Here is a 57,671-nt window from a genome sequence, read left to right as displayed (position 1 = left end):
GCAAGTTGAAGAAATCGCTGAAAAAGTTGGCTTAAGCGTATCAGAGGTTTTGGTAAAGCTCACCGAGTACGAACTTTCTGGAAAAATCGTGAAAACCTTTGATGGACGTTATTATAAAAGTTAAGGAGGGAAAGAGTGTGAAAATACTGGTCCTCAACTGCGGAAGCTCATCGGTGAAGTATCAATTCATCGAAATGGATGGAGAAAAGGTCCTGTGCAAAGGTATAGCGGAAAGGATCGGAATTGATGGAAGTCGCCTGGTTCATCGGATTGGTGAGGACAAACATGTGATAGAAAGGCCTCTTAAAAACCATGAAGAAGCCATCAAACTCATTTTGGACGTTCTTTTGGATCCAGAGATAGGCGTGATAAAAGATCTTTCAGAGATTGCAGCAGTTGGTCATAGGGTTGTACACGGTGCAGAAGCTTTTGCAAGCTCTGTTTTGATTGACGATGATGTCATGAAAGCTTTAGAAGAAAACGCATACCTTGCTCCACTTCACAATCCGCCGAACATACTCGGTATTAAAGCGATTCAAAAACTGCTTCCAAACGTACCAAGTGTTGCCGTTTTTGACACTGCTTTCCACCAATCTATGCCGAAAAAAGCCTTTTTATACGCCATTCCATATGAGTTCTATGAAAAATACAAGATAAGAAGATATGGTTTCCATGGAACCAGCCACAGGTATGTTTCAAGAAGGGCTGCAGAGATCCTCGGAAGAGATTATTACGATTTCAAAGTTATAACCTGTCATCTTGGAAACGGTGCTTCGATCGCTGCAATTAGGCATGGCAAGTCAATAGATACATCCATGGGATTTACTCCTTTGGAAGGGCTTGTCATGGGAACCAGGTGTGGAGATATAGACCCTGCAATAGTTGTATACTTGCAACAGAATCTTGGTTTGTCGGTTGACCAAGTTTATGACATTTTGAACAAGAAGAGTGGAGTTTTGGGTTTAACGAAGAATTTCAGTTCGGATATGAGAGATATCGAAGATGCCGCTTTGCACGGCAATGAATTGGCTCAGCTTGCTTTGGATATTTACATATACAGGATAGCAAAGTACATTGGTGCTTATACCGCAGCCATGAATGGTGTCGATGCAATTGTTTTTACAGCAGGTGTTGGCGAAAATTCTCCGTACATTAGAGAAAAGGTTTGTGAATATCTTGGATTTTTGGGAGTTAAGATCGACAAGAACTTGAACAACGTCAAAGGCGTTGAGAGAATCATTTCCACGCCTGATTCAAAAGTTGCCGTTTTGGTAATCCCAACCAACGAGGAATTGGTGATTGCACGCGATACAAAATACATTGTCGAAAATAAAGTTAAGGAATTGAAAATAGTCTAAGATTTTTTCAAGATCAGCGGGGGCTCTATCTTCAAACCGATGCCCCCATTTTTCACACCTTTTAAAACCACCAAGACGGCGGATCTAGTTTTTTCTCCGTAAACTGGGATCAAAGTTTTTGGTTGAAGCTTCCTTTCTAAGAACCTTTCAAGCCAAAAAGTCAGATGGTTTGGAGAAAGTACGTAGACGAAATATCCTCGATTTCGAAGCAAATAAAAGGTTGCATCGACAAACTCCTCCACCGTTGATAAATCAGCAGTTCTAGTTTTTCTGCGAATTTCATCAGGACTAGGAACATGCGAAAGATTATGTGGAGGATTTGCAACGACCATGTCAAAGCTTTCACATGGTAGATACTTTTTCACATCACAACAAGAAATGTTGTAAATTTTGACCTTATCAGACAAGTTGTTTCTTTTAACTGTTTCTTGTGCAAGTTCTGCCAAATATTTTTCCTTTTCCACTCCAACGACTTGTACGTTGAAATTTTTTGCAAGATAAGCAGCCACAGCACCTGTGGCACAACCAAGTTCAACGATTTTTCCCACCTTTTTGTTTGGAGTAGAACTCCAAGCCAAAACAACTGTAGCGTGGGTTACGTTGTAAGATTTTCCGGCATCTGCTATGAAAAGACCTTCAAAGAGATTTTCGTTGAATGGTTTCATGCAACTTCTTCACCCTCTAGGGTTTTAGAATTTCAGACCTTCCCAAACTCACCGTTTTTCCGTTGATCTCAGATTGGACTAATCTTGCTCTAGAATCCCTCAAAGTTATCGCGGTCGCCGATGTTACACTGATTGCAAAGCCATCGAAGATGGAGAAACCAGAAACAAAGATGGCGTTATCGCCGTTGAATTGAGTGCTTCTAGCTCTGAAAACCGAAAAGTCTTGAACAAGTACGCATCTTTTTGCCGATACCCAACAGTCTATCATTTCAATGCGGGAAAAATTGGACACAAAAATCGGTAGATCGTTGGAGTAAAATTTGCTGTTGTAAATTCTACCATTTGAAAAATCTTCAATTTGAATTCTTTCGGATATTGTACTATCCACCATAAGAAAGTAAGAAATGTTTGACAAAGAAAGATTTTGAATTGATACCGAGTTAAACCACAATCGGCGTACGTTTGAAGCGAAAAGTTCTTTCAAACTGACGTTTTGAAAAGCTAAAAGCAGTGATCTTGAAACACTTATTCTTGAATTTATCTTACTGTTAGCGATCCAAACCATGTTTGACCCGTTGATTAAAACATCTGCTTCTACTTTGGCACCGTTTAGGATAACCTTTGCATCGTCTCCTATGATAAGTTGCCCTTGACCGTATATTCTTGAACCTGGTTCTGCTATGAAGGATCCTCTTACAATTATGCTAGAACCTGGTGCAATTCTCAACGACGCACCAGATTTTAGAACAACCGTGTCTCTATTGGCTATCATAACCCTTCCAAGAACTGTGTAATCTTTGTCTTTAAGTTCGCCACTTGTCAGCGAAATTAGGCTGGCATTTTCCAAAACCTGAAGATTTGGATACGAGTAAAACAAAACGGGCGCGCTCTCGTTGCCAGCGCCATCGACATCTGTTATAAAGCAAATGCTTTCTTTCAAATCGATTTCTCCACTAACTTCCTTGTTTATTATTTCTCCACCTTGGATAGTGTAAATTCTGTGAAGTCTGCTTGAAAGAATTTTTCCATCTTTCACCAAAGGTGGTGATGGTAAATGCGGTACAACCGTAAACCTATAAGTTTGATCGGTTACCTTTCCTGAACTGTCCTTAAGAACAATCCTAAGCCTTCTTTCACCAGAGCGAAGAAAAAACGTGTCAAGCTCAATGTACCCTTCGCGAAAAATATCCACAGGATTTCCGTCTATGAAAGCTCGTTTGGTGATCTTCTCGGGTGTATCCCAATCGTCGTAAATGAGGTATTCCACCTGTATTTTCCCAGCTGGTAGATAACTTGGTATCCTGGTTCTGAAAACCGGTGGATTGTCCTTTGATGCGTTGATTTTCAAAAAAATCGGCTGCAATTTATCGTTATTTCGGATGGGAATTAGTTTTATCTCGGCATTCTTACCTTTTTCCCAAGGTATACGAAGAGAGTTTCCTGGTAAGTTCAAAGTGGAGCCATCGATGTGTAGTTCGACTTGATCATAACTTTCTAGCCCCGTTATGATCAAATATGAACTTTCAAAGCGGTATTCAACCGTTGCGAATACAGTAAAAGCTATGAAGATTATCGCAAGTGCAAAATATCTCACTTTCTCAATTCTCCTTCTATGAGTTGTTTTTTGAACATTTTGTAGTACAAACCTTCCTGTTGCATCAATTTTTCGTGATTTCCCATCTCCACGATCTTTCCATCATCTAGGACGATTATCAAGTCAGCGTCCTTTAAAACCTTAAGCCTGTGTGTTATGATTATCATCGTTTTATCTCGATATTTCTCCCTCAACGTGGAAATAATTCTCTCTTCCGTTTCAGGATCGACTGCGGAAAGACAATCGTCAAAGATCAAAACGTCCTTTTCCCTGTACAAGGCACGTGCTATCGTAACACGCTGTTTTTGACCACCAGAGAGTGTCACACCTCTTTCTCCAACGATCGTTTTGTAACCCTGTGGGAATTTCTCGATATCTTCATGGACAGCAGCAAGTTTTGCGTAATTTACCACCTTCTCAAAATCGATCGTATCCTGTGCGAAAGCAATGTTTTTCTGGATCTCATCGGAGAAAAGAAAAGCTTCTGAAGGAACGAAGGCAATCAAGTTTCGGATATTCTGCGAAGAAATGTCGTTGATATCAACATCGTTTATGAAAATTTTTCCTCTTTCAACTGGATAAAGCTTTGCTAGAAGTTTCACTATGGTTGATTTTCCACTCCCAACTGTTCCAACTATCCCAACCATGTTCCCCTTGGTGAAGGAAAAACTAACGTTTTTTAAAACATCCCTTGTAGAACCTGGATATCTGTAAGTTAAGTTGCGAAACTCTACCTTCTCAATACTTTCGATTTTTATAGGATTATCAGGTTCAACAACATGTGGCTTTTCTTTCATTATTTCCATGATTCGTTTGTAAGATGCCCTTCCACGTTGAATCACGTTCAAAACAAATCCAAAAGCCATCATGGGCCAGGTTAGCATTCCAAGGTAGGAATTGAAAGCCACGAATTCTCCGAGCGAAACTTGCTCGCGAATAACCATTGCCCCTCCAAACCGCAACGCTAACACATATGATAGTGACGCAAAGAAGGTCATCAGTGGAAAGAAAAGCGAGGAAACTTTTGCAAGAGACATGTTGGTTTTGTAATTTCTCATGGATCTTTCGTTGAATAACCGGTGCATTAAATCGTTTGCCGCAAAACTTTTGATGATTCGAACACCGGAAACAGTTTCTTCGGTGATTTCGCTGAGCGCTGAGTATTCTTGCTGTGCCTTCATGAACTTTTTGTGGATCAATCGACCAAATAAGAGCGCCACAAGCGCAACTCCTGGCATGGGTGCTATGGCAATCCATGTCAAGCGCCAGTTTACAAAGCTTCCCATGAAAATAACCGTCATTATCGCCATGAATGTTGCGTCGACCGAAAGAACCACACCCTGTGCCAGAGCCATTCTAACTGCTTGCAAATCGTTTGTGAATTTTGCCATCAGATCACCGCTTCTGTTGACATCGAAGTAGCTCATGGAGAGTGAAAGGAGTTTGTCAAAAAGTATGTTGCGCGCAAGATATTCAAATTTTCTAGAAGCCCCAATTATGAAATAACGCCAGAAGAATCTAACTATTGCCATTCCAAAAGCTATGCCTATGACTGACCAAATGATTATTGAAACGTAATTTAAATCGGGCTTTTCATATCGAAGATGATCAACAACCTTGCTAACGTACCTTGGCACGTAAAGTTGAAGAAGATCAACAACCACCAAACAGGTGATTCCAAGGACATATTTGTACCAATGTTTTTTCAAAAACTCTTTAATCACTTATCGCTTCACCTCTTTGCAATGAATTCGGCTATTCTTTTTATTCCCTCTTTCAAAACTTCTTCGCTTGTGGCAAAGGACAACCTTACAAATCCAGGTGCGTTGAAGGCGCTTCCTGGAACAAGTGCAACGTGTTTTTCGTTCAGCAAGTCTTTGCAGAATTTCACATCGTCTTGTTCGTACTTGCTGATATCAAGAAGAAAGTAAAATGCACCTTTTGGTTTGACATATGGGATCTTTGCTTCGTCGAGAAGTTTACAAACCAAGTCTCTTCTTTCTTTAAACTTTGCCTTCATGTAAGATGTATCAACTTCAAAGGTTTTCAAAGCTGCGTATTGCGTAGGTGTGTTGATATTGGATGTCAAGTGCGATTGGACTTTTGCAGCAGCTTTTGCTATTTCAAGAGGAGCGACAAGATAACCGACTCTCCAACCTGTCATTGAATGAGACTTGGAAAAGGCATCCACCAAAGCTGTTCTATCTCCATTGGATATCGAGAACAACGAAATGTGATCTTGATCGTAAACCAAGCAGCTGTAAACTTCATCGCTGATGATCAGCAGATCATACTTAACGGCTAATTCGTAGATTCCCTTCAACGTTTCAAAATCGTACACCGCACCGGATGGATTGTTTGGACTGTTCACAATGATTGCTTTGGTGTTTGGAGAAATTTTCTTTTCTATCTCGGCAACTTTTGGTACAAAACCGTCGGCAAATTTCGTTTCTACGTGAACAGCTTTACCGCCAAGTAAGGTGACCATTGGTTCGTAACTAACCCAACAAGGATCGATGATTATAACCTCGTCGCCTTCATCAACCACGGCAGCCAAGGCATTGAATATAGCTTGTTTTCCACCGTTGGAAACTATCACCTGCTCTGGTTGGCACTTTACACCGAATTTCTCCGTAACATACTTGGCTATTCTTTCGCGAAGTTGAGGTATACCAGAAGAATCTGTGTATTTTGTAAAACCTTTTTTCATCGCATCAATTGCGGCTTCAACAACAGGTTCTGGAGTGGGAAAATCCGGTTCTCCAGCGGTTAAGTTAACCACATCAATCCCTTTTGCCCTCAAAACTTGAGCCAAAGCATTTACTTCAAGTGTTTTTGAAGCAGGTACCATCTGCACTCGTTTTGAAGGCTTCATCGATGAAATTCCTCCTTTTGTTTTTTTTTGAAGATCCAAAAATATTATAATTCAAAATAATTCAAATATTATAATATGGACCTGTCAACTTAAGAAGGAAAACTGCACTAATAGAAGAAATGGAAATAGCCACTTCACTATGTCCTCATCCCTCTTCTTGTACCATAACCTGCTTATGTTAAAACGCCTCAGCCTGTACTTTGTTATCCCTATCACACTCTCAACAAGACTTCTTTCCCCAAACCTCTCATGCTCGTGTTCCCAATATCCCATATTCTTTTGGGAGTTCGGATAATTTTGTGTCTGGTGGTAAGATTATTGTACAATAAGGAGGTGTCGGGCATGTCGAACAAATTTCTGGAAGACAGGGAATACTTTGAACAAGTCAAGAAAAGGTCTTTAGAGATGTTGCTTAAGGAATATGCGGATGATTCTGATCAAAAGCAAAGGGAAACACTTGCAGATTTGTTTGAAAGGCTTTTGAACACGATAATGCTTTCAGAGAGAAAGATATATCTTGAGACTGAGGAAGGGGACAAAGGGAACGGGAAGTATGAAAGGGATCTTTACAGCACGTATGGAATTTTGGAACTTGAAGTACCGAGGACGAGGAAAGGCGGTTTTAGGCCACATTTATTGAAGGAAAAGTACAAGAGGCTGGACGAATCGTATGTTAAGTTATTGGAATCGATGATAGCGAGTGGGTTTTCGGAGTCTGAGATAATGAGTGTTTTGAAGAGGTTAGGGTTACCATACTCGGAGAAGGAGCTTGAGAGGATAAAGGAAGGGTTGAAGGAAGAATTGAGATGGTTCAAGGAGAGGGAGCTACCGAGTGAGGCATTTGCGCTAATAATAGATGGTTACCACAGTGAGATAAGGGAAGAAGGGAAAGTAAGGTATGGGGTATGTTACATAGTATTGGGGATAGACATGGAGGGGAAGAAGGACATATACGGTTTGTACACGTATTTGGGTAAGGAGAGCAGGGTGGAATGGGGGAAGGTATTTGAGGATTTGGTGAGACGTGGCTTGAAGAGGGTGATGGTAGTAGTAAGCGACGATTTAAGTGGCTTAGGGGAGATAATAAGGATGGTATATCCATTAGCGGATCACCAGCTTTGTGTGAAGCATTTGAAGAGGAATGCGGATAGGCAAATGAAGCGAGAGGATGCGAAGGGGTTCAAGGAAGGGTTGGACGAATTGAAGAAACTCAGCTATGAAGAGGCATTAGGGAAGATGGGGAAGCTGCTTGAGAAGTACAAAGAGGAGTATCCGAGTTTTGTGAGATATTTGGAGGGTAAGAAAGAGAAATACGTGGCATATACGAAATATCCTGAGGAATTGAGGGGATACATATACACGACGAATGCGGTGGAGAGCATAAACAGCAAGATAGAGCGAGTAAGGATAAAAAGTGGGGGATATTTTGGGAGTGTTGAGCTATTGGAGTTAAGCGTATATTTGCACAGGAAGAACCTGAGGGAGACAAAATGGAGGAACGGGATAATGAGGGTAAAGGGATGTATGTATGAGCTGAACCAGATGTTTCAACTGAGGTATTTTGTCCAGACACAAAATTCACCCTAAGTCTCTGCTTTGCCTTTCTCTCGTGTCTTACTGACCAACGCATAGATCACTTTCTTCCTCTTAACCTCATTTATGTTCACCTTCATCTCGTCTATAGCTACTACTGCATTGCCTTCTATCTTCTCAGCAAATATCTCTTCTTTCATTCTTGCCCACCATTTCCTCAAGGCTTCATGACTGACTCCAATTATGGCTGCTGCCTTCCTTAATGCAAGTTCATACTTTCGCCTCATGTGGAACTCTTTGTCTTTGAAAAAGGTTTGGTATAATTTGGTATAGGTACTCGGTGATATTTGTTGTTGTAACTTTCATATTCACGGGAACCTCCTTTCGGTGAGAAGAGTTGGTTCCCGTTTATTTTATCTTATTCCCCGGCTTAAGTTGACACCTCCAAGATGGATATGAAAACGGCTAAAACACTTGCAGGAGTTGGACTTATATTAACTTTGCTTGGATCCATTCCAGCAGCTGGCTGGCTTTTGGGTTTGATTGGGTTAATACTCTTTCTTGTGGCGGTTAACAACATTGCGAAAATAGTCGAAGATCAAAATGTTTTCACGTACTTTTTGATCCCGACGATTCTTTGGTTTGTCGCGCTGGTAGTCATCTCCGTCACATTGATGAGTAGTTTTGGCTTGATAATGATGGGAAGGTTCTTCAGCGCAGGTGCTTCAACAATAGGAGGCTTCATAGCTGTTGTGGTTTTGGGTATAATATCTCTTGTCTACCGGGTGAAGGCTTATAGACTGTTGGCAGAGAGGTTGAACGTTCCTATTTTCAACACTGCTGCCAGTCTTTACAAATGGGGCGCGATATTGTTGATCATTCTTGTAGGAATGATTTTGATGTTAGTTGGAGATATACTTGCAATCGTCGGCTTTTTCACCGCACCAGATCAACCGAAAAAAAGTGAAAACGTTGGTTAGGGTATTGATTTTTGGAAAGATTATAGTAAAATAATGACTGGTAATCAAGCGAGCGGGTGTAGCTCAACGGTAGAGCATCGGCCTTCCAAGCCGAGGGTTGCGGGTTCGAATCCCGTCGCCCGCTCCAGCGCCCGTAGCTCAACAGGATAGAGCATCGGACTTCTAATCCGAGGGTTGTGGGTTCGACTCCCGCCGGGCGCACCAGCTGTGGTGACCATAGCTCAGCTGGCAGAGCGCCTGACTGTGGATCAGGTGGTCGCGGGTTCAAATCCCGCTGGTCACCCCAAAGGGCGCGCCTGTAGCTCAATTGGATAGAGCGTCGGACTTCGGATCCGATGGTTGCGGGTTCAAGTCCTGCCAGGCGCGCCAAATGGTTAGTAATAAACTATGCTGCAAACTTTGGTAAAACAATAGAACTACGAGGGAGGTAGAACGAATGGAAGTACTAAAGGTGGCTTCCAACTCCAATCCTAACAAGGTGGCTGGAGCTTTGGCTGGTATGATAAGAGAACATGGAAGGGCAGAACTTCAGGCAATCGGTGCAGGGGCAGTCAACCAAGCAGTCAAAGCAATAGCTATTGCAAGAGGATACCTTGCACCAAGTGGCATTGATCTAGTGAGCATCCCAGCATTCACCGATGTTCAAATTGACAACGAAACAAGAACCGCCATTAAGTTCATAGTTTTTCCAAGAAGTTAAGCAATTGGAACTTTGGAAGAAAACCCCGCCAATTAGGCGGGGTTTTAATTTTCTTATTTGAATCAATTTTTGAGTACAAGTTGGGGCACTTTTTTAAGAATGGTTTGCATCGAAAGCAAATGGTTAGTTTTTAAAGCCATCTCGAAGGTTTTTGTCATCGCTTTTAGCTCATCAAAGAATGGGAAAAGGTTTGTTATGGCATTTATGAGCGGTGTAAAATCTGGCATTAATCCAAAGGATTCCTCAATTGCAAGAGAATTGTTCTGCAGAATCTGTACCAACGATAGAACAAGCATCAGCATCTCGTTAAAGGTTGATAGTGTCGATGCCCAATCGTCGATGACAGGTTGCTCTTTCGGGTTTTCATAAGCGCTGTAGAAAAGATTGTTCATGTAGTCCTGTCGAAAGTTCTCAAAGATCTGTTTTAGCTTTGTCGAAGAATCACTTAGATCAAGCCATTCAGTTGGTACTACGCTTAAGAAACTCGGTGCGCTGGCGATTAGTTTGTCAAGTGCTTCATCCATAAAACTGACAAAATTCGGTTGTACAACATTTGTGAGCACAAAACTTTCGATGCGATTCTTCAAGTCTTCAAAGTCTCTCCGAATGGCATGTCTTATGAACGTATCGAAATATCCCACCAAGATATCTGGTACGTCCAACACTTCGCGCAACTTGTCAATTAACGCATCTATTATCCTATCGGGAAGTTCCTTCTTTATGTAGTCAATCAATTTTTGGACCAATGCTTCGACCGTCAGATCCTTGGCGATACCTTCCCAATTCCCGGTGACGACATCGATTATGATGTTTACGGCTGACTCGAGTTTATCCTTGAATTTGCTAAGTCCTTCAGCAAGTTCCAAAGCCGTATCAAGCATGGCATTGACTTTATGTACTGTTTGAAGTATATCATCCATTAAGCGATCATTTTCAACAGTTGCATAGTGAGAACAGTTTACCAAAACAGCCAATGTGAAGATAGCTCTCTTGACCAAATCAAGTTCTTGAATACTTACAGTACCATCGTGAAGAATATCTTTTAAAAGATTTTCAATCTGATGTGCAAGCTGAATCGTTCTTGAAGTGGCAATTTTCATAACTTTGATTTCCTGCAGAAGCCCTTTCAAGCGATAGATTTCCATGTCCTTGTAGGCAGTTTGGACGGTTATTTCGAATATTGGTTCGAGTTCTTTTACAGATAGCCAGCCTCTCCAACACAAGCCGAACATGTAGTATCTGTAATCTGGTTTCGAACCGGTTTCCACGGTGCAGTAGTAATCTTCCAAAGGTATCAAATCAAGTTCCACTAAACCGTTTTCATCGCAGCCTTGGAAAATCTTCTTAAATCTGCCCAATTCGCCAATCACTTTGTAAAGGCTGACGTCAACGTTTCTTCTTCCCTGAAGAATTTGATCTGTTTCATCCCGAACAAGTAGTTTCACCGTGGTTTTTGGACAGGGTTCAAGGCTTGTTGAAGGACAAAAATCAAATTCCACTTGGTTTGATCCATCAACGGTTGCTATGGATATCTTGACTTTGGATATACTTCTTCGAACTTGGAAAGGAACATTTGCAAAATCGCTAACCCAGGCAAAATGGCCAAGAGAGCTTCTTTGTAAGGTCGTTGAGTTTGAGTAGAATATCGAAATTTGCTTCCCTGACCTTTGGGTTGACCATTTCAGAGAAATTCTCGCTAAGTTCTGTTTTCGCCATGTTTTCTTCATCTGGCTGACAGAAATACAGATGAATGTTCTTTTCTCTCATAGCCATGTCCACGGCATATGGCGAGCTTGAGCAACCGTGCGCGAAGTACCAGTTTGGACCATGAACAGAGTCTGTGAAAACGTCTGTGATTATAACTACTATCTTCCTTGCATCGTCTCTCCATGGTAGGTCGAGCGTCCAAAGAAATGCATCGTATCCCCACTGAAAGTTCCACCATTCGCCTCCTGTGGTGAGTTTTTCAATTTGGTATTCCAGCTCTTCCTTCATCATGGGTCCGTAGAAGAAATAGACACGCCTGCCATCTGGCCATCTTGGCATTTCGTCGGTTTCGTACACAGCGATCACCATTCGGAAGTTCGTATACTGTTCTGCTAATCTTTTGATGAAGATTCTTAGCTGCTTTTTGATGTTGTCAATATGTTCTTCCATGCTTCCTGTGCTATCGATGAGGAAGACGATGTCCAGTTTGTCCGAGTTGACAGATTCTTCCCAAAAACCGGGTCCGTCAAACTGGTAGGACGGATTGTCAAAGCTTGCATTGCATGTTATCAACACATTGCCTTCGTCGTCATAGGCAGATTCCGTAATCACAAAATCTTGCAATCTTAGATCGGTGACAAGATTAGAGGAATCACTCTTTACAGTTACAGCACAGTAGATCCTGTTCCAATAGTCGTGACGATCCCACACTTCATGATCTCTTAAAACAAGATTTGAGCCAAAAGCAAAAATTGTTGTAAGAACAACAGCCAAAACCAACTTGGCTCTCATAGATATCCCCCCTTGGATTGTCAAAGTCAGTTTTGAAAGGCAAATTTTTCAAGCGATGGTTTTTTCGCTAAGTCATTCAAGCATACACCTGGTGGTTAAACTTGTCAAATAAAATTAGAGTGAAAAAACAAAAAAAGCACCGCGCAAGGCGGTGCTCTTTGCAAATCAACGTTAAACTTTCAGCCAATTATCAAGTCTTTGAAGGATGTTCCACTCTTTAACTTTCTCACGCCGAATAAATCGGCTATGGTTTGACCAAAATCGGCGAAAGTTTCTCTGATACCAAGGTTAACATCTTGTTTGACTATCTTGCCACAGACTAAAATCGGCACACGTTCTCTTGAATGATCGGTCGAAGGTGTTGTGGGATCACATCCATGATCGGCCGTTATGAAAAGAAAATCATCGTCTTTCATGTTTGACCAAATTTCTGGTAGGTATTGATCAAACTGCTCTAAAGCTTTCGCATAACCGTATGGATCGTTTCTGTGACCGTACTTCATGTCGAAGTCAACTAGGTTTGTGAAAATCATACAAGTGTGGTTCTTTTCTTTGATGGCTTCTATAGTCTTTAAAATCCCGTCCAAGTTATCCTCAGTTTTTATATGCTGCGTTATGCCCCTTCCGGCGTAGAGATCGTAAATTTTGCCAATCCCATAGACCGGTATACCACTTTCAACGAGTATATCCAAAAGCGTTTCATCTTCAGGTTCAAGGGAATAGTCGTGTCTTCTAGGTGTTCTAACGTAGTTTGGATATTTGCCAGTGAAAGGCCTTGCTATTACACGACCTACCTTGTATCCCATTTCGTCCAAAAGCTTTCTAGCTATTTCACAGTATTTGTAAAGTTCTTCAACTGGAATTATCTCTTCCTTTGCGGCTATTTGAAAAACACTGTCTGCAGAAGTATAAACGATCAAAGCACCTGTTTTTTCATGTTCAGGCCCAAGTTCTTTTATTATCTCGGTCCCCGAGGCTGGTTTGTTTCCTATAACCTTTCTTCTTGTTCTTCTTTCAAATTCTTCGATCAATTCTTTTGGAAAACCGTTTGGAAAAATGTCAAATGGTTTCTTGAGTATTATTCCAGCTAGTTCCCAATGACCAGTCGTCGAATCTTTTCCAGGGCTTTTTTCGTGCATTATTCCATAGGCTCCAATTGCCTTCATCTTTGGAACACCCAGTATGTCGTCCAGATTTCCAAGACCCATTTTTGCCAAATTTGGCAGATTTAAACCTCCGACGGCTTTAGCGGTATTCACAAGAGTGTTGCTGCCTTGATCGCCGTAAAGGTGCGAATCTGGAAGCTCACCAATTCCAACACTGTCAAGAACGATGGCTATAACTCTCATCTTAAAAAGATCCTCCTCTCGCTTTTTACGTATTGCCGTCGTGGTAAAAGTAAGACGACTATTAATATACCCACGCAAAGCCAAATTATCACATCACCAATTCTGCAGTAAATTGTCACTGTATCGTTTGGAATCAACTCAAACTTTGCTGCCAATTCTTTGCGCAAAGGAACGATTTTAAGGATTCTTCCATATGGATCTATCATACCGGTTATACCTGCGTTGGAAACTTGAATAACTTGTCTTCGATTTTCAACGGCACGCATGACGGCTTTGGCGAAGTGTTGTTTTAAAGCTACGTTGTAAGCAAACCATCCATCGTTCGTGCACACCAACAAAACTTCAGCACCGTTTTTCACAAGTTCCCTGGACGGCTTGGAAAAGTAAGATTCAAAGCATATCTGAACCCCTAACGGTGGATAATCCGGTAAAACTAAAGGCTTAAAATCTTGCCCAGGCTTAAGGTATTCAAGTCCCCTTAAGAAGCCAAAAACTCTGAAAAATCTTGGATAAGGAAGCATTTCCACAAACGGGAAAAGAATGACTTTTGAGTATTGATCCACCACACCTGCACTGCTTAGAAGAACAGCGGAATTTTTGTAACCATCACCTTCAAAGGTTGGAAATCCAATGAGAAACTTAAGGTTGGTTTCTCTTGCTGTATCGACGAAAAGCCTTTCGACTGCACCACCTCTGATGTCGTTTGTGAAAGTCTCCTCAGGGAAAACGACGAGTAAATCTTGAAAACCCAAAACCAAATCAAGATAGCGTTGGGCAAGCGTGAAAGCGTCTGTGGAATATTTTTCGTCTTGTTTCACATTTGTTTGAACACTAACGATGGCTTTTTCGCTTGTAACCGGGAATGGTAGAAAAGCTGCTACAACGTGTGATATCGCGATCACAATAAGAACGTAAAAAATCAATTTTTCAAGTGGTTTTAGAGATCTTCTCCAGTTTATGTACAACCAACAGTTGAAAGCCACTATCAAAAAGGTTAGGCCATATGGTCCAATTATGGAAGCAAGCTGTAGTATCCCAACGTCTTTGTAAAGGGCATCGGACAGTGTACCACCGGTGAAACCCATTTGACCTATTCCGCGAAGATAGTCAAACAACGTGTACAAGCTTGCCGTGAAAAGTATTTCTTTGTAAGGATTGGTCTTTATGAATCTTTCCATGAAGCCATATATCAAACCAAATCCAGCGAATGGGAGAGCTTCTATGGCGCACATCAAAAGAAAGACGAAAAACCCCAACCAACTAGGAAATCTTCCGAAAACTTTGGGAAGATTTTCCGTTAAAACCGGAAGAACCCAAAACAAATTTATCACGCAGAAGATGTAATAAAACAAAAAACCATAAAGCGCCCCGAAAAATGGTCCTTTATTTTCGAGAGATTTGAACAGAAAAACCAGTGAGAACCAAACTAAGATTCCCAAAAGAAAGCCTGGCATGGAAAGCGCCGTCAAAACAGCTGAAACAACCAAAAAAATCACAAACCGTCACCTTCTTTTTATGAGTATTTCCTCAATAGCTTTCGCTACCCCGGAATCGTTGTTGGTTGATGTGATAAACTTAGCCACTTTTTTCACCTCGTCCGGGGCGTTTCCCATGGCAACCGGATATCCAACCTTTTTCATCACTTCAAGATCGTTGTAATTATCGCCTATGAACATGGTGTCTGATGGACTAGCATCGAACAAATTCAGCAAAAAGTCCAAGGCAATTTCTTTTCCCACGTCTTTACCGAATATTTCAAGGAAAACCGTATCATCAATCTGCCGGTTTTTAACGGGTGTGAACTGGCTTTCGTATTTTTTTGAAAGGTTTTCGACCACAGCTTGTACATTTTCAACATGTCCAACCAATGCTATTTCAACAATCTTTGGCGTTTTTTGCAAAAAGCCGATCAAATCGCTGATAAAATTCGTCCGACTTAAATTTTGTCTGAAGTACTCTTCAAAAGCCCCTTCGTAATCACTTTCTACGTACATGTCCTTTTCGGAAAAGAAAGATTCATATACAACCGGATAAACATCGAATTGTTTTGAAAGTTCAACGGCGCTGATTGCAATTTCACCGTCAAGCCAAACTTGTCTGAAAATTTTTTGTCTATCTGGTGTGCAGATCAAGGCTCCGTTTTGGAAAACCACAGGTATTTGAATGTCCAGCTGGTTAACATAAGCAAGGGCCGAATGGTAACTTCTTCCAGTGAATATCGTCACTTGAACACCTAGTTTTTGCAGTTCTTTTATCGCTTCACGATTTTTTGACGAGATTTCCTTCTTATCGTCGAGTAAAGTTCCATCGAGGTCTATGCACACCAGTTTGATCATCGTCATCACCGAATAAAAGTATAACAGAACTTTGTAGGCTTTCTTAACATACAGCGGATATATTACATTTAAAAATCTCAAAACAAAGGGTGATGAAGGGTGAAAATAACCACAATTGAAAAATCAGCAAGTGCTTTGCCTTTGACGGTTGTTTTCTCTGGTGTGGCAGTTTCACTCATATTTGGCCTTTCTTTTCTTTTTACAAAGAATGCCATTGAATACATCGACGTTTATACTTTTCTTTCCTATAGATTCGCCGTTGCGTTGTGCTTTGTACAAATAATATGGATGATAAAGTCAAAACAGCATAAGGTCAGTACGAAATATTACAAATTAATCCCCCTTGCCATTTTTCAACCAATACTCTACTTCACCTTCGAAATCAACGGTTTAAAGCTCACCAGTTCAGCAGAAGCAGGAATGTTGATAGCTTTGATACCGATCATGGTGAATTTGCTTGCATATCTTTTTCTCAAGGAACATGCCGATTGGTTGCATTATCTTCTTGTCTTGATTTCTTTTGTTGGGGCAGTTTTGATAATCGGCTTTGAAATCACAAGTCAAAACTTTCTCGGAAAAATTCTTTTGATGGGAGCAGTCCTTTCAGCGGGTTTTTACAACATACTCTCAAGGAAATTTTCGCGGGAATTTTCACCGCTTCAAATAACTCATTTTATGATGCTCGTCGGATTTGTTTATTTTACAACATTTAGCTTGATAATGGGAAGATTCAAAATAGTCTTTCATCCACAAGTTTTAATTTCAGCTTTGTACCTTGGGGCATTATCATCAACGGTGGCATTCTTTCTTGTAAATTACATGATAAGTAAAGCATCTCCAATTTTCACATCTTTGTTTTCAAACTTGACAACCGTTGTTTCGGTGATAGCAGGTGTAATCTTTAGGAACGAAAAGATCATGCCAACTCAAATCTTGGGAATGATTTTAATCTTAACTTCGCTAACTTTTGTGACGATAAAAGGCACGAAAAATCCAAAGATAAAGGAGGTGTGAAAGGATGATACTCATTTACTCCACATTTCCAAGCGAAGAAAAGGCTTTGGAAGTTTGCAAGAAACTTTTGGAAGAAAAACTCATCGCCTGTTACAACGCCTTTCCTATCAAATCTGGTTATTGGTGGAACGGTGAGATCACCTATGACGCAGAAACAGCGGTGATATTGAAAACCAGCAAGGTAAAGAAAGAATTAGTCTTCAAAAGGTTGAAGGAACTTCACCCTTACACGACACCAGCGATCTTTTCAATTGAAGTCGAAGAAGTTGATCAAAAGTACCTATCGTGGCTTGTACAAGTTACAGGATGAGGCTGAAACGCCTCATCCTGATATCGCCGCTTTGATCACGCTCAAAACTTCTTGAGGTTTTTCGACAACGGCTGCATGGCCGCAGTTTGGTATCATGATGTGTCTGGAATTTGGTATAGCGTTGGATATTTCTTGGGAAAAATAAGGTGGTTTCGTCCTGTCGAACTGCGCAGAAACAATTGTTGTAGGAGCTTTTATTCCATGCAATTTTGGCAACAGTGGTTCTTTTTGCATCTGCAAAAAGCTGTCCAAAAGCATAACAGCTCCATCGTAGTTAAAGTTTTTCATTCTTTCTGCAATGTTTTCCAAAAGATTTTCGTGGCTATCCAAAAAGAAATCACTGTACACATCGTCTATCCAACTGAGCACAAATTTGTGAGGATCTTTTGTCTTTGCACCTTCTTTCCACCTTATGGCGCGATATTTCAAAGCTTCGTTTATCCTTGCAGCAGCAGTTATAACGACGAGAGTTTTGACAAAAGCGGGGTATTTTATGGCAAAATGCATCGCAACTTCTCCGCCATATGAAGTTCCAACAAGGTGAGCATTATCTATACCAAGATATTTAAGCAATTCTTTCAGATCTTCAACATGCCTGTCGAAAGAACACGGCGCATTTTGTGAGGTCCATTGACATCGAAAGTTGTGCAAGACGATTTTGAAATCTCGTTTGAGATTTTCCACGGCGAACAACCAACTGTTGTAGTGCATGAATACACCGTTGAGAAATACGATTGCTTCAGGTGAATCACCTATGACTTGATAATCAATCAACACGCCATCGGAGGTTTTGAACAAAATTTCACCCCCTAAAAGCAACTGCAACCTGTTGAAATCCAACTCCCGATGTTAGAAAGATAATGACTTTTCCTTCCATATCCTTCAGTTTCCCCTGTTCGAAAGCATCATCGTAAGCCATGTAAACACAAGCTGATCCAGTGTAACCAAACTTGTCCATAACCATGTGTGCTTTTTCAACAGGAAGCTGTAGTTTTTCCATAACAGTAATTATGGTTTTCTTGCGAACTTGAGTGAAGAAAATCATACCAATTTCTTCCTTGGTGAAATTGCACTTTTCCATCAACTTGTTTATCAAAATAGGCCAACCTTCTTCGTTAACGGTAGCTGGATAAGCTGCGCGAAGATCGAGTTTGTGAAGACCTCTTTCAAAGCCATTCAAATTCATCGTTCCAGCACCCATGTAAATACCCCAGTTGTACCACCAACTTCCATCGCATCTTGAAACGCTTCCAAGATATCCAGGTTTATCGTCGGCTGTTAGGATCAAAGCACCCGCTCCATCGGAAAAGAGAGCTTCCCAGGAGTATTTCCAGCTGAGAAATTTCGTCATAGCATAAACACCTATTACAAGCACATTCCTGTAGTCTCCCAAGGCTATGTACCTTGAGGCTATATCCAAAAGAAGAGCTCCGTTGGCACACGATGCGTTCACATTGAACGCCAAAGGTTCAGCTTTACTTGCTCCTATAAGGTACTGAACTCTTGCAGCATCTGGTGGTGAAATAGCTTCAGGCGTATCAGTTCCAACGATTATCAAATCGATCTCCTCAGGTTTCATCGATATCCTTGCCAAAGCCTTCTTTGCCGCTTCGGCTGCCATATAGGTAGGCGTTTCAGTTTCATCGGAAATGTAGCGATGCGTGATACCTATTTGTTCGGAAAAGTAAGGATCGATTTGAAAGTGCGTCAATTCCTCAAATTCCTTGTTGGTCATTTTTCTTTTTGGCACGTAAATTCCCGAGGAAATTATCTTGGCGTACTTCACTTTATGCACCTCCCAGAAAATCTTCAATTATTTGCACGAACAAATCTGTTTTTTCCACAAAAGGAGTATGACCTACACCGTTTAAAACCGCAAGCTTTGCACCTAAAGTTTTGGCTGTCTTTTCCATCTGCGAGTAGGTTAGAAGTGGATCCATATCGCCAAAAACAATTATTGTGGGAACAAAATTGTTTTTTACAAGGTCAACGACGTTGAATTTACCAAGCTCTTCGACATGCGGATAAATACTGTCTGGGTTCATCTTCAAAGCGTCGTCGGCAAGTGCTTCCAAGAATTTTTTATCTTTCAGCGTGGGCAAAAGTCCTCTTATGGAACGTTTCAAAAGCGTTCTGCTGGTTTTGTACAACGCAAGGTACGGCAGGTTTTCTGTGGGAGTTGGTAAACCATCAACTGGGCATGGGGCTACAAGTATCAGTTTTTCAACCATTTCTGGGTATTTCAAGGCAAACAACATCGCAACGGCTCCACCTAGGGAATGTCCAATTACCACAACTTTTTTAAGATTCATCTGGTCCAAACATTGGGAGGTGTCAACTTAAGCCGGGAAATACGATAAAATAAACGGGAACCAACTCTTCTCACCGAAAGGAGGTTCCCGTAAAGATGAAAGTTACAACAACAAATATCACCCAGTACCTATACCAAATTATACCAAACCTTTTTCAAAGACAAAGAGTTCCACATGAGGCGAAAGTATGAACTTGCATTAAGGAAGGCAGCAGCCATAATTGGAGTCAGTCATGAAGCCTTGAGGAAATGGTGGGCAAGAATGAAAGAAGAGATATTTGCTGAGAAGATAGAAGGCAATGCAGTAGTAGCTATAGACGAGATGAAGGTGAACATAAATGAGGTTTGGGGAAAGAAGCCTTGTTGAGAGTGTGATAGGGATAACAAGGTACAGGCTGAGGCGTTTTAACATAAGCAGGTTATGGTACAAAAGGAGGGATGAGGACATAGTGAAGTGGCTATTTCCATTTCTTATTAGTGCAATTTTCCTTCTTAAGTTGACAGGTCCAACATTGCTTTACGGCCTCAGCGTAAAATTCAAGCGAAGATTTTGTCCTTGAAGAATCCCCAAAATTTGGCAGATCGACGGCTAAAAATCTGTATCTGTCTTTCAGTTCTTCCATCAACGGTTTGAACCATCGCCAAGATCCAAAATTACCGTGTATGCAAAGCAAAACTTTTTCACCTTGTCCTTCTTCAACACAGTGAAGTTTTCCAAAAGGAAGTTGAACGAAATATCCTTCCTTGCTCTTCTTTCTTCGCTTCAAAAATATCACGGGAAGTTCACCGTATTTGAGCCAAAAGTTTTGTGCATAATATGCAATTCCTCTGGGCATGAAAAGAACGGTTGCTATCAAAATGATTCCAAAGATTATCGAAAGCGATATACCGCTTCTGCTGAACAAAAATGGCAAAACAGTGTAAACCACCGATCCAAAAAACGGACCAACTGCTAAACCCATTCCACCTACAACGACTATTGCAAGTAGTTCCAAAGATTTACCAAGTCCAAAAACTGAAGGGGCAAGATATCCTATCTCGTGAGCGTACAAAGCACCGGCCAGACCTGCAAAAGCAGAACCAACGGTAAAAGCAAGCAACTTGTACTTGGTCAGATTTATTCCAAAAACTCTCGCAACCAACGGATTTTCCCTTATGGCTTTCAAGGCTCTACCGGTTTTGTGACTTGTAAGTTTTGTAAACGCATAAAAGCACAACACGACAACAGCGAGTATGACATAATAGTTGAACAATTCTGAACCAAGTTTTGGTACGCCTCTAAGACCAATGTGACCTTTGGTTAAATCTTTCCATGCTCCAAGTAGCTGTTCAACGGCAACTGCAAATCCCATCGTTGTTATGGCAAGGTAAAAACCTGTTAGTCTTAGAGATGGAAAGCCAAAGATAAAACCAAAGATTCCAGAGACTAAAACGGCAATTGGAATACTGAGTGCAAGTGGAATAGAAAGTTTCATCGCCAGCAAAGCCGAGGTATAAGCACCGATGCTCATAAATGCAGCATGTCCTATTGAAACTTGCCCGGTGTAACCCATTATCAAATTCAACCCCACAGCTGCTATGGCATGGATCATCGTCAAATTCAAGATTGTGAGGATAAATTTGCTGGTTCCAAATACAAATGGCAAAAGCACGAGCAGCAACAAAGTCAACAACTTCATCATGCTCTACACTCTCCTGATCTCGCGACTTCCAAAGAAACCTTCTGGACGTATTAGCAGAATGGCAATTATCAAGAGCAGAGAGAAAGAAGTTTTAAATTCGTTTCCTATGTATCCGCCAATCAGATTTTCAATGACACCGAGGGCAAGTCCTCCAACCACGGCTCCAAGGAAACTATCAAATCCCCCTAAGACTGCGGCTGTAAAACCTTGTATTTGATAAAACAACATCATTGTTGGCGAAACATAGGTTCTCGGAGCTGCTAGGATTGCGACCACTGTGCCAAGCATCGTACCGATCATCCAAGCCCAAGAAAAGGTTTTTCCGGGATTTATACCAACGATCTGAGCCGCCGTTTCGTTTTCCGAAACAGCCTTTATGGAAATTCCAAGTTTGGTGTGATTTAAAAGCAGATAGAAAATCAAACTTACCAAACCGAGAATTGAAAAGATCAGTATATCTTGTCTTCGAAAAACAACTATTCCAAAGACTCCCCTCAATATGATTGGTGTACCACTAACAAGTTCCGGAAAACCTTTGTATTGAGTCCCCCAAATTTGAGTTGAAAGCCCTTCAAGGATCATCAACAACCCAAGAGTAACTATAAGCATTGAAGCGTGAGAAAGATGTCTTATTGGTCTTAAGGTGAATCGCTCCACTGCATAGCCAAAAACAGCGGAAATCGGTAACACCAATAGCAAAGCGATTATTGGATTGATCCTAAGGCTAACGAAGGTATAGGCAACGTAGGTCATGAACATTGCCATGTTTCCAAAGGCAAAGTTCATCAAACCAGTTGTTTTATATATCGTGACTATACCCAGCGCAACTAGAGAGTAGACTGATCCAACCGATAAGCCCAAAATCAACCGATTCAAAAACATCAATTCAGCCTCCCAGGTATTTTTCAACTATTGTTTTGTCTTTCAAAAGATCTTTTGGATAACCTTCGAAAACTATTCGACCATTTTTCATGATGTACGCGTAATCCGCTATTTTAAGAGCACTGTAAGCATTTTGCTCAACCAAAAGAATTGTCTTCCCAGTTTCTTTTATTTTTTGTATGACCTTCATGATCTCCGCGACCAAGTTTGGAGCCAATCCCATAGATGGTTCGTCAAAAAGGATACACTTTGGTTTTGCCATTAACGATCGAGCTATCACAAGCATTTGCCTTTCTCCACCAGAAAGCGTTCCAGCCAATTGCTTTGCACGTTCTTTTAATCTTGGGAAGAGCTGGAAAACAAAATCGAGTTCCTCGGAAACATCGTCTTTCCTTGTGTATGCACCTACCTTCAAATTCTCCATGACGGTCATTTTGTGAAAAACAAGTTTGCTTTCTGGACAAAGCACCAAACCTCTTTTCACAATTTCGTAAGCGGGAAGCTTGTCTATTCTTTCACCGTCAAAAATTATCTGTCCTGAGGAAACTCTGTTTAAACCTGCTATGGCCATCAGCGTTGACGTTTTTCCGGCCCCGTTTGCACCCAAAAGAACAGTTATACTTGAAGGCCTTACCACCATTGAAACATCTTTAACGGCAACAACCGGACCATACTGAACCGTAATATTTCGCACTTCAAGCACTTTCCATCTCTCCCAAATAAGCCCTTATAACGGCAGGATCATTTTTCACTTCTTCTGGCTTTCCTTCGGCTATTTTTCTTCCAAAATCCATCACAGTGACAACGTCGGATATGTTCATAACAACTCTCATGTCGTGTTCTACAAGTAAAATTGTTATTCCAAGCTCATCTCTGATCGCTTTTATAAGTTGAATCATAATTTCTGTCTCAGTGTCTGTTAATCCTGCCGCTGGCTCGTCGAGAAGAAGAATTTTTGGATCGCTCATCAAAGCTCTTCCAATTTCAACCAGTTTTTGGTGGAAAAAAGGTATGGATCCCGCATAACTCAAAAGCCTACTTTTAAGCCCAAGAAGATCTGCTATTTTCAAGGCTTTGAAATACATCTCGCCGGTTTTCAAATGCATTCGCTTCGTCGAAAGCACCTCGTCTAGAATTCCGATATGTAATTTGGAATGATATCCTATGTAGAGATTTTCCAAGACCGACATGTACTTGAAAACCACAACGTTTTGAAAAGTTCTACTAACCTTATGCTCTACTATCTTGTGTGGACTTAACTTCGTCAGATCTTGTCCATCGAGCAAAATTTGTCCAGAAAACGGTTTGACAACACCTGTTATGGCGTTGAAAACAGTGGTCTTGCCGGCACCGTTTGGACCGATCAAAGAATGAATCGTACCTTTTTTAACTTCCATCGATAAGTTGTCAACAGCAGTTAAACCACCAAACTTTACTGTGAGGTTTTTTATCTCAAGCAAAGCCAACAACCCCCACAAAAGCCGGGGGCGTAGCCCCCAGCCTTATTATTCGAGTCCTATCAAATCCGTCTTTGCGACAAACATACCGTTTTCAATTCTCATGAAGTACATGGTTGTTTTTCCACGTCTTTGACCAGGTCCCCAGGTTATGTCTTTTGCCAAAATTCCATTCCAGTTTTTAAAGGTTTCCAAAGCTTCGACAAGTTTTTCTCTTGTAAGATCTGGACCTGCCCTGAGCAAACCTTCTACGAAAACCTCAGCTGCTATAAAGCCAGCCACAGCATAAGAAGACATCACTGCATCTGGGAAGGTCTCTTGGTATATAGCAACAGCTCTTTGGTAGTCTCTGAAGAATTCCGGACGATCTGGGGTTGCAAGTGGAACCCAACCTGTCAGATAAACGCCTTCAACGTATTTTCCACCAAGTGTGATGAAGCTAGGATCGGCGTTGGCATAGGTTGAGACTATATCGCTTTTCACGCCGTAGTCTCTAAGTGTTTTAATCCATCTGATTGTGTCGGTTATAAAGCCGTATATAACTATTGCATCTGGATTTGCGCCAAGAACTCTCACAGCCAAGGCACTGTAATCTGTCTCAGCAGGGTTATAACCTATCTCGAGAACGGGTTTCATATTGTACTTTTCAAGTCTGAGTTTTACAGCGGCTCTACCTTCCTCACCAACGTCGTTGGACATGTAAAGAATTGCTATTCTCTTTTTTCCAAGATTTTCAACCAAGAATTTTGCTATAAGTTGTCCTTCGAGTGTGTAATCTGGTTGAACGCCGAAGATGTACCTTTTCGGTGGGACGACCAAAAGACTGGTTCCAGCACCTTGGTAAACAAACGGTACTTTGTTTTGCTCCAGATAATCCATTACAGCCAGACAGCCATATGTTCCAAGTCCGCCAACTATTGCGAAAACCTTGTCGGATTCAACAAGTCTTTTGACCTCTACAACTGTTTTTGCGGGATTGAGTTGATCATCTGCAATTATGAGCTCAATTTTTCGACCATAAACACCGCCGTTTTTGTTTACCCAGTTGAAATAAGCCTGCATTCCCTTTGACATTTCTTGCCCTATTATTGCGTAAGGACCAGAAAGAGCCTGAAAGGTTCCAACAACTATTTTGTCTGGATAAACTCCAACTTCTGCAAACACCAAGGCAACAATGAGAGCAAGAGCCAACACAGCAAACCTCTTCATAAAAACACCTCCTTTAAAAGATTTTTGGTTATTCAACGTTATTCAACATTTCTTATTATCACCGCAGTACCCATACCACCGCCTATGCACAAGCTTGCCAAACCAAATTCAACTTGTCTTTTTTTCATTTCGTACAAAAGAGTGACTATTATTCTATTTCCACTTGCTCCTATCGGATGTCCTAAAGCGATCGCCCCACCATTCACATTCACTCGTTCCTCTATCCAATCGTCATCGATACCATGCTCCTTCTTCAACTCCTTCAAAACTGCTAAACTTTGCGCAGCAAAAGCTTCGTTCAGCTCAACTAATGCTATATCTTCTTTAAGATTCAATTTCGCCTTTTCCAAAGCTTTTCTTATAGCTCCAACAGGCCCTATACCCATTATCTTTGGATCTACTCCGTGTTGCGCAAAGGAAATCACTTCTGCAAGCGGTTTTAACCCATACTTTTTCACAGCATCCTCACTTGCCAAAACGGTCATCGAAGCACCGTCGTTTATCCCAGACGCGTTGCCAGCAGTTATTGTCCCATCTGGTTTAAAAACAGGTTTGAGCTTGGCTAAGGCTTCCAATGTTGTGTCAAACCTTGGATGTTCATCGGTATCGAAAACTTTGTCGCCTTTTTTGTCTTTTATCACCACTGCAACTATTTCGTCTTTGAACCTACCTGTTTCAATAGCCTTCTTGGCTTTCATTTGGCTTTTGTAAGCAAACAGATCTTGCTCCTCTCTGGTTATTTTGTACATTTCTGCAAGGTTTTCGGCTGTAATCCCCATGTGGTACATGTTGAAAGCATCTGTTAAGCCATCAAAAACCATGTGGTCGATGATCTCTCCATTTCCAAGCCTGTATCCAAACCTTGCTCTTGGCAGCAAATACGGGGCCATAGACATGTTTTCAATTCCACCTGCAAGTACGATTTCAGCTTCTCCAACCATGATATCTATGGCACCGATCATGAGCGCTTTCATGCCAGAGCCACAGAGCATGTTCACAGTGTAAGCTGGTTTTTCAACTGGTATGCCTGAGTAAATCGAAACTTGCCTTCCAGGTCCCATTCCTTGTCCAGCTGTAAGAATACAACCTACAATCGTTTCATCCACCATCTCAGGTTTTATACCAGCTTGTTCCATCGCCGCCTTGGCCGCCACCACACCAAGTTGAACAGCTGGTACGTCTTTCAAAGAACCACCAAAAGTGCCTATCGCTGTTCTTTTGGCACCAACTATGTAAACTTTTCTCATTTGCCTAACACCTCTTTCAAACAGCTATTTTTTAAATCACAAGTCCTCCGTCCACACCTATGACTTGACCAGTCACGTAAGATGATTCATCACTTGCCAAGAAAAGGTAAACGTAAGCAACTTCTTCCGGTGTACCCATCCTTGCAAGTGGTGTTCTAGCCAAAACGGCTTCGATGATTTTCTCTGGAACCTTTTCGGTCATTGGTGTTTTTATAAAACCAGGTGCAACTGCGTTAACCCTTATTTGCGCTCCTTTTCTTGCAAGTTCCTTCGCCCATGTTTTTGTCATTCCAATCACACCGGCTTTCGTGGCAGCATAATTTGTCTGTCCTATGTTGCCGTATATACCAACGACGGAAGATGTGTTTATTATTGAACCTTTGCCGGCTTTGATCATGTGGGGTGCGACTGCTTGTGTCATGTTGAAAACTCCTTTCAAATTGACGTTTATAACTGCATCCCACTCTTCTTCGGTCATTTTCAAAAGCAGAGCGTCCCTTGTTATACCAGCGTTGTTGACAAGAACGTCGATTTTTCCATACTTGTTGACTATTTCCTCAACGACTTTGGAAACTTGTTCGCGGTTTGTGACATCTAGAACGTATGGATCAACCTTTCCGGCAAGTCCACTTGCCTCTTGAACTAAATTTTCGAGTGCTTCTTTCGAAACATCGCAAGCACAGACCACCGCACCTTCTTTTGCAAACAAAAGTGACGCCGCCTTACCAATCCCACTTGCCGCTCCTGTGATGATACAAACTTTTCCTTCTAGCCTCATTTTGTTCACCCCTTTTCTGTACTTTTTAAATTTTTTCAATCACCCGTTCGACAAAAACTATCTTATCATCTTTGAATCGTGTCGTGCTTTTTGAGTTTATCTAATAAACTTATTTTTTAATCCATAAAAACAAAATTTGATAACACCAATCTTATTAAGCTTAAATAATTAATCCCAGCTTTCTGGCCTCCTCCATCAACCACGACCTAAAATCTGGATGCGCAATTGATATAAGCGCTTCGGCTCTTTCTCGCACAGTTTTTCCCCTAAGCCAAGCCACACCGTATTCGGTAACAACGTAGTCAATCTCCTGTCTTGGAACAGTTACCGGTGAACCAAGTGGAAGAAGTGGCACGATTGTCGAAACTGTTCCACCCTTTGCAGTTGATCTTAGTGCTATTATGCCTTTTCCACCCTTGCTTTTCACCGCCCCACGGTGAGTATCAAGTTGTCCACCTGTACCGCTGTAATGATTGGTTCCAAGAGCTTCCGAGCAGACGTTTCCAGTTAAATCGACCATCAAAGCGGTGTTTATACTCACCATCTTCTCATTTTGAGCTATAACGTAAGGATCGTTGACATACCTTCCTCTTAGGAAAAAAACAGCAGGATTATCATCTACAAAACTGTACATTCTCTTGGTTCCAAATGCGAAAGCACAGACAAACTTTCCAGGCCACAAAGACTTCTTTTTGTTCGTTATCACACCAGCTTCGAATAGATCTATCATCGATTCGGTGAACATCTCTGTGTGAATACCTATATCGTGTTTGTTCATCAAAAACTTTGCCACAGCGTTTGGTATTCCACCGATACCAAGCTGCAAAGTTGAACCATCTTCCACAAGTTCACTTATATGCTGAGCTATTTTTGCTTCAACCTCTGTAGGTTCAATCAATTCGACTTCTGGAAGATCGTAATCAACTTCTACTATGTAATCAACATCTTTTATGTGTATCTGAGTATCTCCATGAGTTCTCGGTGCCTTTGGGTTTACCTCAAGAACAATCTTTTTCGCTTTTTCGACAACGTCCTTCTCGTAAACAACAGATACTGATAACGTTAAAAAGCCATTTTTATCCATGGGTGAAGCAACTCCAACAAACAAATCAACCGAGCGGCTTTCGAGCAAATTCGTTCCAGCCTGGTGCAAATTGTTTGGAACATAGCTGACCGTTCCATAACCTGATTTGACTGCTTCTCTGTTGGAAGGGCCAAAATACCAAGAGGCATTTGTAAAAGCTTTTGAATATTTTTCGTCTAGATAGAATGGATAAGGCTCTGTGTTCAAACAGGTGAATACAGTAACGTTTTCAACTTGATCCGCTACCTTGTGAAGATTTCTAAGAAAAAGCTTAGGCTCACAAGGTGTCATACCTACCACAACGGTGCTGTTGGAATGTACCAACTTTAAAATCGAGTCAATATCGGTTAGTTTGGATTTATAAAGGTCCTTGTAATCCATCCCTCTAGACCTCCTTTACCAACAAGTTGGTTCAACGGCTTTTCCCCATCTTACAACGGCTGCATTCCACGTCCAGCCCACACCTGCTCCTACCAAAACTACAACAGATCCTTCCTTGATTTTTCCGCTTTTCAATCCCTCTTCTATTGAGAATATTTGGTCGTTTTGGCCCATGTGACCGTATTCTTCAAGATAAGTAGTCTTTGATTCATCCAACCCAAGTTCTTTGAGAACTTCGTAGTGTGCGGAACGCTTGAAGTGAAGTATTGCAAGATAATCGATATCTTTCCTGCTCAAATTGCTTTTTCTAAGGGCATCGTCAATCACAAAGTAGAAATTCTTTAAAGTGACACTGGAAAGTCTTTCTTTGAAACTTTCTGGATCCTTTATCTGGAAGAAATAATTTTCAAGATCTTCTGGAACCATCGGCCACTTTTTTGTCCCTCCGACTGGTATTATGCAATCTTCCGCAAAAGATCCATCCACTATATTCGAGATTCCCAAGATCACATTTTTGCCAAGGTTTTTTCTGATTATCGCCGCAGAGCCGCTTGTTCCTATGTCAAACATGAATGATGTGGCTTTATTCTTAGCGTTCACCAAATCCACGTTTCTATAACCACTGACAAGTATCACGGTGTTGATATCCTTTTCAGAAAGCATCAACGAACGCGCAACTTGAAGCCCGACAATCATTGAACCACACATGGCTTCCATGTCGAAAGTCCAGGCTTTTGTCGCACCAATTTCGTAAGCAACTTTTGTTGAAGCAAGCCAGCAAGGGTAATCTTTGTGTTGTGCACCATTCCATATAACAACATCGATTTCCTTTGGATCGATTTCTGCCCTTTTTATGGCTTCTCTTGCCGCCATTATACCCATGAAACTAGTTGTGTCATTTGGACCAGGGATATATTTTTTCTTGATCCCCATCTTCTCCACGATAACTTGCTCAGGAATGCCTGTTTGCTCAGCCAGTTCCTTTGCAGTTAGAAATCTCGAAGGAAGATAAGTACCTATTGATAATATCCCAACGTGATCCCTCATCAAGTCACCTCTTTTTAAATCTAAAATCTGATAGTTGATTCGCTTGAAAGCTTAACATTTTGGTCACGTTAAAATCAAGGATGATTTTTCGGCATTTTTGGCAAAAAATGGCATTTAAGAAAGATTTCTTTGGAAAAATGTGGGGAGATTCTTACTTTTACTTCTTCAAACTTGATGTTTCTTTTTCTTTCACCGCCAAACCTTTGTAAATATAAAGCGACAGCCTCAAGAGATGTTCTTTCACGTCGACATTGCTTGCGTAGTTTTTAACGACCAAATCCTCACCCATGAAGTGACCTATTCCCATAAAAATTAGAGCAAGCGTTTGAGGGGAAATTTTTCGAAACTGACCAGCTGAAATTGCCTTTTCCAAAGGTGGGAGGTAGCTTTCAAAAATTTTCCTGTAATAATTTCGGGAAATTTCAGGATTGAAAAATTCTGCTTGACGAACTATCAAATACATATTGCGGTGAAGGCTGAAAAACCTTAAAAAGGTGTAATAACCAGCTATTTCGGCATCGCGGCGATCTTCAAAACGTTTGATCGCAGTTGATAACGTTAAACGCAAGTTTCTGTTTGTACTCATCACAAGTTCTTCAAGAATTTGTTCTTTGCTTTGGAAATAAACGTAGACGGTACCACTGGCAACCCTAGCTGCTTTTGCTATATCGCTCACTTGAGTGTTTTTGTAACCTCGACTTCCGAAAAGTTTTTCGGCAGCTTGTAGAATTTTCATTCTTGTTGTGGCAGTTTCAAGTGCTATAGGTTTAACATCTATTTTGAAAACCTCATCCATCACTTCATGGTTGTCTGGATCTATTCCATTCAAAGTGAAATCGATAATTTCTTCGACAACTTTTTCATCAACTTTGTAGTTTGAATTCAGCGAGTTGTAAATGGCAATAAACCTTGTTGGACCTGTGATAAACCAACGTAAAACCATTTGATCTATGGGATCATCAATCTGACATATCTGATTTACCGTGGAATCAAGTATCTTCTGAATTTTTTCAAAAACTCTCTTTTTAAGGTACACAGCTTCGTGCAGGATTCTGTAATATTCGGGATTTTCGGCAAAAAACAAAAGGTAATTTTCAACAAATTTTCTGAGTCTATCTTCAAGCAATTTGCCTTCCACACGTTTCATGTTGTTTTCAAATAAAAAAATAGCTTTGGAAAGGAGCTTTTTGTAGATAGCGTCTTTATCCGTGAAGTACTGATAAAACGTGGCAGTTTTGACGTTGGCTTTTTTTGCTATCATCGGTGTTGATACACCGTGATAACCATAGAGTGCAAAAAGTTTCAACGCTGAATTCAAAAGATTTTGTAAAGTTCTTTTGCCATCAGACCGTGTTGGTTTTCTTCTCAAGTTCATCTCACCTGCTCAATTGCTTTTCCTTTTTACATTCAAGATTTTCATTTTATAATAAAGTGTTCTAACACTCAAACCAAGTATTTTTGCAGCCTCCTGTACGTTCCAATTACTTTCTTCAAGTGCTTTTGCTATTAACCCTTTTTCGTACTCACGAACCAATTGCCTTAAATCGCCTATTTTTGAAACCTCGGCTGTGGCAAAAGAGATTCTCAAAGGCGGAAGATGGTGAGCTCTTATGTATTTTTCATCAGGTTCCATGTTTATCATTGCCCTTCCAATGACGTTTTCAAGTTCTCGAACGTTTCCGGGCCAGTCGTAATTCAAAAGTTTGTGAAGTGCATCCGGTGAAATTCCTTCCACTGTTCTTCCGTACTCCTGGTTGAGTTTCCTTATTATCCTTTGAACCAGCAGCGGTATATCCTCCTTCCTTTCTCTGAGCGGTGGAAGAAAAATCGGAAAAACGTTCAATCTGAAATACAAATCCGGAAGGAAGGAACCATCCTGAACCATCTTTTCCAAATTCATGTTTGTCGAAGCTATTATCCTAACGTCCACCTTGATAGGTTTAGTATCACCAATTGGAACAATCTCCTTGCTTTCAATGAATCTTAACAATTTCGATTGAACCGAAAGAGGCATTTTTCCTATTTCGTCGAAAAAGATAGTTCCGTGGTTTGCCTCTTCAAGTAGACCTTTTTTCCCCTCGCGTCTAGCTCCCGTGAAAGCTCCTGCGGTGTATCCAAAAAGTTCGGATTCGAAAATCGATTCAGGTATGGCTGCGCAGTTGACGCTGATAAAAGGTTTATCTTTTCGGTCGCTAGCATTGTGTATAGCGTGTGCAAAAAGCTCTTTTCCTGTGCCACTTTCTCCTCTTAAAAGAACCGTCGCAGGTGTTGGAGCAACCTTCATGGCTTGCGTCAAAGCAACCTTCATCTTTTCGCTGACAGCCACGATGTCTTCAAAGGTGTATTTTGCACCCATTCTTCTTATCAAGCGTTTTACCTCTTCAAGTTCCCTGGTTAATCTCATTATTTCTGAAACATCGTGTATGACGGCAACACTTCCTTTGAACTGGCCTTTGACGAAAAGGGGTGTGACGTTTACAATCACTTCTTTCTTTGTTGGACCTACAAGAAGACGAGCTCCGTATATCGGTTGTTTTGTTTGTGCGACTTTTATGTGCATACTTTCTCCCTCAGCTATGTCAACGGTTGCTGGCTTTCCTATAACTTCTTGGGCTGTAAAACCGGTGATCTTTGTGTAAGCACTGTTTACAAGAACAATTCTACCCTCCGCATCGGCTACAGATATGGCATCGCTTGTGGATTCTATTATCGCTTTTAGCGTGGCCTCGATTTCTTTTAAGTTGGTAACTTCCTCAGCCATCTTTTGAACGCTGGTAACATCCCTGAAAATAGCTGCAGCAGCTATGACTTCACCGTTTTTGTCCCTTATGGGCACACGGCTTGTTATGATCTTTGTGGAGCCGATCTCTTGTAATCTATCGAACTCAGGAACCCCGGTTTGAACAACTATGTGAAGCCTGGTATTTGGTATCACATCGACAACGTAACGATTTAAAACTTGATTTTGATCAACTCCTAAAAGCAAGCAAGCTTGCTTGTTGATGTAAATCACCCTTGCTTGCTTGTCGACAATTATTACTCCCTCAATTATCGAATCAAGTACCATTTCCAAAAGATCCTGTCTCAACATTTAACCACTTCCCATAAAGGTAGATTAATTCTTCACTAGAAAGCTGCCTAACTCTTTTGTTCAAAAACTTTTCATCCAGATCAAAAATTTCCACGGAGTTTTTCAAAAGTTTGTTTGGGGTTGTGAACAACTGTCTTAAAAACCTTATATACCTTGGCAGATCCTGTATTTGTCTGATTTTCTCCATGATCAAAGCACTTGATGTTACCTTTGGAGGAGGAGAAAAAGCCCAACGAGGTATGTCAAAAACCACTTTCACCGCGTAAATGCTTTGAACGAGTGCGGATACAAAAGTGTATCTTCTGTCTCCAGGCAAAGCCATTAACTTTTGTGCAAATTCTTTCTGCACGATCAAGGCAGCTTTTTCAAATCCAAGAAGGCATATTTTCAAAACTATTTCAAGGGAATTTTGATATGGAATACTTCCAACGCAAAGGTTTATACCATTTATTTCCTCCTTTTCCACTCTCAAAAAGTCTTTAACTCTTACTTCTAACAATTCACTTTTCAAGCTTGATTGTAATTTTTCAGCCAACTCCTCATCTATTTCAAATGCCAAAACTCTGCACCCTTCTTCGATCAACAATTTGGTCAAAGCCCCAGTTCCAGGACCTATTTCCACAACGCTTTGACCTGGTTTTAGCTTTAAAAGCTCTATGAATTTTTTCCCAAGCTTCTCATCCTTCAAAAAATGCTGACCGTATTTTCTCATCTTCGGTGTTCCGAGTATAGTATAACCATTTCTAATTGTAATTATAGGTAAAAGACCAATTAATTTTGGTGGTGTAAAATGTTGCTGACATACAGAGAGGTGAGTGGATGAAAAAAAGAATTCAAAATCCAAGGATCGTATCGCAATACGAACTTTTGAAAATGGTCAAAAACGGTGATAAAGACGCCGAGGAAGAGATGAGAAGGAGGATGTCACTTCTTGATGATGGACTTAGCAGACCAAAATCAAATAACGGCAATACAGAATCTGGGAAAAATTGAATTTTTGAACTTTTCATTGTCTATCGATGGCATCCAAGTTTTAAGAGATATAGATCTTGTATTCAAAACAGGACAATTAACTATCATCTATGGTCAGCGCGGGGCAGGCAAATCAACTTTGCTTAGATCGATTTTAGCCTTGAACAGAGAAATATACCCAAACGTTTCTTGGACAGGAGATTTAAAGATTAACGGAAAATCTATAACAACCTACGACAGAAAAACGCTGAGAACCTTTATAACCTACATAGAACCCGGTTTTGTAGAAGCTCTCGACAAGCTTCGACTAGATGAGTTTATTGAAATAACCTTGCGTGAAAAGCCTGACTCGATAGACGAATTTGCAGCGGATTTAGACAGGTTAGGGCTGCTTCAATTTATGAAAAAAGATATAAAAACTCCTTTGAAAAACTTCTACACCATGGAAAAAATCCTGATATTACTTTTTGCCGCAATTGTTCGTAGATCTTTTGTAATTGTTCTTGATTGTATCCTTGATCACGTTGACGATGAAACTATTGAGCCCATCTTGAAGGAATTGCTTCGACTGAAAGAAGACAGAATCATCATTTTAAGTACGCGTCATAGAATGCGCTTTCTGCCTATTGCAGATTTGTATGTTTCGCTAAAAAATGGTACAATTGAATACAAGGGATCAACAAGGGATTTGGTCTTTAAGAGGTGAAAAAATTGAAAGTTGTTACTGTGACCTTGAACCCTGCTTTGGATAGGGAGTTTGTTGTTAAAAATTTTTGTGTTGGTTCTCTTCACAGAATTTCTTCGCATAATTTGGTCAGAATGTCACCTGGTGGAAAAGGTATAAACGTTTCAATAGCGCTTGCAAAATTGAGGGTAAAATCTGTTGCAATTGGAATATTGGGTGGATACATTGGCAAGGTTTTGTTGTCCGAGCTGAACAAGATCAGCCCATTGATAAGCACATCGTTTGTGCACATAGAGCAAGATACCAGGGAAAACATAGTCATAGTTGACCCCGAAAACCACACGATGACTGCCATAAACTCCCCAGGTCCTCTTGCCGATCAAAACGCTGTGGATCTACTTTTGAAAAGATACAAGATATATCTGAGCAATTGTGATACCGTTGTTCTCTCTGGAACTGCAATGCCTGGGATTGGTTTGGATATTTACGGAATTATGACTAAAATGGCAAAAGAAGCCAACAAAGTTGTTTTCTCGGAAATAACAGACGATTACATAAAACCAACCTTGGACGTATACCCACCGGATGTTATAAAACCCGATGTCAGAGATCGTGCAGTTGTGCTTGGCAAACAGTTAAAAAGTTTGGAAGATCATGTTGAGGCAGCCAAAGAGCTTGTCAAAATGGGATGCAAGGTGGTTGTGTTGTCGTACGAAATAAAAAACGACATAGTTGCAACAAAGGATGGTGTATGGCTGATCAGTCCAACCGTTGAGGTTGATCTTGCGAATTTACTTGGAGCCGGTGATGCATACGTTGCAGCCATGGTTTACAAAAAATTGGTTGAGCCAAAATCCGATCCAATCGACATGGCAAAATTTGGTTATGCAGCAGCTTTGGCCAAGACGCGAAAACCCGCCAAAGAAATGCCCGAGTACAGCGAGATTGCTGCTTGTTTGAAAGATTGCAAGATTGAAAAAATCGGGTAGGTGATTTTGTTTTGCGTGTGAGCGATGTGATGGTGAGAGATCTCACGGCAGTTACACCGGATGAGACTATAGAAAACGTTCTTAAGATCATGTCAAGCCAACTTTTGTCTGGAGTACCGGTTGTTTCAGAAGACATGAGGGTAATAGGCTTCATAGGTGAGGACGATATAGTAAAAGCCGTTGTTCCAGGTTATTTCTCTTTGCTTCAATCAGCCAGTTTTCTTCCGGACATAAATCAACTGTTCAAGAATTTGAACCTGATTAAGGATAAGCCTGTCTCTCAATTTATGAGAAGTCCTGCACTAGTTGTGAACGAAAACGCGAACCTCATGCACGTCGCTGACCTGATGATAAAAAACAACGTTAGAGTCATAGCAGTTGTCGATGATTTCGGTAGACTTGTTGGAGTTGTAAACAGAATGAACATATTGCAGGCAGTTGCTGAGAGAGGAACCTGAGCCATGAGCAAGGTTTACGTAACTTTCCTTGGATGTAAAGTAAACCAATATGAAACGGAATTTTTGATAGAAAAACTGGAAAAAAACGGATTTGTTCATGTTACCGATCCATCCAGTGCTGACATTTGTGTTGTTAACACTTGCATGGTGACAAACGAGGCGGCAAGACAATCCAGGCAAGTTATCAGAAAGTTCAAAAGAGTCAATCCAAATTGCGTAGTTGTTGCCGTTGGTTGTTATTCACACCTAGATGGCCAGAAATTGATAAAAATTGGAGCAGATTTGGTTTTGGGAAATGCCGAAAAACAAAATATAGTGGAATACATCCTTGATTACTTACAAACTAGAAAGCCCCTCCATCGTGTGACAAAATCAGATTCCATAGTTGAAGAAAAAGTCGAAAGCTTTCTCACAGATCGAACGCGTGCTTATGTAAAAATCGAAGATGGTTGTTATGAAATGTGCAGCTACTGCATAGTGCCATACGCCAGAGGCCAGAAGATAAGAAGCAAGCCCATTCACGAGGTTGTTGATGAAGTTCAAAAACTTGTATCAAGTGGTTACAAAGAAATAGTGCTTGTGGGAGTTAATCTTGGAAAATACGGAAAAGATACAGGCGAGAGTTTATCAAAGCTTATTGAAAGTTGCTTCAATCAAGTAAATGGTGAATTCAGAATAAGGTTAAGTTCCATAAATGTTCAAGATATAGGCGAAGATCTTGTGGAAGTTTTTAAGAGATATAATCGTTTGTGTCCTCACCTTCATATACCTCTTCAAAGTGGCTCCGATAGGATCCTTTCCATGATGAACAGAAAATACAAGGTATCGGATTTTCTTAACGTCGTGGAGAAATTCAGAGAGATAAATACCGATTTCTCTTTCACGACGGATATAATAGTTGGTTTTCCTGGCGAAACGCTGGGAGACTTTCACCAAACTTTAAAAGTTATCGAACAAGTTAAATTCACGAAGGTTCATGCTTTCAGATTCTCTCCAAGACCTGGTACGCCGGCAAGCAGTTTCGACAAGCAGATCCCACCTAAAGAAAAGGAAAGAAGATTAAAAGAACTCAAAGAGTTATCCGAAAAGGTTTCAAGGTCGTATCGTGAAACATGTCTTGGAAAAGTAAGGGAAGTGCTGGTCGAGCAGGTTAGAAACGGGATCAGCACAGGTTATGATGAGTACTACGTTCGACACGAATTTGCAGGTGGAAAACCTGGGAGTTTGCAAAAAGTTGTGGCAAAATTACTGAACGGTGTTGGGATGGTGTCGCAAATTGTTGATTTGGAGAGGTCATTGGTTGAATGAAAGTGAGTTTTTCCTTTCCCTGCAAGAACCTTCCTTTCTATACGGTGGAACTGTTTACGAAACCCTTCGAAGCTACGAAGGGAGAATTCTCGCTGGGAAATATCATTACGAACGCTTGGAAAAATCGGCAAGCTACATCGGTTGTAAAGTGCCCATAAGTTATGAGGAATTCAAAGACATTTTGAATGAAGCTGTTGAAAAACTTGGACAAGATATCTCAATCCGCGTTTTGCTTTTGCCAAAAGGAAAAATATCCGCATTTGAATATTCGCCCGAAAGCTCTGAGTTAATTGTATACGCCTCTGTTTTGAATCTCAAGAAAATCGATAAAGTTACTGTCAAAATCAGCAAAGTTAGAAAAATCGATCCTTCGGCTACTCCAGCGGATTTCAAAAGCACAGGAAGAACTGATATACTTCTTGCAAAAGCCAGCAAAGGCAATGCTTACGATGTTTTGATGCTTGGAAGTAAAGGACAGCTTTGTGAAGGAACCTTTACAAACGTTTTCATAGTCAAAGATTCAAAGGTTATAACCCCTGATTTGGAAAGCGGGATTCTTCCAGGTATAACGAGAAAAAACGTCATACAGATGTGCAAAGAATACGGTATTCCAATAGAGGAAAGACAAGTAGAACTGTCGGAGCTTTTCGCAGCCGATGAAGTATTCTTAACTCACACGAGCAGAGGAATAGTACCAGTTGACGAAATCGATGGTTGGAGAGCTTACAAAACTAGTTTTGGAAAACAACTTTCAGAGCTTTTTGAAACTTACATCAAGAAAGTAGAGGAAAATTGGCTATGATGAAAATAGGTGATATACTTAACCTTTTGTCCGAGAAGGACAACCTTTTCAAGCAGCTGAAGTTGAGAATTGCCCTGTTGAACATGGAGGATTTGTTTGGACCATCTTTGGCAAAACATTTCAAATTTTTGGATTTCGATGGATCAACTGTTTACTTTGAATGCGATGATGACATTTGGCTCATGGAAGCAAAATTTATGAGTAAAAAAATATTGAAAAAGATAAACGAAAAACTTGGTCAAAACATAGTTCAAAAGATAATCTTTAGGAGGTGTAGCAGTGACAGAATACACGGCTGAAAGCATTCAAATTCTCAAGGGTTTAGAACCGGTTAGGGCAAGACCAGGAATGTACATTGGGTCCACTGGCAAAAGTGGACTTCATCATCTTGTTTATGAAATAATTGACAACAGCGTTGATGAAGCGCTTGCTGGTTTTTGCGACACGATAAAAGTGAGTCTTCACGAGGATGGTTCCGTGGAAGTTGAGGATAACGGAAGGGGAATCCCTGTTGATCCACATCCAGAAACTGGAAAAAGTGCCTTGGAAGTTGTGATGACGACTCTGCATGCCGGAGGAAAATTTTCGAAAGATGCTTATAAAGTTAGTGGAGGACTTCATGGAGTTGGAGCTTCTGTGGTAAACGCGCTCTCTGAAAAAATGGAAGTTTGGGTACACAGAGATGGTTTGATTTACTATCAAGCTTACTCTAGGGGAAAACCGCTTTGCGAAGTAACGGTTGTTGGAAAAACTAACAAACGCGGGACGATCGTTAGGTTCAAACCGGACCCAGAGATCTTTTCAACGGTGGAGTTTGACCCGGACATAATTCAAACCAAGCTTCGTGAGCTTGCTTACCTTAACGTTGGTTTGAAAATCATATTCGAAGACAAGATAAATGGTTACACAGAAGTTTATCAATACAAAGGTGGAATAAGCGAATACGTTCGCTACCTAGCTGGCAACAGAAAAATGCTGCACGAAGTGATCAGAATATCTGGTGAATGGGAAGATGTCAAAGTTGATGTAGCGATGGTTTACACGGATTCACAAGAGCAAGATTTGATTTATTCGTATGCCAACACCATTAGAACCGTTGACCATGGAACACACGTGACAGCTTTCAAGAACGCTATAACAAAGTTGTTCAACGAATACGCAAAGTCCCTGGGGATTTTGAAAAAAGACGAGAGTTTTCAAGGAGAAGATGTTCGAGAAGGTTTAATCGCGGTTGTGAGCGTTCTTCTGAAAAATCCAGAGTTTGAAGGGCAAACTAAAGCAAAACTTGGAAGCGAAATAGCTGGTGTGGCAGTGTCAAAGGTTGTGAGAGAAAAATTGACCGAATACTTTGAAATAAACAAAGCCACACTGAAAATCATTTTGGAAAGAATCGCGCAAGCGATGAGAGCTAGAGAAGCTGCAAAGAAAGCCAGAGATTTAGTTCGACGTAAAAATGCCCTTGAAAATTCCGCTTTGCCCGGAAAACTTGCAGATTGTGTTTCAACCGATCTGGAAAAATCAGAGCTTTTCATCGTAGAAGGTGATTCGGCTGGTGGTTCGGCAAAGCAAGCCAGAGACAGGGAATTTCAAGCTGTTCTTCCCATAAGGGGAAAAATTCTCAACGTGGAAAAGTCTTCAATTCATAAGCTTTTGAACAACGAGCAAATCAAGGACATAATCGTCGCAATCGGAACAGGTATAGGGGATAAATTCGACCGCTCGAGGTTGCGGTATGGAAAAATAATAATAATGACCGATGCGGACATCGACGGTGCTCACATAAGAACTTTGCTGCTCACTTTCTTCTTCAGATACATGAGACCTCTAATTGAAGAAGGAAGAGTCTTCATAGCTGTTCCTCCACTCTACAAGGTTTCCGTGAATGGAAAAATTTATTATCTGTACAGCGAAGAGGAATATGAAAAATTCAAAAGTCAATTGAAAGAAGGAACAAAAATCGAAGTACAAAGGTACAAAGGACTTGGTGAAATGAACCCAGAACAACTTTGGGAAACGACTATGAACCCGCAAACCAGGAAGATGATAAAGGTAACTATTGAGGATGCCGAAGAAGCCGATACTTTGTTCAACATATTGATGGGTGAAAACACCGCAGAAAGAAGAAGCTTTATTGAACGGCATGCCTTGAAGGTGACTTATTTGGACGTGTAATGATGTATAATTTTAAAAAAGCATTCGTGTTCGTTTTAACTTTTTATTTCATAACGTTTGCTTGGTTTTTATACAAATTGCCTTACAGAGTTAGCTTTGATCGCAAGGAACCCGAAGAAAAACCAGCTTTCGTGATCGCTTATAAAAACAGATACTGGCTTGTGAGTGAGAATGGAGACATTCTAGGAGTGGCAAAGTTGAGTGATCTAGCAACCAACGCTTTTGTAAGTCAAGTAGATGTTGTAGATCTGAAGGTGGATAAAGTCAGCCTGGAAACTATGAAAAGGCTCAAAATAGTTTTACAAAGTCCATACGTTACCGAAGTTAGACTTAAAGATAAATGTGCAATTTTACTAAAAGGTGTTGTATTATATTTTAATGAATGGAACGACTTGATAACACACTGTTCAAAATTGGAAACGGCGATAAGATTCATGGAACCAAAGTCGGAATATTTTTTAAGTCCTGTTGGGCTTTTTTATAAACTCAGAGGTGATGAGAGTGAGAAAAAGTAAAAAGTATGTACTGATCGATGTTGGTAACCACTACGTAAAATGTTTGGTGATTGGAGAAACATCACAAAGAGAATATGAATTACTCAAAAACTTTACAGCGAGAACCAGGGGGATTGAAAACGGGGAGACCAAAGACGTTGTTTCTTTCAGAGAAGTTTTGGAAAAGGTGATATCCGAGGTGGAAGAAGTCGCCAAACTTGAAACAAGCGAAATAGTTGTATCAACAAGCTGCGGAAAGTTTAATCTTAGAAGCGTTGAAAAAGAGGTAGTTTTATCCGAAAACGAAAAAAAGCCGATCGATGAAACCACTGTTGAACAATTGCGCGAAGCCATACTCGATGAATTTCAAACCACAGAAAGACCTCTTCACATTTTTGCAAAACGATACATAATAGACAAATCAAAGGTCGTCTTCAACCCCCAGGATATGTTGGCAAACTCTTTGGCAGCAGAATTCAACCTTGTTACTGTAGAGCGTTCTTCCGGTTCAGTGTTAGATTTTCTTGAAGAAACATTTCCCCCAGAAACAGACTTTGCCGTTTCAGTTATAAGTGCATGTGAAGGAATCTTAACTGACATAGAAAAGGAAACGGGAACTTGTGTTATCGACCTTGGATACTCTTCCACATCGGTGACGATTTACTCACACGGCGTACCAATACGACTCGAATTCATCCCACTTGGCATTAAACATGTTATCAAGGATATTTCGTTTGTTCTCAACACGTCGCTTGATGAAGCTGAAAGGCTTTTGAAAACCCACGGCTGTGCCGTTTTTGGTGAGACTTCTTTCGTTCAGCAAACCATCGAGTACAAAGGATTGGATGGTATGACAGCCAAAACCACAACAAAAGACTTTCTTTCTAGAATAATACACGCTAGGTTGCGTGAAATTCTGACAAAAGCTAGAAGAATCTACAGAGAGGAGACTTCAAAGTTTTCCGAGATTGGCTTGAAAGGTTTGCCAGGAGGCATAATACTATCCGGCGGAGGAGCCAAAGTACCAAGGCTTTTGGACGTGGCTATAGACGTTTTCAAAAACCCAGTTCGAATAGGAACATACAACACATCCAGCAACGTTCAAATAAAAAATGCTGACGAGGTAATCGATGAGCCTTTGTACAACGCCGCTTTAGGCAATTTCGTTTCGATAATTTCAAGACATCAAATAAAACCGCAGGCAAAGAAAAAAGTTGCATCGGAAAGTTTCTTTAAAAAGTTGAGCGATATCCTTAAAAATCTTTGGTAATACCTCTAGGAGGTATGTGTATGCCGTTTGAACTGGGAAAGGGAAAACAACAGGAAGGCGATAGATTTACCAGAAAAAGAATTCCAACGATAAAGGTCATAGGCGTTGGAGGAGCCGGTAACAACGCCATAAACCGAATGGTTGAAATGGGTATAAAAGATGTGACTTTCATTGCAGTTAATACCGACGTTCAGGTCTTGGAAGAAAGCAAAGCCAACATAGTAATCCAAATAGGCGAAAAGCGTACAAGGGGATTGGGAGCCGGGGGAAATCCAAAAGTTGGAGAAGAAGCGGCTTTGGAAAGCGCACAAAAAATAGAGGAAGTGCTCCAGGACACCGATATGCTCTTCATAACCGCAGGCTTTGGTGGGGGAACCGGTACAGGTGCTACACCCGTAATAGCTGAAATAGCGAGAAAAATGGGAATCCTAACTGTGGCGATAATAACTACTCCTTTTTATTTCGAAGGTCCTGAGCGCTGGAAGGTAGCAGTCGAGGGTTTAAGAAAGTTGAGAAAAGTTGTGGATACTTTGATAAGGATTTCAAACAACAAATTACTTGAGGAGCTTCCAAGCGATGTAACCGTCGTCAACGCATTTTTAAAAGCTGATGAAACTTTACATCAAGGAGTAAAAGGTATATCGGAATTAATCACAAAGCGTGGGTACATAAACTTGGATTTTGCAGACGTTGAATCAGTTATGAGAAACGCTGGCGCGGCGATGTTGGGCGTTGGCATGGGAAAAGGCGCCAACAGAGCAGTTGAGGCTGCAAAGAAAGCGATGGAAAGCAAGTTGATGGATAAACCGGTTGAAAATGCCCGAGCAATCATATTGAACGTCTCTGCACCACCAACAATCCAACTCAAAGAAATGCATATGGCGGCGGCTATAATACGTCAAAATTGCAGTGAAGATGCCGACGTGAAGTTTGGACTGATAATCGACAAAGAACTTGCGGATGATGAAATGCGAGTTACTTTGATAGCAACAAAGTTTGACGAAGAAGAAAGCCTACTTTTCCCAGAAAGCGAAATTCCAGCAATTTATCGGCTTGGAATGGAGGGAATCGGTGGCACCTGATAGAATTCGTTTCAAGCGTCTTGGTGAAATCTTGCTTGAAAAGGGCTTGATAACACAAAAAGAACTTCAACAGGCTTTAGAAGAGCAGAAAACTTCAAAAAAGCCTTTGGGTGAAATTTTAGTCGAAAAAGGATACGTAACCTGGGATCAAATAACTCAAGCTTTGAGTGAACAGTATGGTATCCCAGTTTTGAAAGATCTACCTAGAACAGTACCTGTAGAGGTTTTAAAAGCTGTTCCAAGAGCGCTGATCGATGAATTGAGGATAATTCCAATTGGCAAGCAGGATGATTCTTTAATAATTGTCACAGATACCGTGTATAACTATCCAAGGATATTGAGCGAAGTAAAATTTGTAACAGGCAAAAATCCCATCGTGTATCTTGTCACCCCGCAGATATATTCGATCCTCTACGCTCAGCACATTCAAGGTGCTCCCATGGCATTGGCTCAGGAGGTACCTACCGAGGTTATAGAGGTTGAGCCAGAAGCAGCCGAGGAAGAAGTTTTGGCAGAAGCCGATGCGCCGATCGTAAGGCTTGTAAACACGATAATTCAAAAAGCAGTTGAAATGGAAGCAAGTGACATTCACATAGAACCTTTTAGATCCTATGTGCGTGTTAGGTACAGAATAGATGGGCTTTTGAGAAAGATAACGGACATACCGAAAAATCAACACCCGGCGATTGTGACCAGAATAAAAATAATGTCCGGTTTGGACATTTCGGAAAAAAGGTTACCGCAGGATGGAAAATTCTACATAAACATCAAGGGTGAACAATATGATTTCCGTGTATCGACGATGCCATCTGTTTACGGAGAAAAAGTCGCAATGAGAATATTGAAAGTTTCGGGTGCATATAGACAACTGGAGGAATTAGGTTACAGCGAGCACAACTATCATCTCATTTTAAAACTACTTGAAAGACCTCATGGAATAATCTTGGTGACTGGTCCAACTGGAAGTGGTAAATCAACCACATTGGTAGCCATGATAAACAAGCTGAAGGATATAACGGTTAACATAATGACCGTTGAGGATCCTGTAGAATACACAATTGATGGTGTAACCCAATGTCAAGTCAATCCAGAAATTGGTTTAACCTTCGCCAGATTTTTGAGATCATTTTTAAGACAAGATCCAGACATAATAATGATTGGGGAGATGAGAGACAAAGAAACCGCAGCTCTTGCAATCGAAGCTTCGCTGACAGGGCATCTTGTTTTGAGCACTTTACACACAAACAGTGCAGCGGGTGCGATCGATAGACTGGTCAACATGGGTATAGATCGTCACATGATAAGCACGGCACTCATTGGGGTTATAAGTCAAAGGCTTGTTAGAAAGCTTTGTGACAGTTGCAAGATAAAGGTTGATTTGAGAGAAGATTATGTTGAACTGTGGAAACAAGTTTTCCCAGAATTGGAACCTTGTGAGTACGTTGCTGGGCCTGGATGCGCAGAATGTGGCGGAACAGGATACAAAGGCAGAGTCGCCGTTGCCGAGGTTTTGATGATGGACCGGGAAATCAAGGAACTTGTCGTTGCAGGAGGAGGAGAAAGAGAGATATACGACCTTGCTTTGAGAAAGGGCATGAGACCGATGTTCATCGATGGATTTGAAAAAGTTTTGAAAGGAATAACTTCTTTTGAAGAGGTGTTGAGAGTAACCGTTGCACCATGAGATATTTTTCGAAAAGTCCTGAAGAGTGGAGAAAGCATGAAAAAGAATTTTTGGATAAAGAAAAAGAAAAGACCCGACGTTCAAGAAAGCAGGGTCTTTATTTTCTTATGTTGAATCTTTTTGTTTTGTTCATATTTTTCATTGGTTTAAGGCTTTACTATGGACAACTTCCAAGTGGAAACTCCGCGATCAACCAAATTTTGATACAAATTGAGGAACCGTATGTTCCCGGAGATTTGCTGGATGTAAAAGTGCGCTTGTACAACAACCACAACAAAGAAAGAACTGTCGAGGTGAAAAACTTCAATTTCCAAATCTTCAAAGGCGAAAAACTTGTGTATAGCTTTTCGTATCCACACACGGTTAAGACAGAACTAACAGCTTTTACAAGCAGATTACTCTTTGATCTGAAAAGGGAAGTAGAAATAACCGCGCTTGAAGCAGGTGAATACAAAGTAGTTGTGACTGTACAGATAGATGATGAACTTGTCCAAGCTCAGAAAACTTTTACGGTGATTGAAAATTATCAGGTGTTTTTGGATGGGCTTCTTGATTTTTACCTTCCTTTTGAGGATGTGAGTTTTAGTGCTCATTTAGTGAACAACACAGCGCGCACAGCGGATATAAATGTCGAAAAAGTGCGCTACAGTTTGAAAAAAGGAGATATAACCATTTTTGAGAGAGAAATCCCACTGAATCTGAGGTTTGAAAAAGTTGAAATTGGAAGGGATGTAAAGATTTTGGATTCAGAACAAATAAAGCTTTCAGAAACTGGAAAATATCTTCTCAACTTTCAGTGTTTTGTCAATGGATCCATATCTTCAACAGCTGTCCCTGTTTTTTGTGTTTCTTCCTTGGAGACAAATTTGAAAAACGTTGGCTTGTACAGCGATGCTCCAAGAGAAATCACAGCAAAGGATCAGATCAATTTTTCGATTTTTGTCCAAAATCAAACAAATAAAGATGTGTTTTTGCCTCTCGATGAAATCGTAATTCGTTTGGAACCATCTACCTTGCTTGCAAGGTTGCAATCAGTCAGGCTTTGGCTATCACCTTACGAAAATTATGAGATTTTCAAATTCTCCCCATTGAACGCCTACCTGTTTAACCAACCGGGGTTTTACAAAATTGTAACTCAAATAAGACTTGGGCAGGAAACAAAAACTTTGGAAACTTTTATCCGTGTTTTACAATAAAGTTTGGTCAAAATATATATGGAGGTGACCCGAGATAGAAGTTTATACGCTTGAAAAAATAGAATTTGGAAAAGTCGTAGAGCTTGTGAAATCGTTCGCTGTAACACAAATAGGTCGAAAAGTTCTTGACAGTTTAAAGCCAAAACAAAACTGCCAAGAAGAACTCGCATTGGTTGATGAAATGGTAAGGATCCTTACGGCTGGATACGAAGTATTGCCCACAGATATTTCAGCGGTAGATGTTTATCAATTGTTTGATAAAGCTGCGGAAAACTTAATTCTTGAGGCAAAAGAACTTCTGAAGTGTAGCGATGCTTTAGTGGCAATGATGAATTTGAAATCAAAAATTTCGCAAATAAAGGAAGCAGATCTGATAAAAAAACTGGCTTTTAAAATCGATTCCTTTGAAGACATTGTGACAAGTATCAGAAGCTGTATATTCGAAGACGGATTTGTTAAAGACGAAGCCAGCGAACTTCTTAGTAAGATCAGAAGAGATATAAAACAATTAACTCATTTGATCAAAAGAAAAGCCGAAAACTTTGTGGTTTCAAACAAATCAATCTTGCAGGATACCATCTTTGCCATCAGAGATGGGAGATACGTTTTTCCCGTTAAAGCAAGTTATAAAGGTCAGGTAAAAGGTATAGTGCATTATTCGTCTGGATCCGCAGCCACGTACTTTGTTGAGCCTGAGGAATTCGTACCCCTTAACAACCAGTTGAAAATCCTTCGAGAACAGGAAGAACAGGAAATAAAAAGAATCCTCAAAAATCTCACGTACCTTTTGGTACAGAAAATCGATTCTATCAGAAAAAGCTTAGAAACAGTGGGAATAATTGACTCCATTCATGCGAGGGCTTTGTTTGCAAACAAATACAAAGCAGCTGTGATCTATCCTTCCACAAGCAGGGAGATAAAACTTTTAAAAGCTCGTCATCCGCTTTTAAATCTAGAAAAAGTAGTCCCGGTGGATATCGTTCTTCCTGAAAACAAAAGTGGCTTGATTTTAACAGGTCCAAACATGGGTGGAAAGACTGTTACGCTCAAAACCATTGGGCTTTTCTGCGCAATGATGATGGCTGGTTTTCCCATTCCGTGCAGCCCTGATTCTCAGCTTTACGGTTTTTCAAAAATAATCGTCGATATCGGAGATGAACAAAGTATCGAACAAAATTTAAGCACATTTTCCTCCCATCTAAAAAACATCGTCTTGGCTTTACAAATCGCAGATGAAAATACGTTGGTACTTTTGGATGAACTTGGTTCTGGGACCGATCCGCTTGAAGGAGCTGCGTTGGGACTTGCGCTGATCGAAAGGTTGAAACAGTTGAAGGCAAAATTCATCGTCACAACGCATCTAACACCAATAAAAGTTTTTGCGGCGAACGATCCAGAATTGGTGAGTGCTTCCGTTGAATTTGATCCCGAAACGTTGTCGCCAACTTACAGAATACTACTTGGCGTTCCTGGAGCATCGCATGCTTTTGAAATAGCTAGAAAACTTGGACTTGATGAATCAATTATAAAAAGGGCCCAGGAGCTTTTGGGTAAAGACTACATGGATATGGAAAAAATCTTGAAGGATTATCAGGAACAATCAACGCTTTTGAAAAAGAAAATGGAGGAAGTAGAAGTGGAAAAAGAGAGACTGGAAAAAATGAAAGAGGAATACGAAAGAAAATACCACCAACTGAAGATAAAAAGGATAGAGGAAATAGACAACGAACTGAGACAAACCTATGAGTACATAAGGCAGCTTAAAAAGCAAATCGACGAAGCCATAAGCAATTTGAAGCAAAAGAGTGAAAATATCGAGACTTTGAGAACTGCTTCCAAAACGTTGGAACAGCAAACAAGGATTTTGAAAGATCTTGAAGTCCACACAGAGAGTTTTTCCAACAAAGACCAAGAAATTTCTGTGGGCGATCATGTGAAGTTGAAAAACAGTGAAGCAACTGGAAAAGTTGTTGACATCAGAGGAGAAAAGTTGATAATTGATTTTCAGGGTATAAAGCTTGAAACTTATCCTAAAAGCGTTGAGAAAGTTGTCAAAAAAGAAGAAGAACAAAAGGTTGAACAAGTGCAACCAGCTCTTTTTGAGATAATCAAGCCCGAGATAGACGTTCGAGGTTTAACCGTCGAAGAAGCTGAACCTATCGTTGAAGATTTCATAGAAAAACTCGCTCGTTCCAACTTCAGGACAGGTGTGATAATCCACGGGAAAGGCACCGGAAGACTTGCAGTTGGAATTTGGGATATGCTCAGAAGAAACAGCAAGGTGAAAAGGTACAGATTTGGAACGCCGGCTGAAGGTGGTACAGGAGTCACGATTGTGGAGGTGTAACTTTTGACGGTTTTCGCACTTGACATAGGTACAAGAAAGGTTACGGGAATTATCGGTTATATGGATGAAGATGAAATTCTCCATGTTTTAGATTTTGAAACAATTGAACATCCCTATAGGTACATGTTGGATGGACAAATCCACAACATCGAAGGTGTTGCAAAAGTTATTTCTACGATCAAAAAAAGGCTTGAAGAAAGAAACGAGGTAAAGCTTGAAGAAGTTGCCGTCGCAGTCGCTGGAAGGTTTTTGAAAACCGTTACCTGCGAGTTAGAAATGGACGTTCCGATGGATTTCGTCGATTCAGATTTTGTTAAACAACTCGAACTGCTCGCTTTGTCAAAAATTCCTTTGAGCGATCAAGATGGTTTGGAACTACAATGCGTTGGATATTCTGCTGTTGAATATAAACTTGATGGGCTTTGGATGAAAAGTTTAGTAGGTCATAGGGGAAAGAAAGCTTACGTCAAGGTAGTTGCGGCTTTACTGCCTAACCAAGTTGTGGATGCGATGATAAGCACTTTGAAGAAAGTTGGCTTGAAACCAACTTTTATGACCCTCGAACCGATTGCCGCGCTTGAGATAACCGTACCCGAGGATTTGAGAATACTGAACATAGCGCTTGTCGACATCGGCGCAGGTACAAGTGATATCGCAATCTCAAAAGCTGGTTTTATCGTAGGATACGAAATGGTTCCAATGGCAGGTGACGAGATAACCGAAGCCCTTGCACAAAACTACCTTTTGGACTTCCAAGCTGCGGAACAACTCAAAAGGAATCTTGACTCGTTTGAAAGTGTGGAAACAGTTACAGTCACGGACAAAAAGGTAAAAATAGACAGAGAAGAAGCCTTCAAGGTGATCAAGCCAACCGTTGAAGTTATCGCAAAACAAATAGCAGAAAAGATCGTAAAGTTGAACAATGGATCTCCGAGCGTTGTTTTTCTTGTAGGAGGAGGATCAAAACTTTCCATTTTGAGAAAAGAACTGGCAAATTGTTTGCAAATACCAGAAGAGCGAGTTTCCCTGAAAAGCGTTGAACAAATTCAAAAGGTTAAATCTCACAAACAAGGTTTTGTAGGCAGCGAGTACGTTACCGTCTCAGGAATAGCCTACATGGCTGCCAGCGGTTCTGGAAGTATATACGACATGGTGGAAATCAATGGACAAAAAGTAAAACTTTTGAGAATTGGGCAAGGACAAACTGTTTTGCATGCACTGCTTCAAAATGGGTTCAATTTATCTGAAATATTCGGTGATTTTAAACCTCCGATAACTTTCAAGCTCAACGGCGAAATCATAACTATACCGCAGAGAAAATTAGGAGGGTTGAAAGTTTTTGTGAACGGAGTGGAAACACCGCTGTATAGAAGGCTTAAAACGGGAGATGTGGTAATTACCGAGAAAAACAATACAGAAGATGACGAACAAGTTTTGCTTTCAAGATATGTAAAACCCTATGTAGCCATCGTGGATGGAAAAGAATTTGCCATCGTTACGCCAAAAGTTTACGTCAACGGACAGGTTTTGGAAGATTTGAACTATCAAATTCAAGAAGGAGACATTGTGGAAGTTGAAAAAATGGATGCCACCGAACTGATGAAAAGATTTGAAGAAAACTTGCAAGTCGTTCAATTCTACCTCAACGGTGAAAAAAAGCAGGTTAAGAAACACAAGTTGAGATTGGTTGAAGTCAAAGAAGACGAATCTCAAATCAAGGTGATCTTTCAAACCGAACCAGTGAAAATTCAAGATGTGATAGAAGATTCAAAACCGATCAAGATAAAACTAAACGGTGAAGAAATTATTCTGAATAGAAAAAACAACCTTGTCGTAGTTAACGGCAACTATGTTCCAGTGGAAACTCCACTGGAAGAAGGTATGGAAATTCTTTTTGAACCCTACAAGCCAATAGTTGCCGATGTTTTGACAATGTTGAACATCAACCCAAGAAGGATCAAAAATTATACACTTTTGGTCAACGGCCAAAAAGCCAGTTTTGTTCAAGAACTAAAGGAAGGAGACGAGGTGACTTTTCAGTTCGAAGAAAAAACTGAAGATTAACTGATTTCATTTTTCGTAAGGTATTCCATCGGCAGCTGGTGGCCTTGTTTTTCCAATGAATCCAGCAATCACAACGAGCGTGACGATGAATGGGAACATGTTGAACAAAGGTTTGGTGGTTGAAGCAACCTTCAGTATTGGACTGCTTTGAAGTTGATTTGCCAACGCTTCCGAAAAACCGAACATGAGGCTTGCCCACATAGCTCCAATTGGATTCCAGTTTCCAACTATCATCGCTGCCAAGGCGATGAATCCCCTTCCACCAGTCATAAATTCTCTGAAGTTTCCAACCTCTCCAATGCTCAAAAACGCTCCGCCGAGTGCTGCCATCACTCCGCTCATCAACACACCGAAGTAACGTACCGCATAGACGTTTACTCCCAAGGTATCCGCGGCTTCTGGATTTTCACCGACTGCTCTCATTCTAAGTCCAAGTTTTGTTTTGTAGATGATAAACCAAGCTATGAAAACCGAAGCAAAGGCCATGTATATCATCGGACTCAGCTCACCTATGGACTGAGCCAAAAATCTGTTTTTCATCAAGAAGGGAATTCTGACCTCAGGTATCCTGCCAACTATATCCGTTTGCCCAGGCCTTCCAAAAATTGGTTCCATCAAAAAACCTGTTACACCTTGGGCAAGGAGTATCAAAGCCGTTCCAGAGACGATTTGATTACCCCTCCACTTTATACTTGCCCAGGCATGAAGCCAAGCCATTCCAACTCCAACCAAGACGGCAAAAAGAACTCCTAACCAAGGATTACCAGTCCACGCGGTAAACACAACTGACCAAAAGGCAGCCATCAGCATTATTCCCTCAAGTGCTATGTTGACAACCCCTGTTGTTTCACTGAAAACTCCTCCAAGTGATGCAAAAATCAAAGGTGTTGCGGCAGTCAAAGTCAACTTGTAAAAAGCCGGATTTGTGAATATCTGCCAAAGGGCTATCAGAACACGTATCAAGCTACCACCTTCTTTTTTCTGATCAAGATGGTTTTCACAATCCTATCTGCGGCGACCAGAAAGATTACTATCGCTTGGATGATGATTATTATGTGTTTTGGAACGCCTACAAATTGCATCTCGTTTGATCCAGTCCTGAGCGCACCAATTAAGAAAGCCGCAAACACAATCCCTATCGGATGGTTCTGGCCTATTAAAGCTATCGATATACCGTCAAATCCTTTTCCGCCAGATAAAGTTCCCAAAAACCTGTGGTGAACGCCCATAAGTTCAAGTGTTCCAGCCAATCCAGCCAAAGCTCCACTTATCGCCATGGCTAAGACTATGTTTTGAGACAGACTTATTCCACCGTACTCTGCCGCATATGGGTTGAAACCTGCGGCTTTGAATTCATATCCCTTACTGGTTTTTTCAAGTATTGTGTAAACCACTATGGCCGCAAGAATTGCAACGATTATTCCAGAGGTCAACTCGGTGGCTTGAACGGTCATCAAAGGTGGTAACTTTGTACTATCGGCTATTTCAGGACTTTTCGGTGTTCCGTATCCAACACCCATTGGCACGGTTACCATGAAGCTGGACAAATATTCTGCAATCCAGTTGAGCATTATGCTGGAAACAACTTCGTGTGCTCCAGTTTTTGCCTTCAAAATTCCAATGATACTCGCATAAGCTGCTCCACCAAGCATTCCAATCAACATCGTCAGCGGGATGGCAAAAACTGCCGGCATCCATCTGACGTTCATAGCAAAAGCTGTTGCAGCCAAAGCTCCCATTATCATTTGCCCTTCGGCACCGATGTTGAACAAACCTGCCCTAAAACCAAACCCGACGGCAAGGCCAGTTAAAATCAAAGGTGTGGTTTTAACAATTGTTGAAGCTATTTCTAGTCTTGAACCAAAAGCTCCTCTTAGCAAAGCCTTGTAAGCCACAATTGGATTTTGGCCTATCAAAAGTATGACCACCGACGAAATCAAAAGAGCTATTATAACCGAAGCAATTGGAACAACAAAAGACCACAACCTACTGGTCATTTCTCTGTCCCTCCAACAGTTTCAACTCTGTGCCCGGTCATCATCAAACCTATTTCCCCTATGCTCACTTTCTTTGGATCGACTTCTCCCATGAATTCTCCACGATACATAACAGCCAATCTATCGCTCAACGAAAGTATCTCATCTAATTCCATCGAGACCAAAAGAATAGCCACACCACTATCTCTAAGCTTTATCAAAATTCTGTGTATAAATTCGGTTGCACCCACATCAAGTCCTCTTGTTGGTTGAGAAACGACGATGAGTTTCGGCATCGCGCTCATCTCACGGGCAACAACGAGTTTTTGCTGGTTACCTCCAGAAAAGTTACCACCAAGCATTTTTATGTTCCTTGGTCTGACGTCGAATTCTTCAAGAAGTTTTTCAGCGAAGGAGTAGATTTCACGATGAACCAAAAAACCTGATTTCGCAAAAGGCTGACGATTATGCCTTCCCAAAATAACGTTGTAGTAAGCTGGAAACTGCAAAACCAAACCATATTTGTGCCTATCCTCAGGTATGTGTGCTAGACCAAGTTGTCTTAATTCTCTAACGGATTTGTTCGTAACATCTTGCCCTAGGAATATAACTTTACCTTTCTCGATTTTTCTTAAACCTGTCAAAGCTTCCACAAGTTCTGTTTGACCGTTTCCAGCCACGCCAGCTATACCGTATATTTCTCCTGCCCTTACCTCGAAGCTGACTCCTTTCACCGCATCAAGGTGCCTGTAGTCTTTTACCCACAAATCTTCCACCCTTAAAACTACTTCTTTTGGGTTTGCAGGGAGCTTTTCGACGGTGAAAACCACATCCCTACCGACCATCAAGCGCGCTATTTCTTTTGGATTCGTCTCGTGTTTGTTCAAAACGCCAACCACTTTTCCTTGACGCATAACAGTTATGCGATCGCTTATCTCCATGACTTCTTCCAATTTATGTGAAATGAATATAATTGTCTTCCCAGATTCTTTCAGCTTTCTTAAAATCCCAAACAACTCTTTGGTTTCCTGTGGCGTTAAAACCGCCGTTGGTTCGTCAAGGATCAGTATCTCGGCTCCCCTGTACAAAGTCTTTATGATTTCAACCCTTTGCTGCATTCCAACGGGAAGATCTTCTATCTTAGCAATTGGATCAACCAAAAGTCCATAGCTTTTGGACAACTCTTCAACCTTTTTTCTTGCGGTTTTAAGATCAAAGATGAAACCCTTTGTCGTTTCCGCTCCAAGCACAACGTTTTCGGCAACAGTCAAGTTGTTCACAAGCATGAAATGTTGGTGAACCATGCCAATACCTTTTGCTATCGCATCCCTTGGTCCTTTGAATTTAACAGGTTGGCCAAAAATCCTTATTTCACCTGAATCTGGTTGCAGCAAACCGTAAAGCTGATTCATCAAAGTCGTTTTACCTGCTCCATTTTCTCCAACTATGGCGTGTATTTCACCTTTGAAAACCGTCAAATTCACATCGTCATTTGCAACTACCCCAGGAAATTTCTTCACAATGTTGATCATTTCAACGGCTTTTTCCACTTCAAAAAACCCCCAAGGTTAAAGGGGACCCTCTTTGGGGTCCCCTAGAGTAAAGTTTAGAATGGGAAGCTTATTGGAGGTACCTTGAAAGCTTTAAGGGCATCTTCTGTGTCTGGTATGACAAGTTTACCTTCCTTTATGAGTTTTGTGAGGTATTCAAGTTCTGCAATGACGTGGTTTGGTATCATACCCTTTGTGTATTTCATCGGGCTGACGCCAGCTCCGCCTTCTTTAACTCCAAGTACCTTCAATCCTCCTTCGAAGGTTCCTTCCCAAGCCCATTTCACACCGTAATAACCTGCTGCGGAAATCCCTTTTGTTGCACTGCAAAGAACAACTCCTGGTGCCATGTAATCTTGATCGACGTCAACACCTATGGCAAAGTAACCTTTCTTGTTCTTCGTAACATAGTCGATGATGTCCACAAGCTTGTCGGATCCGACCAATGAAACCATCTTTTCCCTTGCAGCCTCTATTCCTCCGTTACCGCATGCACCGGCTGCCAAGAACACAATGTCAGCCCCTTGAGCATATTGAGCAAGCGTCAAGTCTTTACCTTTCTTCGGATCTTCAAAGTCATTTGTGTAACCTCTTAGAATTTCAATTCTCTTCTTGTGAAGTTCTGAATAAATCCTTGCTCCAGCTTCAAATCCGTATCTGAATCTTTCCACAGGTGGTATCGGTATTCCACCGACAAAACCTATCTTTCCTGTTGCAGTCATCGCTGCTGCAATGTAACCCGCGTAGAAACCAGCTTGTTCTTCTCTAAAGACAAAGCACAAAACGTTTGGTAGGTTGACTCCTTCAGGTGGAACGATGTCAATTCCAACGAAATACGTGTTCGGGAACTGTCTTGCAACCTTAAACAACGCGTCTGTCATCATGAATCCCACTGCGTAAACAACGTCAGCCTGCTGAGCAGCTTTCGTCAAGTTTGGAATGTAATCGGCTTGCTCATAGGATTGTATAACCTGTGCTTCTGCTCCTATTTCCTTTGCGGCAATCAATATTCCTTCCCATGTTCCGTCGTTGAAGGATTTGTCGCCAAGTCCGCCAACGTCCGTGACCATGATAACCCTAAAACCCATTGCCATGACTACAAGCCCTATCAACAGGCACACCACAGCTAACTTCTTCATACTCTCTCCCCCTTCCCGAAAAGTTTTAGGATGTTAATCATCAGCAATCCTATTATAAGCACAAAAATAGCTGGGTTGACACTTTGAACGTGGTGAACTTCTATTACTGGTAATTCCTGCTCGACGAATATTTTAAGTTGGCCTAGCCCTATCCATTGAACAACCGCAAAAACAGCTGCAACAAAAGCTGATGGAAGAGCATAGAAAGGTCCTAGCAGTGTCAAAATAGAGAAAACAAGCAACAACGCCACAAAAACTTTAATTCCCGTAATCTCTTTAAAAATAGGTACATTAGGACTTTTCACAGGTTCACTCAACCACGAAGAAATTCCGACCAAGGGTAAAACATCAGATAAAACGGGATAGTTGTGTGTGAAAAGTTTTTCGATATGTCCAATCAAATCCAAGCGCAGAAAATCTGCTGAATAAACAAACATTCCGTGCAGATGGCTTTTCAATTTTCTGAGATTTTTTTCGAAATTTCTCTTCCTAGATGATTCATCCAATAGAAAGTTCTCAAGTATCGTGTTTGCATTCTTAAAAAGCGTCAATCGTTCTTTAAAGTTTTGAGCTGAGTAAAAACCCGAACTATCGTTGAAGGATATGAAAGGATAAGGTGAAAAATTGAGCTCGTTGAATGCACCTGATTTCGATGCATCCACAAACGTGTTGAGTAACTCGTTGAACACCTTTTTAGTTTCATCAACACTCATGTACAAAGTTGTGGCTAAAGACCTGGTGAGTTGAAAGACTTTTGAAAGTTCATCTTCAAACAATTCTCTTTTCAAAACAGGATAGTAAACGGAATCTTTTATTTCAGGATATTTATCCATCGTCAATTGTTTGCAGCTATAAACAAACGGCATGAATACAACCGCAATCGTTGCCACCACAAACAAAAGATCTAAAAGGTTTCGTTTTTCTACAAACTTTCTGATCGTCAGAACAACACAAAAACCAAAGCTGAAAATGGCGATTAAACCGTATGCTAGTCCTTGGTAAGTCGAGAAAGGATCAAAATAAACAAGAAATAGCAAGATTTCCAACGCAAGCAAAGCAGTTACGAGGATTTTGAAAAACCCCAATTTTTTCCTGAAAAGATAAAGAAGGGGGATGTACACGATAAATCTAATCCAAGAAAAGTTTCTTTCAGTTGGCGTAACCTTTAAGGCTTCTTTTGCTACTTGAACTTGGAAGGTTGTAATAGGTTTGTAAATATCCCTTGCAACGAAGTTCGCTTCCCTGTTTATGTGAGCCATAGCCCTGGTTGGATCTGAAAGGATATTTTGTCTTGCCCTTGAAACGGCTTGGGTTAAAACTTCTTGTACGGATGGATCTGAATAAAAAAGCACCAAGTCTTTGATGTGAACAAGTTGAGTTGGAGGTGTGAACCTGTAGGAAACCTCTTGCAAAACTTCAACAACTTCCACATCGACTGGGGGTTTTTCCTCACACAGCCCAAGTTGGTAACTTATCACCCATGCAAAAAATGTTCTAGCCTCTCTTGTCACTACATCACGGTAAGTGGTGAAGAACTTTATGAAAGCATCATTCTTTAGAACGATTTCAACGGAAAAATTTGCTCTGGTCAATCTTGAGGTGAGATAGGACATAAACAAAGCCGCCGCAAGCTGTTCATCTTCACTTTCAAACGAAAAAGCATCGTAAATTCTGGCAAGGTACGAGCCAAGATCTGGTGTAGCCTCCCTGCGATCCACGCTTTTGTCCAAAAGTGCTTTGTAATACCTGTACAAAGAAAGGTTTTGCAATTCGCCATTCAAAAACTCTAGGAATGGATATGAGAAATCTTTTCTTCTGTACATCTCTAGAAATTCCTTGTAAATTGTCAAAGCTTTCTGCAAATCAATTGAAAAAGTTAGACATACCAAAATCAACAAAAAAGTGGTCAAAACTTTCTTCACATGCCAAACCTCCTTAACAAAATCCAAGGTTGATTATACCAACTTTGATGCACAGTTTGATGGTAAACTATTTTTTGAGGTAACAAATTGAGGAGAGAAAAATCATGAGACTTGATAGATACCTTTCAAACGCAAAAGTCGGTAGCAGAAGTTATGTCAAGAAGTTGATAAGAGAAGGCTTGGTGAAGGTCAACAACGTTGTTGTGACAGATCCTTCTTTTGAGGTTAAACCCGAAGACAAGGTATTTCTCGAAGGAAATCCTGTAGCACCTCACAGATTGGTGTACTTGGTATTTAACAAACCCGCTGGATACGTCAGCGATAGAACAGATTATGAGGCTTCCATATTTGACTTGATCGATCATCCATACATCGATGAACTTCACGTTGCTGGAAGGCTTGATAAAGACGTCGAAGGTATGATGATACTCACGAACGATGGCCAATTCACCCACAAGTTGATAAGTCCAAAATACAAAATCGAAAAAGAATACCACGTGATCTTCCGTGGAAAAATTGATCAAGAAAAGCTGTCAAAAGCTCACCAGGGTGTGTACATCGACGGTGAAAAGTTTACCCCAAAGAAGATAGAGGTTATTTCTGACAATCTGCTTTGCATCGTTCTTACGGAAGGAAAACATCACGAAGTTAAGAAAATCCTTAAATATCTTGGCGTTGAATACGAAAAGATCAAAAGGGTAAGGATAGGAAAACTTTCCCTTCAAAACCTTGAACCTGGAACTTTCAAAGAATTGAGCGAAGAAGAGAAACAATTATTGCTCTTGAATCCTTGAATGAGTTTTCACTCTAACTCTGGCGTACAAAAGCAAAACACCAAGTGTAAGTATGAACGGGAGCATGTTGGTGATCTCCGAAGGAATTCGCAAAGATTGAAGGGTTATTCCAACACTTTCTGCAATACCAAAAAGCAATGCACCCGCGGCACTTAAAAGCGCCGATTTGCCACCAAGCGCCTGAGCTGCAAGAGATATAAAACCTCTTCCGGCGGTCATGTCCCTTGCAAACCAAGAAACGTATCCCATTGAAAGAAAAGCCCCGCCAAATCCGGAAAGTAAACCACTCAAAAGAAACGCGTAGTATCTCATCCTTTTTACCGAAATACCAACCGAAAGGGCTGCTTGGGGATTTTCACCAACAGCTCTCATGTTCATACCAAAA

56 protein-coding genes and 4 tRNA genes (2 of these 60 running past the window's edge) are annotated in these 57,671 nt (G+C 40.8%); 28 read left to right on the top strand and 32 right to left on the bottom strand.

What is annotated here, in order from left to right; genetic code table 11:
• Both dprA and ackA read left to right on the top strand, forming a co-directional pair.
• Window positions 1-124, top strand: partial view of a DNA-processing protein DprA gene (dprA, locus tag THETH_RS06465; protein ID WP_013932563.1) — the 3' end only. The gene continues 887 nt to the left of window position 1, outside the view; the window shows 124 of its 1,011 coding nt (coding positions 888-1,011); its start codon lies beyond the left edge, outside the window; its stop codon occupies window positions 122-124.
• 13 nt (window positions 125-137) lie between these two features.
• Window positions 138-1,358 (top strand): acetate kinase, encoded by a 1,221-nt coding sequence (gene ackA / locus THETH_RS06460; protein WP_013932562.1) that lies wholly within the window; start codon window positions 138-140, stop codon window positions 1,356-1,358.
• Here ackA and THETH_RS06455 read toward each other — a convergent pair.
• From THETH_RS06455 to THETH_RS10520, 5 genes are all read right to left on the bottom strand, one after another.
• The gene (locus THETH_RS06455; protein ID WP_013932561.1) at window positions 1,355-2,023 is read right to left on the bottom strand and encodes a tRNA1(Val) (adenine(37)-N6)-methyltransferase; all 669 of its coding nucleotides are present in this window, start codon (window positions 2,021-2,023) and stop codon (window positions 1,355-1,357) included. The two genes, ackA and THETH_RS06455, sit on opposite strands and share 4 nt — an antisense overlap.
• 16 nt (window positions 2,024-2,039) lie before the next feature.
• A complete protein-coding gene (locus THETH_RS06450) occupies window positions 2,040-3,617 on the bottom strand; it encodes a hypothetical protein (RefSeq protein ID WP_013932560.1) in 1,578 nt (525 codons plus the stop codon).
• Complete coding sequence (locus THETH_RS06445) at window positions 3,614-5,341, bottom strand: ABC transporter ATP-binding protein (RefSeq protein WP_013932559.1); 1,728 nt, start codon at window positions 5,339-5,341, stop codon at window positions 3,614-3,616. Before THETH_RS06445 ends, THETH_RS06450 begins: the two co-directional genes overlap by 4 nt.
• A gap of 8 nt (window positions 5,342-5,349) precedes the next feature.
• Window positions 5,350-6,492, bottom strand: a complete 1,143-nt coding sequence (gene aspC / locus THETH_RS06440) for an aspartate aminotransferase (protein WP_013932558.1) — start codon at window positions 6,490-6,492, stop codon at window positions 5,350-5,352.
• A gap of 84 nt (window positions 6,493-6,576) precedes the next feature.
• Window positions 6,577-6,765: a hypothetical protein gene (locus tag THETH_RS10520; protein ID WP_083815688.1), complete on the bottom strand. Its 189-nt coding sequence runs from the start codon at window positions 6,763-6,765 to the stop codon at window positions 6,577-6,579.
• Between the two features lie 84 nt (window positions 6,766-6,849).
• On the opposite strand from THETH_RS10520, the gene THETH_RS06435 reads away from it, so the two are divergent.
• The gene (locus tag THETH_RS06435; RefSeq protein WP_041446485.1) at window positions 6,850-8,079 is read left to right on the top strand and encodes an IS256 family transposase; all 1,230 of its coding nucleotides are present in this window, start codon (window positions 6,850-6,852) and stop codon (window positions 8,077-8,079) included.
• Here THETH_RS06435 and THETH_RS06430 read toward each other — a convergent pair.
• On the bottom strand, window positions 8,076-8,312 hold the full coding sequence (locus THETH_RS06430; RefSeq protein WP_013932557.1) for a hypothetical protein: 237 nt from the start codon (window positions 8,310-8,312) through the stop codon (window positions 8,076-8,078). The two genes, THETH_RS06435 and THETH_RS06430, sit on opposite strands and share 4 nt — an antisense overlap.
• A gap of 162 nt (window positions 8,313-8,474) precedes the next feature.
• Here THETH_RS06430 and THETH_RS06425 point away from each other — a divergent pair, with 162 nt between their 5' ends.
• The 6 genes from THETH_RS06425 (at window position 8,475) to THETH_RS06400 (ending at window position 9,705) form a co-directional block, all read left to right on the top strand.
• Complete coding sequence (locus THETH_RS06425; RefSeq protein ID WP_013932556.1) at window positions 8,475-9,005, top strand: DUF996 domain-containing protein; 531 nt, start codon at window positions 8,475-8,477, stop codon at window positions 9,003-9,005.
• A gap of 52 nt (window positions 9,006-9,057) precedes the next feature.
• Window positions 9,058-9,132 (top strand) — tRNA-Gly (locus tag THETH_RS06420).
• Window positions 9,133-9,209, top strand: a tRNA-Arg gene (locus THETH_RS06415).
• Between the two features lie 6 nt (window positions 9,210-9,215).
• Window positions 9,216-9,291 (top strand) — tRNA-His (locus THETH_RS06410).
• A 6-nt stretch (window positions 9,292-9,297) separates the two neighbouring features.
• A tRNA-Arg gene (locus tag THETH_RS06405) sits at window positions 9,298-9,374 on the top strand.
• 67 nt (window positions 9,375-9,441) lie between these two features.
• Window positions 9,442-9,705: a stage V sporulation protein S gene (locus THETH_RS06400; protein WP_013932555.1), complete on the top strand. Its 264-nt coding sequence runs from the start codon at window positions 9,442-9,444 to the stop codon at window positions 9,703-9,705.
• Window positions 9,706-9,767: 62 nt separating this feature from the next.
• Here THETH_RS06400 and THETH_RS06395 read toward each other — a convergent pair whose 3' ends face one another.
• The 5 genes from THETH_RS06395 to THETH_RS06375 all read right to left on the bottom strand — a co-directional run bounded on the left by THETH_RS06395 (window position 9,768) and on the right by THETH_RS06375 (window position 15,889).
• The gene (locus THETH_RS06395) at window positions 9,768-11,204 is read right to left on the bottom strand and encodes a hypothetical protein (protein ID WP_013932554.1); all 1,437 of its coding nucleotides are present in this window, start codon (window positions 11,202-11,204) and stop codon (window positions 9,768-9,770) included.
• Window positions 11,205-11,289: 85 nt separating this feature from the next.
• A complete protein-coding gene (locus tag THETH_RS10840; protein ID WP_013932553.1) occupies window positions 11,290-12,204 on the bottom strand; it encodes a vWA domain-containing protein in 915 nt (304 codons plus the stop codon).
• 179 nt (window positions 12,205-12,383) lie between these two features.
• The gene (locus THETH_RS06385) at window positions 12,384-13,553 is read right to left on the bottom strand and encodes a phosphopentomutase (RefSeq protein WP_013932552.1); all 1,170 of its coding nucleotides are present in this window, start codon (window positions 13,551-13,553) and stop codon (window positions 12,384-12,386) included.
• Window positions 13,550-15,049 carry an apolipoprotein N-acyltransferase gene (gene lnt / locus THETH_RS06380; protein ID WP_013932551.1) on the bottom strand — a complete coding sequence of 500 codons (1,500 nt, stop codon included), beginning with the start codon at window positions 15,047-15,049 and terminating at the stop codon, window positions 13,550-13,552. Before lnt ends, THETH_RS06385 begins: the two co-directional genes overlap by 4 nt.
• Before the next feature lie 6 nt (window positions 15,050-15,055).
• Window positions 15,056-15,889 (bottom strand): Cof-type HAD-IIB family hydrolase, encoded by an 834-nt coding sequence (locus THETH_RS06375; RefSeq protein WP_041446415.1) that lies wholly within the window; start codon window positions 15,887-15,889, stop codon window positions 15,056-15,058.
• A 135-nt stretch (window positions 15,890-16,024) separates the two neighbouring features.
• On the opposite strand from THETH_RS06375, the gene THETH_RS06370 reads away from it, so the two are divergent.
• Window positions 16,025-16,903, top strand: a complete 879-nt coding sequence (locus tag THETH_RS06370; RefSeq protein ID WP_041446634.1) for a DMT family transporter — start codon at window positions 16,025-16,027, stop codon at window positions 16,901-16,903.
• Window positions 16,904-16,907: 4 nt separating this feature from the next.
• Window positions 16,908-17,213, top strand: coding sequence for a divalent-cation tolerance protein CutA (gene cutA / locus THETH_RS06365; protein ID WP_013932548.1), 306 nt, complete (start codon window positions 16,908-16,910; stop codon window positions 17,211-17,213).
• A 12-nt stretch (window positions 17,214-17,225) separates the two neighbouring features.
• Here the strand turns inward: cutA and THETH_RS06360 are convergent, their stop codons facing one another.
• Genes THETH_RS06360 through THETH_RS06350 form a run of 3 tightly spaced genes read right to left on the bottom strand, consistent with a single transcriptional unit; the run spans window position 17,226 to window position 19,534 of the window.
• Window positions 17,226-18,011: an alpha/beta fold hydrolase gene (locus THETH_RS06360; RefSeq protein ID WP_013932547.1), complete on the bottom strand. Its 786-nt coding sequence runs from the start codon at window positions 18,009-18,011 to the stop codon at window positions 17,226-17,228.
• A 4-nt stretch (window positions 18,012-18,015) separates the two neighbouring features.
• On the bottom strand, window positions 18,016-18,999 hold the full coding sequence (locus THETH_RS06355; protein ID WP_013932546.1) for a 3-oxoacyl-ACP synthase III family protein: 984 nt from the start codon (window positions 18,997-18,999) through the stop codon (window positions 18,016-18,018).
• Window position 19,000: 1 nt separating this feature from the next.
• A complete protein-coding gene (locus tag THETH_RS06350) occupies window positions 19,001-19,534 on the bottom strand; it encodes an alpha/beta fold hydrolase (RefSeq protein ID WP_281011830.1) in 534 nt (177 codons plus the stop codon).
• A 165-nt stretch (window positions 19,535-19,699) separates the two neighbouring features.
• On the opposite strand from THETH_RS06350, the gene THETH_RS06345 reads away from it, so the two are divergent.
• A complete protein-coding gene (locus THETH_RS06345) occupies window positions 19,700-19,891 on the top strand; it encodes a hypothetical protein (RefSeq protein ID WP_013932545.1) in 192 nt (63 codons plus the stop codon).
• Between the two features lie 91 nt (window positions 19,892-19,982).
• Here THETH_RS06345 and THETH_RS06340 read toward each other — a convergent pair whose 3' ends face one another.
• The 12 genes from THETH_RS06340 to rsmA form a co-directional block, all read right to left on the bottom strand.
• Entirely contained in the window at window positions 19,983-21,206 is a 1,224-nt protein-coding gene (locus tag THETH_RS06340; protein WP_013932544.1) for an alpha/beta fold hydrolase, read from the bottom strand.
• A 3-nt stretch (window positions 21,207-21,209) separates the two neighbouring features.
• Window positions 21,210-22,088: a branched-chain amino acid ABC transporter permease gene (locus THETH_RS06335; RefSeq protein ID WP_013932543.1), complete on the bottom strand. Its 879-nt coding sequence runs from the start codon at window positions 22,086-22,088 to the stop codon at window positions 21,210-21,212.
• Between the two features lie 4 nt (window positions 22,089-22,092).
• Window positions 22,093-22,791, bottom strand: coding sequence for an ABC transporter ATP-binding protein (locus tag THETH_RS06330; protein WP_013932542.1), 699 nt, complete (start codon window positions 22,789-22,791; stop codon window positions 22,093-22,095).
• Window positions 22,784-23,548 carry an ABC transporter ATP-binding protein gene (locus THETH_RS06325; RefSeq protein WP_013932541.1) on the bottom strand — a complete coding sequence of 255 codons (765 nt, stop codon included), beginning with the start codon at window positions 23,546-23,548 and terminating at the stop codon, window positions 22,784-22,786. Before THETH_RS06325 ends, THETH_RS06330 begins: the two co-directional genes overlap by 8 nt.
• Before the next feature lie 45 nt (window positions 23,549-23,593).
• On the bottom strand, window positions 23,594-24,754 hold the full coding sequence (locus THETH_RS06320; protein WP_013932540.1) for an ABC transporter substrate-binding protein: 1,161 nt from the start codon (window positions 24,752-24,754) through the stop codon (window positions 23,594-23,596).
• 38 nt (window positions 24,755-24,792) lie between these two features.
• Window positions 24,793-26,001, bottom strand: a complete 1,209-nt coding sequence (locus THETH_RS06315; protein ID WP_013932539.1) for an acetyl-CoA C-acetyltransferase — start codon at window positions 25,999-26,001, stop codon at window positions 24,793-24,795.
• A gap of 31 nt (window positions 26,002-26,032) precedes the next feature.
• A complete protein-coding gene (fabG, locus tag THETH_RS06310) occupies window positions 26,033-26,779 on the bottom strand; it encodes a 3-oxoacyl-[acyl-carrier-protein] reductase (protein WP_013932538.1) in 747 nt (248 codons plus the stop codon).
• Window positions 26,780-26,939: 160 nt separating this feature from the next.
• The gene (locus THETH_RS06305; protein ID WP_013932537.1) at window positions 26,940-28,244 is read right to left on the bottom strand and encodes an acetyl-CoA hydrolase/transferase family protein; all 1,305 of its coding nucleotides are present in this window, start codon (window positions 28,242-28,244) and stop codon (window positions 26,940-26,942) included.
• A gap of 15 nt (window positions 28,245-28,259) precedes the next feature.
• Entirely contained in the window at window positions 28,260-29,291 is a 1,032-nt protein-coding gene (locus THETH_RS06300; RefSeq protein WP_013932536.1) for a 3-oxoacyl-ACP synthase, read from the bottom strand.
• Window positions 29,292-29,448: 157 nt separating this feature from the next.
• Window positions 29,449-30,666: a TetR/AcrR family transcriptional regulator gene (locus THETH_RS06295; protein ID WP_013932535.1), complete on the bottom strand. Its 1,218-nt coding sequence runs from the start codon at window positions 30,664-30,666 to the stop codon at window positions 29,449-29,451.
• A gap of 9 nt (window positions 30,667-30,675) precedes the next feature.
• Window positions 30,676-32,382 carry a sigma-54 interaction domain-containing protein gene (locus tag THETH_RS06290; RefSeq protein ID WP_013932534.1) on the bottom strand — a complete coding sequence of 569 codons (1,707 nt, stop codon included), beginning with the start codon at window positions 32,380-32,382 and terminating at the stop codon, window positions 30,676-30,678.
• Window positions 32,348-33,094, bottom strand: coding sequence for a 16S rRNA (adenine(1518)-N(6)/adenine(1519)-N(6))-dimethyltransferase RsmA (rsmA, locus tag THETH_RS06285; protein ID WP_013932533.1), 747 nt, complete (start codon window positions 33,092-33,094; stop codon window positions 32,348-32,350). Before rsmA ends, THETH_RS06290 begins: the two co-directional genes overlap by 35 nt.
• 107 nt (window positions 33,095-33,201) lie before the next feature.
• Between rsmA and THETH_RS10690 the strand changes: the two genes are divergently transcribed.
• From THETH_RS10690 to THETH_RS06215, 15 genes are read left to right on the top strand one after another with little or no spacing between them, the layout of a single operon-like run.
• Window positions 33,202-33,375: a hypothetical protein gene (locus THETH_RS10690; protein ID WP_013932532.1), complete on the top strand. Its 174-nt coding sequence runs from the start codon at window positions 33,202-33,204 to the stop codon at window positions 33,373-33,375.
• Window positions 33,317-34,060 (top strand): ATP-binding cassette domain-containing protein, encoded by a 744-nt coding sequence (locus THETH_RS06280; protein WP_157723319.1) that lies wholly within the window; start codon window positions 33,317-33,319, stop codon window positions 34,058-34,060. The genes THETH_RS10690 and THETH_RS06280 overlap by 59 nt, the downstream gene beginning before the upstream one ends.
• A 5-nt stretch (window positions 34,061-34,065) precedes the next feature.
• Entirely contained in the window at window positions 34,066-35,028 is a 963-nt protein-coding gene (locus THETH_RS06275; RefSeq protein ID WP_013932530.1) for a 1-phosphofructokinase family hexose kinase, read from the top strand.
• 17 nt (window positions 35,029-35,045) lie between these two features.
• Complete coding sequence (locus tag THETH_RS06270; protein WP_245530586.1) at window positions 35,046-35,486, top strand: CBS domain-containing protein; 441 nt, start codon at window positions 35,046-35,048, stop codon at window positions 35,484-35,486.
• A gap of 3 nt (window positions 35,487-35,489) precedes the next feature.
• The gene (gene mtaB / locus THETH_RS06265; protein ID WP_013932528.1) at window positions 35,490-36,794 is read left to right on the top strand and encodes a tRNA (N(6)-L-threonylcarbamoyladenosine(37)-C(2))-methylthiotransferase MtaB; all 1,305 of its coding nucleotides are present in this window, start codon (window positions 35,490-35,492) and stop codon (window positions 36,792-36,794) included.
• Window positions 36,787-37,596 (top strand): aminotransferase class IV, encoded by an 810-nt coding sequence (locus THETH_RS06260; protein ID WP_013932527.1) that lies wholly within the window; start codon window positions 36,787-36,789, stop codon window positions 37,594-37,596. Before mtaB ends, THETH_RS06260 begins: the two co-directional genes overlap by 8 nt.
• On the top strand, window positions 37,593-37,895 hold the full coding sequence (locus tag THETH_RS06255; RefSeq protein ID WP_013932526.1) for a DUF721 domain-containing protein: 303 nt from the start codon (window positions 37,593-37,595) through the stop codon (window positions 37,893-37,895). The genes THETH_RS06260 and THETH_RS06255 overlap by 4 nt, the downstream gene beginning before the upstream one ends.
• A complete protein-coding gene (gene gyrB, locus THETH_RS06250) occupies window positions 37,876-39,768 on the top strand; it encodes a DNA topoisomerase (ATP-hydrolyzing) subunit B (RefSeq protein ID WP_013932525.1) in 1,893 nt (630 codons plus the stop codon). The genes THETH_RS06255 and gyrB overlap by 20 nt, the downstream gene beginning before the upstream one ends.
• A gap of 2 nt (window positions 39,769-39,770) precedes the next feature.
• Entirely contained in the window at window positions 39,771-40,283 is a 513-nt protein-coding gene (locus tag THETH_RS06245) for a DUF4894 domain-containing protein (RefSeq protein ID WP_041446411.1), read from the top strand.
• Window positions 40,270-41,532 (top strand): cell division protein FtsA, encoded by a 1,263-nt coding sequence (ftsA, locus tag THETH_RS06240; RefSeq protein WP_013932523.1) that lies wholly within the window; start codon window positions 40,270-40,272, stop codon window positions 41,530-41,532. The genes THETH_RS06245 and ftsA overlap by 14 nt, the downstream gene beginning before the upstream one ends.
• 20 nt (window positions 41,533-41,552) lie before the next feature.
• A complete protein-coding gene (gene ftsZ / locus THETH_RS06235) occupies window positions 41,553-42,614 on the top strand; it encodes a cell division protein FtsZ (protein ID WP_013932522.1) in 1,062 nt (353 codons plus the stop codon).
• Window positions 42,604-44,298 carry a GspE/PulE family protein gene (locus tag THETH_RS06230; protein WP_013932521.1) on the top strand — a complete coding sequence of 565 codons (1,695 nt, stop codon included), beginning with the start codon at window positions 42,604-42,606 and terminating at the stop codon, window positions 44,296-44,298. Before ftsZ ends, THETH_RS06230 begins: the two co-directional genes overlap by 11 nt.
• Window positions 44,295-45,494, top strand: a complete 1,200-nt coding sequence (locus THETH_RS06225; RefSeq protein ID WP_013932520.1) for a hypothetical protein — start codon at window positions 44,295-44,297, stop codon at window positions 45,492-45,494. Before THETH_RS06230 ends, THETH_RS06225 begins: the two co-directional genes overlap by 4 nt.
• Before the next feature lie 34 nt (window positions 45,495-45,528).
• A complete protein-coding gene (locus THETH_RS06220) occupies window positions 45,529-47,841 on the top strand; it encodes an endonuclease MutS2 (protein ID WP_013932519.1) in 2,313 nt (770 codons plus the stop codon).
• 3 nt (window positions 47,842-47,844) lie between these two features.
• The gene (locus THETH_RS06215) at window positions 47,845-49,905 is read left to right on the top strand and encodes a cell division protein FtsA (protein ID WP_013932518.1); all 2,061 of its coding nucleotides are present in this window, start codon (window positions 47,845-47,847) and stop codon (window positions 49,903-49,905) included.
• A gap of 6 nt (window positions 49,906-49,911) precedes the next feature.
• Here THETH_RS06215 and THETH_RS06210 read toward each other — a convergent pair whose 3' ends face one another.
• The 5 genes from THETH_RS06210 to THETH_RS06190 are packed head-to-tail and all read right to left on the bottom strand — an operon-like array spanning window position 49,912 to window position 56,492.
• Entirely contained in the window at window positions 49,912-50,865 is a 954-nt protein-coding gene (locus tag THETH_RS06210; RefSeq protein WP_041446629.1) for an ABC transporter permease, read from the bottom strand.
• Window positions 50,865-51,902, bottom strand: coding sequence for an ABC transporter permease (locus THETH_RS06205; protein WP_013932516.1), 1,038 nt, complete (start codon window positions 51,900-51,902; stop codon window positions 50,865-50,867). Before THETH_RS06205 ends, THETH_RS06210 begins: the two co-directional genes overlap by 1 nt.
• Window positions 51,899-53,431, bottom strand: coding sequence for an ABC transporter ATP-binding protein (locus THETH_RS06200; protein WP_013932515.1), 1,533 nt, complete (start codon window positions 53,429-53,431; stop codon window positions 51,899-51,901). The genes THETH_RS06205 and THETH_RS06200 overlap by 4 nt, the downstream gene beginning before the upstream one ends.
• A gap of 56 nt (window positions 53,432-53,487) precedes the next feature.
• Window positions 53,488-54,570 (bottom strand): BMP family lipoprotein, encoded by a 1,083-nt coding sequence (locus THETH_RS06195; protein ID WP_013932514.1) that lies wholly within the window; start codon window positions 54,568-54,570, stop codon window positions 53,488-53,490.
• Window positions 54,567-56,492: a hypothetical protein gene (locus THETH_RS06190; RefSeq protein ID WP_013932513.1), complete on the bottom strand. Its 1,926-nt coding sequence runs from the start codon at window positions 56,490-56,492 to the stop codon at window positions 54,567-54,569. The genes THETH_RS06195 and THETH_RS06190 overlap by 4 nt, the downstream gene beginning before the upstream one ends.
• Before the next feature lie 104 nt (window positions 56,493-56,596).
• Between THETH_RS06190 and THETH_RS06185 the strand changes: the two genes are divergently transcribed.
• Entirely contained in the window at window positions 56,597-57,286 is a 690-nt protein-coding gene (locus THETH_RS06185; RefSeq protein ID WP_013932512.1) for a pseudouridine synthase, read from the top strand.
• Here the strand turns inward: THETH_RS06185 and THETH_RS06180 are convergent.
• On the bottom strand, window positions 57,266-57,671 hold the 3' portion of the coding sequence (locus THETH_RS06180; RefSeq protein ID WP_013932511.1) for an ABC transporter permease. 521 nt of this gene lie beyond the right edge of the window; the window shows 406 of its 927 coding nt (coding positions 522-927); the start codon falls outside the window, past its right edge; it ends in the stop codon at window positions 57,266-57,268. The genes THETH_RS06185 and THETH_RS06180 overlap by 21 nt on opposite strands.

Origin of the sequence: Pseudothermotoga thermarum DSM 5069 (assembly GCF_000217815.1) — a bacterium.
GTDB lineage: Bacteria > Thermotogota > Thermotogae > Thermotogales > DSM-5069 > Pseudothermotoga > Pseudothermotoga thermarum.
The sequence above is the reverse complement of the archived record's forward strand: the minus strand, read 5'-3'. Positions and strand labels throughout refer to the sequence as shown.

What these genes read in the sequence shown, in the direction of transcription:
- THETH_RS06455 (WP_013932561.1), bottom strand. Translation starts at nt 2,023, where the DNA reads ATGAAACCATTCAACGAAAATCTCTTTGAAGGTCTTTTCATAGCAGAT.
- aspC (WP_013932558.1), bottom strand. Translation starts at nt 6,492, where the DNA reads ATGAAGCCTTCAAAACGAGTGCAGATGGTACCTGCTTCAAAAACACTT.
- THETH_RS10520 (WP_083815688.1), bottom strand. Translation starts at nt 6,765, where the DNA reads ATGGGATATTGGGAACACGAGCATGAGAGGTTTGGGGAAAGAAGTCTT.
- THETH_RS06430 (WP_013932557.1), bottom strand. Translation starts at nt 8,312, where the DNA reads ATGAGGCGAAAGTATGAACTTGCATTAAGGAAGGCAGCAGCCATAATT.
- THETH_RS06425 (WP_013932556.1), top strand. Translation starts at nt 8,475, where the DNA reads ATGGATATGAAAACGGCTAAAACACTTGCAGGAGTTGGACTTATATTA.
- THETH_RS06400 (WP_013932555.1), top strand. Translation starts at nt 9,442, where the DNA reads ATGGAAGTACTAAAGGTGGCTTCCAACTCCAATCCTAACAAGGTGGCT.
- THETH_RS10840 (WP_013932553.1), bottom strand. Translation starts at nt 12,204, where the DNA reads ATGAGAGCCAAGTTGGTTTTGGCTGTTGTTCTTACAACAATTTTTGCT.
- THETH_RS06385 (WP_013932552.1), bottom strand. Translation starts at nt 13,553, where the DNA reads ATGAGAGTTATAGCCATCGTTCTTGACAGTGTTGGAATTGGTGAGCTT.
- THETH_RS06375 (WP_041446415.1), bottom strand. Translation starts at nt 15,889, where the DNA reads ATGATCAAACTGGTGTGCATAGACCTCGATGGAACTTTACTCGACGAT.
- cutA (WP_013932548.1), top strand. Translation starts at nt 16,908, where the DNA reads ATGATACTCATTTACTCCACATTTCCAAGCGAAGAAAAGGCTTTGGAA.
- THETH_RS06345 (WP_013932545.1), top strand. Translation starts at nt 19,700, where the DNA reads ATGAGGCGAAAGTATGAACTTGCATTAAGGAAGGCAGCAGCCATAATT.
- THETH_RS06340 (WP_013932544.1), bottom strand. Translation starts at nt 21,206, where the DNA reads ATGATGAAGTTGTTGACTTTGTTGCTGCTCGTGCTTTTGCCATTTGTA.
- THETH_RS06335 (WP_013932543.1), bottom strand. Translation starts at nt 22,088, where the DNA reads ATGTTTTTGAATCGGTTGATTTTGGGCTTATCGGTTGGATCAGTCTAC.
- THETH_RS06320 (WP_013932540.1), bottom strand. Translation starts at nt 24,754, where the DNA reads ATGAAGAGGTTTGCTGTGTTGGCTCTTGCTCTCATTGTTGCCTTGGTG.
- THETH_RS06315 (WP_013932539.1), bottom strand. Translation starts at nt 26,001, where the DNA reads ATGAGAAAAGTTTACATAGTTGGTGCCAAAAGAACAGCGATAGGCACT.
- fabG (WP_013932538.1), bottom strand. Translation starts at nt 26,779, where the DNA reads ATGAGGCTAGAAGGAAAAGTTTGTATCATCACAGGAGCGGCAAGTGGG.
- THETH_RS06305 (WP_013932537.1), bottom strand. Translation starts at nt 28,244, where the DNA reads ATGGATTACAAGGACCTTTATAAATCCAAACTAACCGATATTGACTCG.
- THETH_RS06300 (WP_013932536.1), bottom strand. Translation starts at nt 29,291, where the DNA reads ATGAGGGATCACGTTGGGATATTATCAATAGGTACTTATCTTCCTTCG.
- THETH_RS06295 (WP_013932535.1), bottom strand. Translation starts at nt 30,666, where the DNA reads ATGAACTTGAGAAGAAAACCAACACGGTCTGATGGCAAAAGAACTTTA.
- THETH_RS06290 (WP_013932534.1), bottom strand. Translation starts at nt 32,382, where the DNA reads ATGTTGAGACAGGATCTTTTGGAAATGGTACTTGATTCGATAATTGAG.
- rsmA (WP_013932533.1), bottom strand. Translation starts at nt 33,094, where the DNA reads ATGAGAAAATACGGTCAGCATTTTTTGAAGGATGAGAAGCTTGGGAAA.
- THETH_RS10690 (WP_013932532.1), top strand. Translation starts at nt 33,202, where the DNA reads ATGAAAAAAAGAATTCAAAATCCAAGGATCGTATCGCAATACGAACTT.
- THETH_RS06280 (WP_157723319.1), top strand. Translation starts at nt 33,317, where the DNA reads ATGATGGACTTAGCAGACCAAAATCAAATAACGGCAATACAGAATCTG.
- mtaB (WP_013932528.1), top strand. Translation starts at nt 35,490, where the DNA reads ATGAGCAAGGTTTACGTAACTTTCCTTGGATGTAAAGTAAACCAATAT.
- THETH_RS06255 (WP_013932526.1), top strand. Translation starts at nt 37,593, where the DNA reads ATGATGAAAATAGGTGATATACTTAACCTTTTGTCCGAGAAGGACAAC.
- THETH_RS06245 (WP_041446411.1), top strand. Translation starts at nt 39,771, where the DNA reads ATGTATAATTTTAAAAAAGCATTCGTGTTCGTTTTAACTTTTTATTTC.
- ftsZ (WP_013932522.1), top strand. Translation starts at nt 41,553, where the DNA reads ATGCCGTTTGAACTGGGAAAGGGAAAACAACAGGAAGGCGATAGATTT.
- THETH_RS06225 (WP_013932520.1), top strand. Translation starts at nt 44,295, where the DNA reads ATGAGATATTTTTCGAAAAGTCCTGAAGAGTGGAGAAAGCATGAAAAA.
- THETH_RS06205 (WP_013932516.1), bottom strand. Translation starts at nt 51,902, where the DNA reads ATGACCAGTAGGTTGTGGTCTTTTGTTGTTCCAATTGCTTCGGTTATA.
- THETH_RS06195 (WP_013932514.1), bottom strand. Translation starts at nt 54,570, where the DNA reads ATGAAGAAGTTAGCTGTGGTGTGCCTGTTGATAGGGCTTGTAGTCATG.
- THETH_RS06185 (WP_013932512.1), top strand. Translation starts at nt 56,597, where the DNA reads ATGAGACTTGATAGATACCTTTCAAACGCAAAAGTCGGTAGCAGAAGT.